The 57,671-nt window shown below is 55.2% G+C and carries 51 protein-coding genes and 2 pseudogenes (1 of these 53 cut by a window edge); 9 read left to right on the top strand and 44 right to left on the bottom strand.

Features of this window, described 5'->3' with window-relative positions; all coding sequences use genetic code 11:
• Together KW840_RS04775 and KW840_RS04770 are read left to right on the top strand one after the other, a co-directional pair.
• Positions 1 to 215: the 3' portion of an HlyD family secretion protein gene (locus KW840_RS04775; protein WP_218494580.1), read on the top strand. Its footprint begins 904 nt before the window's first position; only the last 215 of its 1,119 coding nucleotides appear in the window; its start codon lies beyond the left edge, outside the window; the stop codon is at positions 213 to 215.
• Positions 205 to 1,230 (top strand): DUF2955 domain-containing protein, encoded by a 1,026-nt coding sequence (locus tag KW840_RS04770; protein WP_057712666.1) that lies wholly within the window; start codon positions 205 to 207, stop codon positions 1,228 to 1,230. Before KW840_RS04775 ends, KW840_RS04770 begins: the two co-directional genes overlap by 11 nt.
• Before the next feature lie 517 nt (positions 1,231 to 1,747).
• Here KW840_RS04770 and KW840_RS04765 read toward each other — a convergent pair.
• The 11 genes from KW840_RS04765 to KW840_RS04715 form a co-directional block, all read right to left on the bottom strand.
• Complete coding sequence (locus KW840_RS04765; RefSeq protein ID WP_218494579.1) at positions 1,748 to 3,355, bottom strand: hypothetical protein; 1,608 nt, start codon at positions 3,353 to 3,355, stop codon at positions 1,748 to 1,750.
• Between the two features lie 361 nt (positions 3,356 to 3,716).
• A complete protein-coding gene (locus tag KW840_RS04760; protein ID WP_218494578.1) occupies positions 3,717 to 5,147 on the bottom strand; it encodes a UvrD-helicase domain-containing protein in 1,431 nt (476 codons plus the stop codon).
• Positions 5,140 to 6,846, bottom strand: a complete 1,707-nt coding sequence (locus KW840_RS28925; protein WP_218494577.1) for an ATP-binding protein — start codon at positions 6,844 to 6,846, stop codon at positions 5,140 to 5,142. The genes KW840_RS04760 and KW840_RS28925 overlap by 8 nt, the downstream gene beginning before the upstream one ends.
• Before the next feature lie 183 nt (positions 6,847 to 7,029).
• Entirely contained in the window at positions 7,030 to 7,302 is a 273-nt protein-coding gene (locus tag KW840_RS04750; protein WP_371318446.1) for a LysR substrate-binding domain-containing protein, read from the bottom strand.
• A 313-nt stretch (positions 7,303 to 7,615) separates the two neighbouring features.
• Positions 7,616 to 8,341: a M48 family metallopeptidase gene (locus KW840_RS04745; protein WP_218494575.1), complete on the bottom strand. Its 726-nt coding sequence runs from the start codon at positions 8,339 to 8,341 to the stop codon at positions 7,616 to 7,618.
• The gene (locus KW840_RS04740; protein WP_218494574.1) at positions 8,331 to 11,438 is read right to left on the bottom strand and encodes a type I restriction endonuclease subunit R; all 3,108 of its coding nucleotides are present in this window, start codon (positions 11,436 to 11,438) and stop codon (positions 8,331 to 8,333) included. The genes KW840_RS04745 and KW840_RS04740 overlap by 11 nt, the downstream gene beginning before the upstream one ends.
• A 185-nt stretch (positions 11,439 to 11,623) precedes the next feature.
• The gene (locus tag KW840_RS04735; protein ID WP_218494573.1) at positions 11,624 to 12,892 is read right to left on the bottom strand and encodes a restriction endonuclease subunit S; all 1,269 of its coding nucleotides are present in this window, start codon (positions 12,890 to 12,892) and stop codon (positions 11,624 to 11,626) included.
• A complete protein-coding gene (locus KW840_RS04730; protein ID WP_218494572.1) occupies positions 12,889 to 15,288 on the bottom strand; it encodes a type I restriction-modification system subunit M in 2,400 nt (799 codons plus the stop codon). Before KW840_RS04730 ends, KW840_RS04735 begins: the two co-directional genes overlap by 4 nt.
• A gap of 94 nt (positions 15,289 to 15,382) precedes the next feature.
• Positions 15,383 to 17,152: a type I restriction-modification system subunit M/S gene (locus KW840_RS04725; protein WP_218494571.1), complete on the bottom strand. Its 1,770-nt coding sequence runs from the start codon at positions 17,150 to 17,152 to the stop codon at positions 15,383 to 15,385.
• Positions 17,153 to 17,183: 31 nt separating this feature from the next.
• Positions 17,184 to 17,438: a DUF4258 domain-containing protein gene (locus KW840_RS04720; protein WP_218494570.1), complete on the bottom strand. Its 255-nt coding sequence runs from the start codon at positions 17,436 to 17,438 to the stop codon at positions 17,184 to 17,186.
• A 183-nt stretch (positions 17,439 to 17,621) separates the two neighbouring features.
• Positions 17,622 to 17,852 carry a hypothetical protein gene (locus tag KW840_RS04715; protein WP_218494569.1) on the bottom strand — a complete coding sequence of 77 codons (231 nt, stop codon included), beginning with the start codon at positions 17,850 to 17,852 and terminating at the stop codon, positions 17,622 to 17,624.
• Positions 17,853 to 18,139: 287 nt separating this feature from the next.
• Here KW840_RS04715 and KW840_RS04710 point away from each other — a divergent pair, with 287 nt between their 5' ends.
• Both KW840_RS04710 and KW840_RS04705 read left to right on the top strand, forming a co-directional pair.
• Complete coding sequence (locus KW840_RS04710; protein WP_218494568.1) at positions 18,140 to 18,382, top strand: hypothetical protein; 243 nt, start codon at positions 18,140 to 18,142, stop codon at positions 18,380 to 18,382.
• 189 nt (positions 18,383 to 18,571) lie between these two features.
• Positions 18,572 to 19,402: a hypothetical protein gene (locus KW840_RS04705; RefSeq protein WP_218494567.1), complete on the top strand. Its 831-nt coding sequence runs from the start codon at positions 18,572 to 18,574 to the stop codon at positions 19,400 to 19,402.
• Between the two features lie 65 nt (positions 19,403 to 19,467).
• Here the strand turns inward: KW840_RS04705 and KW840_RS04700 are convergent, their stop codons facing one another.
• On the bottom strand, positions 19,468 to 20,037 hold the full coding sequence (locus KW840_RS04700) for a hypothetical protein (RefSeq protein ID WP_218494566.1): 570 nt from the start codon (positions 20,035 to 20,037) through the stop codon (positions 19,468 to 19,470).
• Positions 20,038 to 20,126: 89 nt separating this feature from the next.
• The gene (locus tag KW840_RS04695; protein ID WP_218494565.1) at positions 20,127 to 20,549 is read right to left on the bottom strand and encodes a hypothetical protein; all 423 of its coding nucleotides are present in this window, start codon (positions 20,547 to 20,549) and stop codon (positions 20,127 to 20,129) included.
• Positions 20,550 to 20,788: 239 nt separating this feature from the next.
• Between KW840_RS04695 and KW840_RS28420 the strand changes: the two genes are divergently transcribed.
• Positions 20,789 to 21,925 carry a hypothetical protein gene (locus KW840_RS28420; protein WP_256353199.1) on the top strand — a complete coding sequence of 379 codons (1,137 nt, stop codon included), beginning with the start codon at positions 20,789 to 20,791 and terminating at the stop codon, positions 21,923 to 21,925.
• A gap of 257 nt (positions 21,926 to 22,182) precedes the next feature.
• Here the strand turns inward: KW840_RS28420 and KW840_RS04685 are convergent, their stop codons facing one another.
• The 3 genes from KW840_RS04685 to KW840_RS04675 form a co-directional block, all read right to left on the bottom strand.
• Positions 22,183 to 23,454, bottom strand: a complete 1,272-nt coding sequence (locus KW840_RS04685) for an MBL fold metallo-hydrolase (RefSeq protein ID WP_218494564.1) — start codon at positions 23,452 to 23,454, stop codon at positions 22,183 to 22,185.
• Positions 23,455 to 23,572: 118 nt separating this feature from the next.
• Positions 23,573 to 23,761: a hypothetical protein gene (locus KW840_RS04680; protein WP_218494563.1), complete on the bottom strand. Its 189-nt coding sequence runs from the start codon at positions 23,759 to 23,761 to the stop codon at positions 23,573 to 23,575.
• Positions 23,762 to 23,915: 154 nt separating this feature from the next.
• On the bottom strand, positions 23,916 to 25,346 hold the full coding sequence (locus KW840_RS04675) for a protein kinase (protein ID WP_218494562.1): 1,431 nt from the start codon (positions 25,344 to 25,346) through the stop codon (positions 23,916 to 23,918).
• 328 nt (positions 25,347 to 25,674) lie between these two features.
• Here KW840_RS04675 and KW840_RS04670 point away from each other — a divergent pair.
• Positions 25,675 to 26,148: pseudogene (locus tag KW840_RS04670) on the top strand (transposase); the annotation flags it as partial.
• A 135-nt stretch (positions 26,149 to 26,283) separates the two neighbouring features.
• On the opposite strand, the gene KW840_RS04665 reads toward KW840_RS04670, so the two are convergent.
• The 3 genes from KW840_RS04665 to KW840_RS04655 form a co-directional block, all read right to left on the bottom strand.
• Complete coding sequence (locus tag KW840_RS04665; protein WP_218494561.1) at positions 26,284 to 27,060, bottom strand: NAD-dependent deacylase; 777 nt, start codon at positions 27,058 to 27,060, stop codon at positions 26,284 to 26,286.
• A 20-nt stretch (positions 27,061 to 27,080) separates the two neighbouring features.
• The gene (locus KW840_RS04660; RefSeq protein ID WP_371318443.1) at positions 27,081 to 27,287 is read right to left on the bottom strand and encodes an AbrB/MazE/SpoVT family DNA-binding domain-containing protein; all 207 of its coding nucleotides are present in this window, start codon (positions 27,285 to 27,287) and stop codon (positions 27,081 to 27,083) included.
• A 527-nt stretch (positions 27,288 to 27,814) separates the two neighbouring features.
• Positions 27,815 to 28,291, bottom strand: a complete 477-nt coding sequence (locus KW840_RS04655; protein ID WP_218494560.1) for an antitoxin Xre/MbcA/ParS toxin-binding domain-containing protein — start codon at positions 28,289 to 28,291, stop codon at positions 27,815 to 27,817.
• Between the two features lie 539 nt (positions 28,292 to 28,830).
• Here KW840_RS04655 and KW840_RS28920 point away from each other — a divergent pair.
• Positions 28,831 to 28,914: pseudogene (locus tag KW840_RS28920) on the top strand (NAD-dependent deacylase); the annotation flags it as partial.
• A gap of 44 nt (positions 28,915 to 28,958) precedes the next feature.
• Here the strand turns inward: KW840_RS28920 and KW840_RS04650 are convergent.
• From KW840_RS04650 to KW840_RS04640, 3 genes are read right to left on the bottom strand one after another with little or no spacing between them, the layout of a single operon-like run.
• Entirely contained in the window at positions 28,959 to 30,311 is a 1,353-nt protein-coding gene (locus KW840_RS04650; protein ID WP_218494559.1) for a transposase, read from the bottom strand.
• On the bottom strand, positions 30,304 to 32,337 hold the full coding sequence (locus KW840_RS04645) for a transposase (RefSeq protein ID WP_218494558.1): 2,034 nt from the start codon (positions 32,335 to 32,337) through the stop codon (positions 30,304 to 30,306). The genes KW840_RS04650 and KW840_RS04645 overlap by 8 nt, the downstream gene beginning before the upstream one ends.
• On the bottom strand, positions 32,334 to 33,296 hold the full coding sequence (locus KW840_RS04640; RefSeq protein WP_256353198.1) for a hypothetical protein: 963 nt from the start codon (positions 33,294 to 33,296) through the stop codon (positions 32,334 to 32,336). Before KW840_RS04640 ends, KW840_RS04645 begins: the two co-directional genes overlap by 4 nt.
• 721 nt (positions 33,297 to 34,017) lie before the next feature.
• Between KW840_RS04640 and KW840_RS04635 the strand changes: the two genes are divergently transcribed.
• Together KW840_RS04635 and KW840_RS28915 are read left to right on the top strand one after the other, a co-directional pair.
• Complete coding sequence (locus tag KW840_RS04635) at positions 34,018 to 35,676, top strand: TnsD family Tn7-like transposition protein (protein WP_218494557.1); 1,659 nt, start codon at positions 34,018 to 34,020, stop codon at positions 35,674 to 35,676.
• Between the two features lie 23 nt (positions 35,677 to 35,699).
• On the top strand, positions 35,700 to 35,966 hold the full coding sequence (locus tag KW840_RS28915) for an antitoxin Xre/MbcA/ParS toxin-binding domain-containing protein (protein WP_218494556.1): 267 nt from the start codon (positions 35,700 to 35,702) through the stop codon (positions 35,964 to 35,966).
• Between the two features lie 48 nt (positions 35,967 to 36,014).
• Here the strand turns inward: KW840_RS28915 and KW840_RS04625 are convergent, their stop codons facing one another.
• The 22 genes from KW840_RS04625 to rpmH form a co-directional block, all read right to left on the bottom strand.
• On the bottom strand, positions 36,015 to 37,121 hold the full coding sequence (locus KW840_RS04625) for a TniQ family protein (protein WP_218494555.1): 1,107 nt from the start codon (positions 37,119 to 37,121) through the stop codon (positions 36,015 to 36,017).
• Between the two features lie 165 nt (positions 37,122 to 37,286).
• Entirely contained in the window at positions 37,287 to 39,119 is a 1,833-nt protein-coding gene (gene glmS, locus KW840_RS04620; RefSeq protein ID WP_218494554.1) for a glutamine--fructose-6-phosphate transaminase (isomerizing), read from the bottom strand.
• A 1-nt stretch (position 39,120) separates the two neighbouring features.
• The gene (locus tag KW840_RS04615; RefSeq protein WP_057712664.1) at positions 39,121 to 39,897 is read right to left on the bottom strand and encodes a DeoR family transcriptional regulator; all 777 of its coding nucleotides are present in this window, start codon (positions 39,895 to 39,897) and stop codon (positions 39,121 to 39,123) included.
• 218 nt (positions 39,898 to 40,115) lie between these two features.
• A complete protein-coding gene (gene glmU / locus KW840_RS04610) occupies positions 40,116 to 41,483 on the bottom strand; it encodes a bifunctional UDP-N-acetylglucosamine diphosphorylase/glucosamine-1-phosphate N-acetyltransferase GlmU (protein ID WP_218494553.1) in 1,368 nt (455 codons plus the stop codon).
• 113 nt (positions 41,484 to 41,596) lie between these two features.
• Positions 41,597 to 42,022, bottom strand: coding sequence for a F0F1 ATP synthase subunit epsilon (locus KW840_RS04605; protein WP_007969909.1), 426 nt, complete (start codon positions 42,020 to 42,022; stop codon positions 41,597 to 41,599).
• 45 nt (positions 42,023 to 42,067) lie between these two features.
• Positions 42,068 to 43,447, bottom strand: coding sequence for a F0F1 ATP synthase subunit beta (gene atpD, locus KW840_RS04600; RefSeq protein ID WP_008002330.1), 1,380 nt, complete (start codon positions 43,445 to 43,447; stop codon positions 42,068 to 42,070).
• Positions 43,448 to 43,474: 27 nt separating this feature from the next.
• Positions 43,475 to 44,335: a F0F1 ATP synthase subunit gamma gene (atpG, locus tag KW840_RS04595; RefSeq protein WP_008045673.1), complete on the bottom strand. Its 861-nt coding sequence runs from the start codon at positions 44,333 to 44,335 to the stop codon at positions 43,475 to 43,477.
• Positions 44,336 to 44,385: 50 nt separating this feature from the next.
• The gene (gene atpA / locus KW840_RS04590) at positions 44,386 to 45,930 is read right to left on the bottom strand and encodes a F0F1 ATP synthase subunit alpha (RefSeq protein WP_030132553.1); all 1,545 of its coding nucleotides are present in this window, start codon (positions 45,928 to 45,930) and stop codon (positions 44,386 to 44,388) included.
• 21 nt (positions 45,931 to 45,951) lie between these two features.
• Positions 45,952 to 46,488, bottom strand: a complete 537-nt coding sequence (locus KW840_RS04585) for a F0F1 ATP synthase subunit delta (RefSeq protein WP_008045680.1) — start codon at positions 46,486 to 46,488, stop codon at positions 45,952 to 45,954.
• 12 nt (positions 46,489 to 46,500) lie between these two features.
• On the bottom strand, positions 46,501 to 46,971 hold the full coding sequence (locus KW840_RS04580) for a F0F1 ATP synthase subunit B (RefSeq protein WP_008045681.1): 471 nt from the start codon (positions 46,969 to 46,971) through the stop codon (positions 46,501 to 46,503).
• A 58-nt stretch (positions 46,972 to 47,029) separates the two neighbouring features.
• Complete coding sequence (gene atpE, locus KW840_RS04575; RefSeq protein ID WP_003097235.1) at positions 47,030 to 47,287, bottom strand: F0F1 ATP synthase subunit C; 258 nt, start codon at positions 47,285 to 47,287, stop codon at positions 47,030 to 47,032.
• Positions 47,288 to 47,420: 133 nt separating this feature from the next.
• Positions 47,421 to 48,290, bottom strand: a complete 870-nt coding sequence (atpB, locus tag KW840_RS04570) for a F0F1 ATP synthase subunit A (RefSeq protein ID WP_090452265.1) — start codon at positions 48,288 to 48,290, stop codon at positions 47,421 to 47,423.
• Between the two features lie 16 nt (positions 48,291 to 48,306).
• On the bottom strand, positions 48,307 to 48,714 hold the full coding sequence (locus KW840_RS04565; RefSeq protein WP_057712661.1) for a F0F1 ATP synthase subunit I: 408 nt from the start codon (positions 48,712 to 48,714) through the stop codon (positions 48,307 to 48,309).
• Positions 48,715 to 48,862: 148 nt separating this feature from the next.
• The gene (locus KW840_RS04560; RefSeq protein ID WP_057712660.1) at positions 48,863 to 49,735 is read right to left on the bottom strand and encodes a ParB/RepB/Spo0J family partition protein; all 873 of its coding nucleotides are present in this window, start codon (positions 49,733 to 49,735) and stop codon (positions 48,863 to 48,865) included.
• Between the two features lie 9 nt (positions 49,736 to 49,744).
• Positions 49,745 to 50,542 carry a ParA family protein gene (locus KW840_RS04555; protein ID WP_046038783.1) on the bottom strand — a complete coding sequence of 266 codons (798 nt, stop codon included), beginning with the start codon at positions 50,540 to 50,542 and terminating at the stop codon, positions 49,745 to 49,747.
• An 18-nt stretch (positions 50,543 to 50,560) separates the two neighbouring features.
• Positions 50,561 to 51,205 (bottom strand): 16S rRNA (guanine(527)-N(7))-methyltransferase RsmG, encoded by a 645-nt coding sequence (rsmG, locus tag KW840_RS04550; protein ID WP_057712659.1) that lies wholly within the window; start codon positions 51,203 to 51,205, stop codon positions 50,561 to 50,563.
• Positions 51,202 to 53,100 (bottom strand): tRNA uridine-5-carboxymethylaminomethyl(34) synthesis enzyme MnmG, encoded by a 1,899-nt coding sequence (gene mnmG, locus KW840_RS04545; protein WP_218494552.1) that lies wholly within the window; start codon positions 53,098 to 53,100, stop codon positions 51,202 to 51,204. Before mnmG ends, rsmG begins: the two co-directional genes overlap by 4 nt.
• Before the next feature lie 550 nt (positions 53,101 to 53,650).
• Positions 53,651 to 55,021 carry a tRNA uridine-5-carboxymethylaminomethyl(34) synthesis GTPase MnmE gene (gene mnmE / locus KW840_RS04540; RefSeq protein WP_090452271.1) on the bottom strand — a complete coding sequence of 457 codons (1,371 nt, stop codon included), beginning with the start codon at positions 55,019 to 55,021 and terminating at the stop codon, positions 53,651 to 53,653.
• A 79-nt stretch (positions 55,022 to 55,100) separates the two neighbouring features.
• The gene (gene yidC / locus KW840_RS04535; protein ID WP_057712656.1) at positions 55,101 to 56,780 is read right to left on the bottom strand and encodes a membrane protein insertase YidC; all 1,680 of its coding nucleotides are present in this window, start codon (positions 56,778 to 56,780) and stop codon (positions 55,101 to 55,103) included.
• A gap of 2 nt (positions 56,781 to 56,782) precedes the next feature.
• Positions 56,783 to 57,028: a membrane protein insertion efficiency factor YidD gene (yidD, locus tag KW840_RS04530; RefSeq protein ID WP_150733942.1), complete on the bottom strand. Its 246-nt coding sequence runs from the start codon at positions 57,026 to 57,028 to the stop codon at positions 56,783 to 56,785.
• A complete protein-coding gene (gene rnpA / locus KW840_RS04525) occupies positions 57,021 to 57,422 on the bottom strand; it encodes a ribonuclease P protein component (RefSeq protein WP_218494802.1) in 402 nt (133 codons plus the stop codon). Before rnpA ends, yidD begins: the two co-directional genes overlap by 8 nt.
• 16 nt (positions 57,423 to 57,438) lie before the next feature.
• A complete protein-coding gene (gene rpmH / locus KW840_RS04520) occupies positions 57,439 to 57,573 on the bottom strand; it encodes a 50S ribosomal protein L34 (RefSeq protein ID WP_003213577.1) in 135 nt (44 codons plus the stop codon).
• Between the last annotated feature and the right edge of the window lie 98 nt (positions 57,574 to 57,671).

The following is a 57,671-nucleotide window of genomic DNA, read 5'->3' as shown; positions in this document are numbered from 1 at the left end:
GCCTGCCGAAAGTGGAGAACAGCCGCGACTGGCTACGCCCTGCCCAGCGCTTTCCGGTGATCATCGAGTTCGAGCCCGGTGAGTTGACCAGCCCGCAAGGCATCCGGTCCGGCGGGCAGGCCGAAGTCATGGCATTTCCGAGTGAAAGTAACCCACTGAATATCCTGGGTCGCCTGTTCCTGCGCCTGATGAGCTGGATGTCCTATGCGTATTGAGCGCCCGCCCCGGGTTCAGCGCGCCCTGCGCCTGAGCTTCGGCACGGCGCTGTGCCTGGCGGCGAGCTTTGGTCTGGCCCTGCCCATCCCGTTCCTCTCTCCGATGCTGGCGCTGATGATGCTGGCAGCGATGAACCGACCATTGCCGTTCAAGGCCAGCCTGGGCCTGATCCTGATCCTTATGCTGACCACCGGGACCGGCCTGTTGCTCATTCCCCTGCTGCGTTACTACCCGTTCAGCGGTGTGCTGCTGGTAGGGCTATGCCTGTTCCTGGCCTTCGGTTATGGCTTGCGCGGCGGCAACCCGCTGGTGGCGACGTTTCTGGTGGTGGGCCTGACCTTGATCAGTTCGGCCGGAACCGCTGAATTCGCCCTGGCGCTTGAGGTGATCGTGGCCCTGGTCAAGGGGCTGTTCCTTGCCGTCACCACGCTGACCATAAGCCATTGGCTGTTTCCCGACCCCGCCAGTGCCCCCGCGGCCAAACCCGGCCCGAGCCTTACTCCAACCGAAAGCAGTTGGCTGGCGCTACGTGCCACGCTGGTGGTACTGCCGACTTTCCTGCTGGCCATGATCGACCCGGCCAGCTACCTGCCGATCATCATGAAAGCCGTCAGCCTCGGCCAACAAAGCTGCGCGACCAGTGCCCGCACCGCCGGCCAGGAGTTGCTCGGCTCGACCCTGCTCGGTGGCCTGATGGCAATTCTTTTCTGGTGCGCACTCAGCCTGTTCGTCAACCTGTGGATGTTCTTTCTGTGGATGCTGCTGTTCGGTTTGCTGGTGGCCAGAAAACTCTACGGTGTGGCCATGACTCGACAACCACCGAGTTTCTGGCTCAACAGCCTGGCGACCCTGATCATTCTGCTCGGCCAATCGGTACAGGACAGTGCGGCGGGCAAGGACGTCTACACCGCCTTCGCCATCCGCATGGGCCTGTTCATACTGGTGACCTTGTACGCCTGTGTCATGGTCCATCTGCTGGACATGCGGCGGGAGCGTCGAATTACGACCGCCTAGAAACAGAAAAACCCCCTGAGAAGGGGTGATCCTACGGAATAAAAACTGTCGCATCTAGCCCAGCAAACACAGGGGCTAGCCGGCGGGGAAAGCAGAAATAAAAACTGTCGCCCCCCCCATTTCTCGAGGGTTTAGCGGATGGCCTAGCAAATAAAATCTGTCGCGAACACCTAACCTACTGATTTTAAACATTTCTTAACACCTAGAAATGATCTTGTCCGCTGACAAAGACCCGCTCAGTGCTAACGGGCATCGTCTGTTCAATTCTTCGCTTGTTGACGTAATGCTAGGGCTTAGTAAGCCCGGAACTTCCGGTGACGGCCGAGTACCTGCGCACTTGCGAGCTTTCAACTACATGTGCGGATGGCCGAGCGTGGTCTCTCCCGCAAATTTGTGAGCAATGGCGCCACCTGCGTGTGGGTTCGCACGTAGGTCCCGGAGCACGGCCCCGGGATGTAACACCGTCCGCAATACTGGTAGCCACGGAGAATGGCTCCGCATAGGCGGAGCCTTTTCGTCACTCCGGTTTTTTCAGTCGGCTTTTGCTGAACGGCCAGGCGTCGCTGCTGTGGGATCTGCTCATAAACTCACTGATCGACACGCAGGAGAAGTCCTTAATCTTGGTGGACACGATAGTCGGGTACAACGTGACCATCGCGTAGCCAGCCTGCTCAAGCTTGGTGTCCAGATTGAATTTGTGGGCAAAGTGTTTTTCCACACATTCCACGTTCTCCAGCACCCAGTTATATTTCTTGATGAACTTAGCGCTATAGCTGCTCGAGCCATCGATGAACTTAGACTGATCATCACGGAACATTCGAGGCTCGGTCGAGAACCCGACCTGCTTAACCTCGATGATCACCAGCAATTTTTGCGCTTCATCAAAGCCAAGGAAATCAATCTCACCCACTTCAGATGGAATCTTCAACGTCTGGCCGCTACCGAGCGACAAGGTCTTAACCGAAGATGATCCGGCAATGCCCAAGGTTTCGAGATTCCGCTCTACGACATGCTCGAACCACCGGCCAGCTTTAAGTGACAAGACGTCGAGTGCCTTTTTCACGCTCACGGACTGCCACTCGGGCGGCAGTTTTCTGAAAGACACGTCAGCGATCAGGATGTTTAGACACTCCAGCGCCATGCGCCGGGAAAAAAATACCCAGTCAACGCCATCAACGGGATATTTGAAGAAAGCTCGCTTGTACGCGCGATACTCTTGTTTTGGACGAAACAGCTCCCGATCCTCCATGGTTTGCGCGCTCAGGCAAAAACCATTGAGGAGCAGCTCCGCCTGCTCTGAAGTGATACGGAAATTCAGGGCGATCGTTTCGATTGCTTCTTTCCATTCGAACATGCCCAGCGCTTCGGGATTCTGCTTGTCGCTAAAGTAGTCGATGATCCACCCAAGCGTGCTCAGCGTATCCTTGTAGCTCAGGCCAAGGGTCTCGACGAAGCTTGCGTCCAGGATCTCGGCGTGCGCGTCCGTGTTCTGGAGGAACATGGGAGACGGCACGTATTTTTCAAAGTCACGAACCGATTCACGAATGTCAAACCTGAGCTTGCCATCCTCTTCCACATGGAAGTACGTGAACTGGCTCGGATCGAGCGTCAGCGTAACTTCGTCCAAGAAGCCCCTGTAATTGTCGCTCCTCATGTACAGGCTGACCAACTCTTCAACCGCAATGAAGACCATCGAGATCGCGTCTTCCTGCTCGGCTTGGGTTTTGGCGACCTTGCCAGCCGCCATATTGGAGCGGCACAGCAGCTCCAGCACATGCTTAATGCCCCTTCTGGCATACAGCGCATACGGCTGCCAGAAGTTTTCTTCATCTTCGGACAGCTTGTTGAGCTTGTGAGCAACGGAAACCTGACCGTAGCGCTCGTATTCGGACGCCAGATAGGTGACAAACTCCCGCGGGCTGACCTTAGGCAAGTATTCATCCAAGATGGCGTAATACTCTTTGAACATCAGGTTCACGATTTCGACGATGACAGCCTTGTCAGTGTACCGACCCGGACTGAAGTTTTCGAAGACAGCCCCCTTGATTCTTTTGTATACGCGCTCCTCGTGTGCAGCACTGGCTCGAAAAATCTCAATCCCGGCAACATTACGGCTCTTCAGCACAATCCTCTCCTTAAGTTGGTCACACTCGAATCCTTTGCTGCCCTAATCGGAAATAAACAGCGGGCGGATTAAGTAGGCCATTTCACTTTGACAGTGCCGCACGGGTACTGGATTTCAACACAGATATTCGATGATGCAGCCTGCGAATTTGCTCCGGCCAGCGGCATGGGTGAAGGAATAATCGCCGGTTGCAGCTGCGTGCTTTTGCGCGTTTGGACGCGAATCCATTTGTGGACGAGGTTCGCGTTAAGACTGTGATTCGTATACGTCATGCCCATGTCCATTTGACGCAAGAAGATAACCGAAGATGGCCATGCGCGTATGGGTGACCGATCCGAGATGTCCAAAACTGAATAGGCATTCAAGCAGGTAGATGCCGACCTGTCCCGATGATGGTGAGAGATTTCGCTCCTCGGGTCATCGCGACGTACAAATCCTTCGCATCAAGCGAGTCGGCATCAAGAATGACGGCGTGGTCATACTCAAGGCCTTTGACCAGCAATGTGGTTCCAATCAGCTTGCGATGGCTGATCGGCCGCCCCGAATGCCTCATCTCGCGCTGGTAAAGGTTACCGGCCTCCACGAGCGTCGCGGCTTGGCCATCAACATGAATCTTGAGCACGTTGAAGAAGCGATAGAGCAAATCACGGCGGTAGGCTGAGGTCTCAGGATTGTTCTTCAAGGCTTGGAAGAATGCCTTGAGATAGCTGCTCGACGGGTCAGACAAATAGTCATTGGCGGCTTGGAGCACCAGTGGGTACTTCGTTGTCTTGCGAAGGTTGGTAACCTCGCCCCGCTTGGTGCCTGCCGTTAGCGTTCGGGTTACACCGGTGAAGCACTTAGTTGCGAATTTCAAAGCAAGGAGAAAGCCAGCCTGAGCGGTCTTTGCAGCCGCAAGCTTTTTGATGAACGAATGCAGATCCTTCCCTTCGATTTCCTCGATTGAGGAAAAGCGGCCCGCCAAGCGGTTGGCCAAACGGTGAGTTTTGTTCTTGGACTGTTGATCACCGCCGTGGAGTGCAATGACGCTCTCATCATGCTTCAACAGGCCACAAAGCGCCGTGTACTGTTTAGCTGCGAGATAATCGGGCTGGGTGTAGGCACGAATTACGCTCGGTGGCAGATGGGCTGACAGATCAATCTTTTGGCCTAGCTCGATCTTTCGCCTCGCATCTTTGAGCCATTCGCCAAGTTCCGGACTCTTCGCCTTGACCCACCGCCAAGGGATCTCCAGCTGTCCCAAGCAATCAAACTCGGGGTAGACGCTGGCTTCCCAATCAACGGGCTTGCCATCGTCAAAATCGAATATGGCTTGCAGGGGGTCTCCCAAAAGTCGGCTTGGAAGAAATTCTGCCAGGTTGCAGACCAGATCATGCTGCAAGTCTGAGCAGTCCTGGTATTCGTCGACGTAGAGACCTATGTAGCTGGACGACACGGCCTCACGAATGAACCTCTTCCCCAGCAAACGGGAGCAGCACTCGTACAACTTACTCCACTGCTTGCTGGTCGGGTTTTCAATTTTCCACCCCGATGCCTTCGGGTACGCCAGACAGAGTCGAAGTGCCCAGCTAGCGATCGTATCGACCTGGTACTGGGAAGCGCGAACGCCCAAGCCCGCCATTTTGGTTTTGATCGAATTCACACCGGCAAAAGTGTGCGTCAGGATAAGCTGCCGGCCACCGGACGCTCGCACCGCCATTGCGATGAGATGAGTCTTTCCAAACCCCGCTGGCGCGATTACATAGCCCTTGGAGGTACAGTCGTTGAGCTTGATTGCGAGGTCTTCAGACACGCTTCGCCCACTCCCAAAGCCTTCCCAACTCTACGGCGAGATTTGTTTTGCCAAACACAGGATCGTTGAAAGCTGCACTCACCGCCTTGAACCACAGGTCACCTCTAGTGGTGTCCTTGAACCACCCTGCGCTCTTTGCTGCAGCACCGATAGCAGTCCGTAGCTTGGGGCTATCCAACCACTTCATGATGTCAGGGTCCAACACGTCCTGATACTGCGATCGCACTTGATCGTATACCGGGTAGAAGAGTTCGACCTGGGCAAGCGTCAAACTGGCAAGTACGTAAGCCCATGGCAAATCCACAAAAGCCCGTTCCTCAAGCGAAAGTTTGTCGCTCCAGACGTAGGTGGGAATTCCTATCGCCACAAGCCCAGCGGCATCGGCGTTTGAGAACTGCTTCTCTGCATCGCCATCAGCTAGCACCGACACGTCATAGCCAAGCTTTTTGAAGGCCATAGCCATGCCCTTCACTTTGCTGGCTCCCTTGGCGTCCAGCAACGCCACACCGTGATACGACAAGGGATCTTGCCCATTCTCAATTTGGTGATCGTCAAAGCCCCTTATGAAACCTACCTCGGTAGCGCCTTCACATACGACGACCTTTTTGGCCAAGAATGCTTCAGCGCTTGAGCGAATCTTCCCCTGAACCTCATGCTCTTCGAGGCCCTTCTCGGCAGCGGAGACGATCGCCACGACCCCGCCCTTGCTGTGGACGATATGAAGGTCCTGCACCGTGAGTTCGCGAAGCACCATGGGCGAATGAGTGGTTAGGAAATACTGTCCGCGTTTGTCCTCCCTGATGTGCTTGATGAGACGCGTAATGCGATGGGGCTCGAGGCCGAACTCCAACTCATCGAACAAGGTGATATGGCCTTCCTCCAGACCCGCTTTCTGGATTCCACACTGAAGCATCCGGCGAGATCCCAGACCTAACTGGCGCAACGGGATTTCGCCGTCATGCAGGGAAAGACCGCCAACTTTCAGGTTGATGGACGCCAAGTCGAGATGGGCCTTATAGGCATCAAGTACAGGGACACCCAAGAGCTTCGCAATCTCTTGCGATTTGGTTGCTGCAGTGTCGAAGTTTGTCAGGGTGACAGCCCGGTCGACATCGAGCGAACTCCTGGCAGTCCTCGATGCATTGGCCAATAGCTCGCTCAAGCTCTGCGCCGCAGTAAGCTTGGCAAGAGCAGTTCCGTTTGCCCAAGAAAGCTCTCGTTCGCTGAAGACGCCGATGAGGCCAACCCCGACCTTGTTTCTGTCTGCCTGTTTAAAGGGCACCCCGTCCGGGTTGCGATCGCACACCACTGCCCATTTCGGCTCCAAGTCCTTCTCGACGGTTAGCCGGGCGGTCAATACGCTTTCCAGATGATCATCTGGCTCATCAAGCAGCTTCTGAGCTGCCGCATCCCAGCCCCGAAGGTACAGCCCATACTTATTAAGTGCGGAGAAGTCTGCGGCTAAATTTCCGATCGTGATCTCAATGATGATGGGATCAGCGATTTTGCACTGGTAAAAATCTGAGTCGCTGAGGGCCAGATTCCACTGGGGATGGAATGTGTAACGGATGGCTTCCAAAATTGTGGACTTGGAGGAGTCACCTTTCCCTATGAGACAAAAAATGTCAGCGATTGGCACATTCCAATCAAGCGCTTTCACTCCGCGAAAGTTCTTGATCACGATCTTTCTGATTTTCACCGGCCAGTATCCTTCTGAACTTCATCTGTGAGTAAGGGCGAAATCCGTTGGTTGCGCTCCGATTGGCTCTCTGGAGCGCAGCGGAAGTGGCTATTCGCCTTTACCCATCATAGATACTTCCAGCGGGACGGGGAATTGGCCGTACGAGATCATCAGGAATCTTGTTATGCACGGGTTTGAGGTCTAACACACGTCCTTCTCCAAAGAGCGCCAAAGCTCAAGCATCGTCTGGTTGGTTTTGCTGAATGACTTAAACGACCAGATTTCGAGTTCGGCACTCCACTCTTTTCCTCCCGCACGAACCAGCTTCCCAGAAGCAATTTCCTCCTCTACCGCCGACTCCGGTAGCCAACAAATCCCATAGCCCTCCCGTGCCATTCGCATGAGGTGCATGGCCATGTCCGCTTCGTAGAATCGCTTGAAATTCGATTGTCTAGGCCAATTTCGAAGGACGATATCGACTACATGGGTAGCCCAAGCACCAATGCATGTCCGACTCGGGGTCCGTCTCCAATGATTTGATGGGTGACCTGATGGGACATGCTTGCGGTTTCATCGAAACAAACCGCATCCTTGCTTGGCTGCTTGGCTGCTTGGCTGCTTGGCTGCTTGGCTGCTTGGCTGCTTGGCTGCTTGGCTGCTTGTAGGCGGGCAAAGTTATTTGCCCTTTCGGTCAAAGAAAAGCGCTTCGACCAAAGTTACTCGCCCGAGTTGAAGATAGAAAAAGCCCCCGGAGATGCGATCTGCCGGGGGCTTTTTCATTTCACATTTACTGCCATCGTTCATCAGCTAGCTGAGAGCTATTGAGTTGATCTCTTAGCAACCTCCAATGCGACAGGTGCTGATCCAGCAGAGCAGTGAAACGGTCGTTGTGGTGGCGTTCATGTAAGTGAGCTAGCTCATGCACCAGAATGTACTCCAGGCACTGCACGGGCTTCTTGGCCAGCTCCAGATTGAGCCAGATGCGCCGAGCATCGATGTTGCAGGTGCCCCATTTGGTCTTCATCCGCTTGATGCCCCAGGCCAGCGCTTCAACACCTAACGTTGGCTGCCATTTCTCCAGCAGCTCCGGCACCAGACGTTTCAGTTCGGCCCGGTAGAAGTCGTGCAGCACCTGCTCGCGGCGTTCGACTGTGGTGTCAGGGCGCACGAAGAGATCCATAGTGGCCTTGCCGCGCAGAGCGATACGCAAAGCACCGGTGGTTTCGTAAACGCGCAGGCGGTAGCGACGGCCTAAGAAGTAATGACTTTCACCACTGACCATCCGCCGTTCTGATTGCCGGGGCTGGGCCTGAAACTTCGCGCGCTGACGTTTGATCCAGCCTAGCTTGCCAACCACCGCCAAGCGCACAGCTTCGTCGTCGACCGCCAACGGTGCAGCCACGCGCACACGGCCCTGCGGGGGATACACGCCCAGGTGCAGGTTTTTGATCGGCTTGCGCACGATCTCCACAGCCAAACCGCTGACCGTGATGCTGCGTGACTCAGTACTCATGCTGATGCTTGACCAGTTCTAACAAGGCTTCCAGCCGCTCGTTGTCCTGTCCCAGCGAGTCGCTGCCCAAGGCTTCAGCGGCGTCTATGCCCCACTGATTCAGCGCGTTCTTGATGGCCAGGCGCACGCGCTTGATCTTCATGGCATTGCCGCGCCAGTCATCCTGCCGGCTATCTAGCACGGCAGCGTCTACGGCCAATGCCAGGCCGGCGTCCTGTCCCAGGTTGTCATATAGGGCCTTGCGGGCGTTGCTATTGATCGAGCCGGGGTAGCTGTTGGTGCTGGTGGGGTTCTTCGCCTGTTTGGTCAGCTTTACCACTTCGGCCAGGTATTGTTGGTAACTGATGGCGTTTTCCTTACGCTTGGCGATAAGTGCATCGAGCAGCGAGGACATGGTTTCGTAGTACTTCGGGTTGATCGGCGACTCGTCGATGATCAACTTGCGCACGTTGTTCTCGATGGTCTCGGCGACGGCCTCCTGACTTTCGCGGATGCCCTTGGGCAGCGCGTCGATGGCTCCCATGCCACGCTCGACAATCAGCTCGATCAGCGACATATCCTCGAAGGCGGAAACCTTCTCGCTGTCCTCAGCGCGAATGTAGGTGTCGATCAAAAAGCGCATGCCAGGTTCATAGACTTTAAGGTCGATGTAATCAGCGCTAGCGAGCTTCACCTCATCACGTACCTTGGAGAAATGATCCACCTCGGCCTGGACTTCAATGATTTCCTTGGAGCTGTAGCCCGCTTCCTCAAGCTCGTTGGCGATATTACCGAAGCAACGGATCAGCGCCGAGGTCATCTTGTACAGGTTCAGGCGCTTGGGTTCGTTAGCCTTGAGCTGCTCGACATTGCCCGAGTCGGTGCCACAGAAGAAGCGCAGATATGCCGGCGTGTCCTTGGGCTGCTCCACGGGTTCGCACAGGGCCTTGATCGCTTCGCGGGCGTCTTCTAGATCTTCCTGCGCCTTGCCCAGGCGGTCTTCCAGCAGCCCGGCCACGTCAGCTTTGTCGTAACCATCCAGCGCGCCGCTGGTATAGTCGCCAATGGCACCCTCCAGCTGCTTGAACAAGTCCTTGTAGTCAATAATGTAGCCGTACTGCTTGTCCTCACCATCGAGGCGGTTGACCCGGCAGATGGCCTGGAACAGGCCGTGGTCGCGCATCTGCTTGTCGATATAAAGGTAGGTGGCCGAAGGCGCGTCGAAACCGGTCAACAGCTTGTCCACCACGATGAGCAGGCGCATCTGCCCTGGCTCTTTGATGAAACGCTGCTTGACCTCTTTCTCGAAGGTTTCCGGGTCTTTGTCGCCCAACATCTGGTTGTAGATGGCGTACTGGCGCAGCTTCTCGGTCAGCCCTTCGCCAGTGGTCTCGCCCTTGATGTCGGCAGGCGACGGTTTGTAACTGGTGATGATGGCGCACTTTTCGCCCATGTCTAGCTTGCTGAAAAGCTCATAGCACTTGCAGGCCTCGAAGATGCTGCTGGTCACCAGCATGGCATTGCCCCGGCCATCGGCCAGGCGCGGCTTGATGGCCATATCCAGCATGATGTCCGCGACTATCTTCTCTAGTCGCGATTGGCTCGACAGCACCTTCTGCATGGTGCCCCAGCGCTGCTTGAGCTGGGCCTTGGCCAGATCATTCAACGCCTTGGTTGCAGCATCGAACCACTGATCAATTTTCTTCTGTGACGTGATGTTCTGGTCAATGTCGCGGGCTTCGTAACGCAGGTCGAGCACCACGCCATCGGCCACCGCTTCATTGAATTTGTAGGTGTGGATGTAGCGGCCAAATACCTCGATACTCTTTTGCTTGTCCGCCTTGAGCAGCGGTGTACCGGTGAAACCGATAAACACCGCATTGGGCAGGATGGCTTTCATCGCCTTGTGCAACTCGCCGGACTGGGTGCGGTGGCACTCGTCGACAAACACATAGAGATCGCCTTTGGCGCTGAAGTCCGGTGGCAGACTCTTGCGAAGCTCTTCCACAAAGCCTTCCACGTCGGCATCTTCGCGGGCACCGAACTTGTGGATCAGCGAGCACAGCAGCCAAGGCGAAGGCTGGTTGAGCTTGTCGATCAGGTCGGCACCGCTGGCAGTGCGGTAAATCTGCTCGTTGACGCCGGTAAATACCTTCTCAATCTGCTCATCCAGCTCGGTGCGGTCGGTGATGATCAGCACCCGCGAATCTAGGATGTTTTCCCGAATCCACTTGGTCAGCCAGACCATGGTTAGGGATTTGCCCGAGCCCTGGGTGTGCCAGATGATTCCACCCTCGCGCCGACGCAGGTAGCGCTGTGCCTCGCGGACGCCGAAGTACTGGTTATGCCGGCAGAGCTTTTTCACGCCACTGTCGAACACGATGTAGTCGTGGATCAGTTCCAGAAAGCGCGTCTTGTTACACAGCTGGAGCAAATGCCGATCCAGCAGATTGTCGGCACCGGCGCTGTCCGCGTTTTCCTCTTTCCAGGTGAGGTAGTACTTCTCGCCAGTCTGGATGGTGCCGTAGCGCAGGCCTTGGGTATCGTTGCCGGCCATCACATACTGCATGGTCGAAAAGAACGGCTGGATAAACTCGGCCTTCTGATTGTCCAGGTTCTGCCGGATGCCCTCGTTCACCGCCACCTTGGAACGCTTCAGTTCTAGTACGCCTAGGGCAATACCATTCACATAGAGCACTATGTCCGGGCGCTTGGTATTGGCCTTGGCATCAGCTCCCTTGACGGTGACTTCCTCGGCAATTGCGAAGTGGTTCTTGTCAGCCTGTTTCCAGTCGATCAGCCAGACGGTCTGGGTATTCTCGCCCACCTCAGGCTTGATCTTCACCCCATAGCGCAGCAGTTCATACACCGCCTTGTTGCGGTCATAAATGCCTTTGCTGGCATCGTTGGCGGCCTTGTTCAGCTCGAGGACAGCTCGGCTGGCCGGATTTGCCTCCACGCCCTGCTCAAGCAGCCAGCCGCGCAGCAACTCTGCTTCGATATTGGCGTTGTTCGGGCGCTCGGCCCAGTCGCCGAGGTGCTCATAGCCCAGCTCCTGCTGGAACAGCTTGGCCACGCGTTGCTGGGTTATTTTTTCGATCTGGCCAACGGTGCTCATTGAGGCCGCTTCCTTTTCCTAGAGAGAGTTGGCGCATTTAATCCGCAATGCGCTTCGAATTGGTCTCAAACAGGCGCCCGGTGATAGCCCTCTGAAAAGCTCCTCGTTGAGGAACTGGATCAGCTTTTTGGATGTGGCTACCAACAACCCGTTAGCGAACTTATTCAGCATCCCTGCACCCTCTGTCAGGTAAGTCGAATTCGACCGGTTAAGAGTTCCTGCATCATACCCTGCTTAAGTTGAAGGGCCTTTTCGCGACGGACTTCGAGGGCGGCGAGTTCAGCACCCATATCGGATAGAACGGTGGCAATGGCTGTTTGTTCTTCCTCCAAAGGTTGGGGGATTTCGAGCAGCATAAAGGCGCTTTTGGCGATGTTGTAGCGGGTCGCGCCCTGTGCCAGCACGGACATAGCGGCACGTCCTGCTTTGCTCCTGAACCAGTATGCAAAGAAAAGTCCATTCACTTTGGCCGCGGTGTTGAAGCGGAAGCCGAAGCAGAAGCTGTTCAGGTAGAGGTTCTGAATCTCATCAAGCAGGACTGAGCAGAAGCCCACCTCTTCGGGTGTTTCTGAGGAGCCATTGAAGAAAAGGTCTCCCTTCTTGGCGAGGTTTTGTGCTTCGTCCGGCGCAACATCGACAGGTTCAAGCCAGCTCGCATCAATCACCGTATCGGTCATCACATTCATGAAAGGGATGTAGCGAGCTTCGCCGTGGCCGAAATCAATTTTTGTCTTTCCCGCGAGGCCACCATAGGTATTACCCAATGCTCGCATGGGTTTTACGTCCCACGCCCCACTAAACCCTGGCAGGCGGCGTTGGCCGGTGAGGAGTTGTTGCATGGCGGCTTGGTGGATGTCGCGCTTTTTGGTTACCAGTTGATCCAGGTTGCTGATCAGGGCGTCCATGTCGGATAGGGTTGCGGCTATGGCTCGTTGCTCTTCGACTGAAGGTGCCTGAACGACCAAGTTGCTTAGGGTTCCTTGATTTAAATTGATCATGGTAGACCCGACAGAGGAGTCTTCAATGGCCTTGATAATAGAGGGGGTCGAAAGAACTCGTTGAAGAAAGTAGGCATTCACCGATACAGATGGTCTAACGATCATCGAGCCGGTGCCGCAGAGCCATCCTCTTTCGCGTTCAGACACAACCGCACAGCGCCCCATATCGCCCCGTCGACCAATGATAACTTCGCCAAGGCTTAGTCGAAATTCATCCAGGCTCTTCGCCGCCTCTTCAGTAATTGTCATAGAGGCAGTCGGAACTATCCTGCCATCCAAGATATGCATCGGATTAACAACAGGGATGCCATCATTTGTGTAGTCGGATTTATGAAGCGCACTGCCAAATGGGCCAGTGCGGAAGCTTGCCACCTCACCGAGCTTTTTTGCCTCCCAGTCCACTGGCAATACACCCGCTTCAGTCTGCTTAAACCCCAGTTTTACCTCCGCACTCATACCGCAAACCCCATCTTGGCCAGATGCGCATTAACCTTGGCCGCCAGTACTTCCACTTCAGTATTTAGCGCCGGTAGTGGTGTGGTATAGCGTTCGGCCAGTTGGCGGATACGACCGCTGAGGGCCTGGGACACGCGATCCAGCTCGGTCTGCACATCGGCTTGCAGGGTGGCCAGCCACTTGTCGTCCACCACCAGGGTTTTCAGCTCGCCTTCGCTGAGCTGGGCGTAGTGGGCCTGCACCTTGGCATCCAGTGCTTTCTGCGCAGCTTTGACCTTTTTGCTGGCCTCGGCTTCACGCTCGATCAGCGCCAGGCATTGCTCCAGCGCCTGACGCTCTTCGTCAGCGTCCAAGTCATATTTAATAGCCTTGAGGCGTGCTTTCACGCTGGAGGCGGTCAGCTTGCCCTTGTCGGTTTTACCTTCGGCCAGCGGGCCATCTTCTCCACCCTGCTCCTCGTCCAGCTCTTCCAGCTCGCGGCTGATGGCATCGCGCTTGGATTCCAACTCGGTGATGACGGCAGCCTCTCCGGCGTAGTAACGGCGCACGATCAGTTCGGGCGGCAGCAGGTCTGTATTGGGTTCGCCCTTGGCTGGGCCGCTGGCGATTAGCGCCTGCCAGCCATCGATAACCAGTTGGTACATATCATCCTGCAAGGTGGCGTACCAGTAGTCCTGGAGGTGTTGGTACACGTCGTAGGCGTCCAGCAGCGGTGCGGCTTCAAAGCGATGCAGCAGGTCTTCAGCCAGGGTATTGAGCAGTGCCTTGGGACGGTCGCCAATGGCGATATTTTGCAGACGTGGGCGATGCTCATTACGCCAGGCATCGAACAGACCACTGATGTTCTGGTTAAAGGCGGTGAACTCGGGATGGGCAAAGATGCCGGGCTTGATCTCGGCCTGCGCCACCTTGAGCTGCAGGTATCCTGGCCGTTGTGGGGCAAACAGTGCGCCGCGCAGGTTGGGCATCACCTCCCAGTAGGCTTGCAGTGCATCCACATCGCGCTCGGGGATACCGCCGTGCAGGTGGGCGTCGATGTCTTGCAGGTCTTCCGTTTCGCTGGTGTCAATATAGCGTGGGATATTCAGGTTGAAGTCGTTGGCCTCGATCTCGGCCAGCGGCACCAGACGCGAGAATTTTGCCAGCTCGCGCTGCTGGGTGCAGGCATCGACGATCTTGTGGATGTCCTGCTCGCGCAGGCGGTTCTTGTTGCCGTCTTTGATAAAGCCCTTGCTGGCGTCGATCAGGAACAGCCCCTTGCGCCCAGCACTGCCGGCTTTGTCGAGAATGATGATGCAGGCAGGAATGCCAGTACCGAAGAACAGGTTGGCAGGCAAACCTATAATGGCCTGGATATAGCCTTGCTGGAGGATGCGCTTGCGGATAACCCCTTCGGCCCCGCCCCGGAACAAAACGCCGTGGGGCAAAATTACCGCCGCCTTGCCGGTGCTTTTCAGCGAGGTGAGCATGTGCAGAAGAAAGGCGTAGTCGCCGTTCTTGTCTGGTGGAATGCCGTAGCTGAAGCGGTTGTAGTCGTCCTCAGTTGGGTTGAAACCATTGCTCCAGGCCTTGGTGGAGAACGGCGGGTTGGCGACGATGAAGTCGAACAGCTTGAGGTTGCCCATAGGGTCTTTGAAATGTGGTGCGGACAGGGTGTTGTCCTTCCAGATTTCTGCCGTTGGGCAGTCGTGTAGGATCATGTTCATCTTGGCCAAGGCGCTGGTGGCGTTGTCCATTTCCTGGCCGTAGATGGCCAGGTCGAGCCCGGTGGTGCTCTTGGCTTCGTCGTGGGCCTTGAGTAGCAGCGAGCCGGAGCCACAGGTCGGGTCGTAAATGCTCTGCTTGCTGTCGGTGGCACCGGCTAAGCCGATGACCTGAGCCATGATCCGCGACACTTCAGCCGGGGTGTAGAACTGTCCCTTGCTCTTGCCTGATTCAGTGGCGAAGTGGCGCATCAGGTATTCGTAGGCATCGCCGAGGATGTCGTCGCCTTGGGCGCGGTTGCTGCGGAAATCCAGTCCCGGCGTGTTGAAGATGCTAACCAGGTTGGACAGGCGGTCGACCATCTCCTTGCCCTTACCGAGCTTCTCCTGGTCGTTGAAGTCGGCCACGTCGATGACGCCGGTGAGGTTATTGGCCTCGGCCAGGCGGGCGATGATCTGGTTGATCTTGTCGCCAATCTCCTTGTCGCCCTTGAGCGCCACCATGTCGGCGAAGCTGCCACCCTCGGGCACTTCGATCAGCGAGTTGGGGTCGCCCGCGTACTTATCTGAAACGTACTTCACGAACAGCAGCACCAGGACGTAGTCCTTGTATTGCGAGGCATCCATTCCACCACGCAGCTCGTCGCAGGATTTCCACAGAGAGGAGTAAAGTTCGGATTTCTTGATGGCCATGTGGTTCGTTGTGTCCGTTTTTAATAATAGTTTTGTAATTTAGGTACTGGGCTGCTCCGAAGCAAGAAGAGTATCCCAGCTTGTCGGGCGCGAATCAGAGTGACCAGAAGTCGCTAGATAACTCTGTTTGCCGGTTGCGCAACCGCTCGATTTCAGCCTGGATTTGAGCCTCTTCGTCGAATGCCCGAACCATTGGCTGCATTCCCTCAACTGAGGGTACGGGAATTTCCAAATCCTTGAGCGCAGAGAGCTGAAGGGATGGGATTGAGGCACCGACTGCCATCCGGTTCAGTAGTCCTTGGCCCATGGCTGACCGCAGATAAATTAACAGTGCTTTTGGGGGATAGATTTCGGGAAATCGGCTGCGCAAGACCACCAGAGACTGCCCCGCTATCCAGTAGCCTTTTCCTGAGTTGGGAACAACGTCAGCGATGCCCGCTTTGCCAACGACGCCCTTGAAGGTCATCAGTATGTCATTCGATCTGATGAAATAGGTGTCCGCCCTTGGGGAATTCAGGTCAAACAAGGTCTCTTTACTGGCGCTGTGGATGTAGCCGAACTGGGGGATGTCCTGAGCCAACACTTCCAACACTTCGGCCCCTGACGAAGCGGTAGCATGCTGGCGCGGGCGGATGATCTCGAAGAACTCACCCAACTTACCGGTCTGGTAGCGCTTCAGCGCCGTGCCCAGCTTAAGTGCCGATTCATCCAGTGCGTAACGGCTGACTTCCAGGCTGAAGTCGTTTTCAGCAATCTGCCAGGCTGGAACGCTAACCGCAATCTGGGACGTGTTTTTGTCCGCGATTAACGCTAGCAGTTCTGGGATATGTTTCAGCTCACAGCGCTTTCTTGCCGTCTGCTCTCGAAACTCATCCGTGTTCGCATTCACGAAGCGGACGGTTTCATTCCGGCGGTCACTGGTCATGACGAGGATGTTTACCGGAATAGGGGTATGGCTGCACAACCCAGGCGGAAGGGCAATAACTGCTTGTAGGTAGCCGTGGTTGATCAAATCCTCGCGCAGCTGTTTTTCAGCCCCTTTACCAAAGAGAACGGAGTTTGGAACCATTACCACGATGCGGCCATGGGTTTGCGCGAGAAGGTGGCGAATCTGGAGCACGCCGCCCGCTGGCGTTTTTTCGATAAATCGACCCCAGAGATCGTTCTCAGAAACTTCATGCGGGTAGTTAACCCCCATGGGAGGAGCACAAACGGATACGTCGAACTGAATCAGTTTGCCTTGGTGAATAGCCAAGGGCGCTTTCAAAGGATCGGTGGGATGCATTTCCCAACCAGCGGAGCTGACGAGGTTCAAAATCTGTGCTGGAGTGGTTGGCAGTTGAGACTCGACCCAGACTTTAGCCCCGCTGCGGACAACTCGTGCGGCAATCTGTCCTGAATTTTCCCAAGGGATGTACACCTTGTGGTGACAGTTCACCTTAGCCAGTGCGATGAGTAAATCGCACAGGCTCGGGGCGTAGGAAAAGTTTTCCATACGCGACTCGGTAGACCAAAAGGTCGCGTCATCTAACACCAGCGTATCGAGCAGACCTTGAGCATCCAAGACCCGAATCTTATGGATGAGTGGGGCGATATCACGCACGGCGCGCAGGTTTTGCCATACCCCTTCATCAAGGAACGGAAACGTCAATTGCTCACTCGCCTGCAATTTACGCAGCGCTTCGAGCTGGATGGAAAGTCCCTGTTCGGCGAACGCTTCAAAATGAAACTCTTCAGGAATGACCTGTTCTTTTGACAGTTTCGACCAGCACAGCAACTGCAGGATCAGTGACAGGGATGTGTAGCCACTGGCCCCTAGGCTTCGGGCCACATCCAGCAACTGGGGGAGAATCTTTTCGTTCATACGGTCTCCTAATGGGGGTCTGCAACGTATTTCAGTTGCGATGAGTACAGTTGTAGGTCGTGATCAGGGTTTCTCCCTCGGCCACGACGACGACCCCACCCTTGTCTGCGATTTTCATCAGCAGACGCTTTTCTCGCTCTAGGTCTGCTAGGCGCTGCTTGGCCTCCTTGAGCCCAAGGACGAATTTGTCTTTTTCCAATGACCCATGAGAGAGCACGTAATCAATCAATTTGAGCGGAATGCCGCGCTGGGATTGTCGAGCCTTGCAGTGGTGGGTGGTGTGCATGATGTACTCCAGGTTGGTGACCGTGAGTTGAATTTAGATTAAAGCTGGTCGTGCGTCAAGTAGGCAATTAATGCGTAATTTACGCATTGAATAAATCATCCAGAGTGGATGGGTTAGACCATCGCGGGGATGGCACAAGTAGCCTACGTTGGTGCAGTGGGCGCTTTGAAATCAACGACTGAGTCAAAGCTCGACGGTCAGCACCTTGATTCCCACCGTTTCGCAGAACCGTTCCAGGGCGGTCAGCGACCGCCACAGCCTAATCGGCTCGCGCCGCGAGCGCACCGGCAGCCACTTGCTACTGAGGCGCAGTTCCAGGCGCCAGGCCTCGCCGTCGCGCAGCACGCGAAACTCCCGCGCCGCCTCGGTTTCGACCAACGCCTGCAACGTCTCCTGCTCGATGGCCCGTTTCATGTCGATCCCCTGCGCTCGCGTGCAACCAGTCCCCAGGGTAGTGGTATAGCGCAGTCACCGAATCCGACGACCAGGATGCCCCTGCGTTTTCACCAGGCGGTGGATACCTGTGGGGGGCGATTGACCATAACGTCCAATTACACGCAGTTCACGGGCTGCTTGGCCAGTGGTGGAGGGGGGCGGATTTTAGAGAGATGCATGTATGGCCAATTGATATCATCATTGTAACTCGATACGATCGCTTAGGATCTGATACCTGAAAATTCACCTCCCTAGGAGTCAATACAATGGCTAAAAGCGCTCACGTTATTGCGACGGATATCGACGGTTTCATGAAGAAGAAAACCCTTAACGTCTGGACATTGCCTTGGGCACAGCTGTATGAGGTTTCCTCCCGGGAGCGAATCAAAGAGGCATTTCAGGATGATCTGCGTGCAGCCTTGAAGGCCCATGCTCTGGAAATTACCTACGGTTCAAATGCCGTGGTCATCCACAGAGATTCCAATTTTGGCCCGCAAAGTTGGGCTTGATTGGCTGGGGCTGATGGCCGTGAAACGGCAGATCGCAAAATCTCTGTGGCTTCTGCTGATAGCTACATCGTCAGTTAACCCGTAAGCGATCCTAGCTCGACGCCGGCAACCCAGCCTAGCAGTGGAGCCACGTTCCAAACCGATTAGCCTCTGAAACAAACATCTACCTACCTGGAGTTTGGAATCCTCATGGATGACAGCTATGAAATTGGCCATAGATTGATTGTTGTGGTTCCCGATAAAACCGCAGAAGCAATGCGCGAAGCGCAGACAGCACCAACAGCTTCTGAAGAAAGCTTTGTAGCAAAAATCGCGAAAACCGTATTCTCTGTTTACACGGGACCCTTCGCTCTCGCTCTCGGCAAACAAGCCGTAGACTTGATAAAAACGATCATGGAGGCGATGGATAAAGGTGCTGATCTCACAACCCTAAGTAATTCCGAAACTAAGAAGCTGAAACTCATATTCCCGCCAGGGCATCCTCGAGAAAATGTTGTTTACGCCCAGCACCCTGCAAATCCTTCGGTGTACTACACCGCGAGCTCGTTTCACCGTCAGGCGTTTGAACATAAATTCGCGGAAGTCGTAACGCTCTTATCGAGCCTAGGAGCGAATGAAATCAAGGTTGAGCATGTCATCGGCTGGGATCAGGACTTTTCAGCTGGCCTCGGCATCACAGTCCCATCTCAAGATTCTGGTTCATTAGGTGCCGGCAAAAAGGGTGCTGAGAGCTCCGCGGTTCTATTTGATGCAAAACTGGAAGGGCATGACACCCCGTCAATTCCGGAGAACCTCACTTGGTACCCACATGAAGCGCTTTGGCAAGCCGTAGCTACTGCTCGTGTAAACAATGGGCTGAAAAACTTCAATCTTTCACTCACGTATTCTGATGATTACGGTTTGAATGCCGGATTTAAGGCCACCATTAAGGGGACAGGGCTGGACCTAGGAGGCAAATTCGAAGAGCACCAATCTACCGTCTGGAAAATCACCGGGACTTTTGGTCCTGCGAGCTTTTAGGTAGACGTCGGTATTGATGGAGGTCGAAGTTTGGTTCACTGATTTAGACGGGGAAGAGGCGTGGCTCACGCGTGCGTCGACGGCGTCAGCAACTGCGCTTCGATTTGAAACGCCTCCTCCACCGACAGGCCGTTCATGATGTTTTCGATAATGGCTTCGCGCAGAGCGCGAATGCCGCTCGGGTAAACATTCGCCGGGTCGTGGTAGTGGGCGGCCATCAGCTGTTTCGCTTGCTCACGGGGTAGGCGCCGAAGGGGCGTGACCGCTTTTTCACTGTGCTGGCCATACAGGTCAAACGCCTGATCGACCGTGGACCAATCGAAAGCAAAGCAGCGTTGTTGTTCGGCGTGGCAATCGTGCTGCCACATGGCACTGCCGGGGTACTGATCCCCGGCGCTGACGATGATCAAGGTCAAACGCGGCAGGTCGCGCTCCGCCACAAAATCGTAGATCACCCATAGAATTCGTCCCATCCGCACCGGAATCAGGTTGGCCACCCGTTGATCATCTGGGTAACGGGCCTGGGCGCGTTCGATCAGTTGGCCATAGGTCAGGATCTGCCGGGCGGTGGCGAGTTCAATGAGCAGCGGATACAGCAGACGGGCGAGTTGGACATCCAGCAATGTACGGGCCATGGCGCATTCCTTTGAGGGTTTTGAGGAGGGGGCCCACGGTTCGTCCGCGCTTTAGCGTGAGCGGGTCACCGTGGTGGGACCGGCTGAGCTTATTCCAGAGCCAGCTCGATGCTGACTTTACCATTGGAGGCTTCAAGCTTTACGATAGTGCACGTGTTGAGGCCGATACCCAATAGGGCTTCCAGTCCCTCTTTGACACAGGTCTGCACCGCCAGCGGGGTGACGGCGCGCAGGGCATCGGCGGCGTTGCCTGCGGGTCGAGTGGTAGCCCCCACCGGTGAAGTGATGAGGCTCTGGGCAAAGCTCACCAGCGCTTGGACGAGTGAAGCCTTTCCCGAGTTATTTTCGCGCCAGCGGCGCACGCCTTGCTCGGTGACACCCGCCATTTCGCCAATTTTTTTATAGGAATAATGCGTGTGGGCTTTGATGCTCTCGACCAAGGCTTCGGTGCCGTGGATCAGATCACCCTCGGTGGTGAGTTGGCTCAATGCGGCTTGGATGGTGTCGACCATGGGGGTTGTCCTGTTGGGTAAACGGTTGATATGGTCTGCACGGTACGTAAGCCGTTTGTGACTGTCAACGTCTGTTTGACAACACTTTGGTTTACACCTGTGCGGTATTCACCCTCTGATGCACGAGGTCGCATTGGGCGCTGGCGCGTGAACCGAGGGCCCGAGCGCCCCCCCGGTGTGCTTCTTGGCGCCGGGCAGGCGGAGTCGAACCACGCTGCGCATAATCGAGGATGCGTTAAATGGTGCAACTCTATGACCGGGCACAGCTGCTGGACGCGGTCTGGTCCGAGCCGGTGCTGGCGGTGGCGCCCCGCTACGGGCTGTCCGATGTGGGGCTGAAAAAGCTCTGTTCGCGCCTGCAAATCCCCACCCCGCCACGGGGGTATTGGGCCAAGGTCAAAGCCGGCAAGCGCGTGCCCCCGCGGCCCAAGCTGCGCGAATACACCGGCCCTCCCGGTTATTTGTATCGTGCCGCCGGGCCACCCACTCGTCAGGTCCAGGCCGCTGAAGGCGTGGACAGCCGCCTTCAGCGCGTGCTGACCTTTGAGCAGCAGCCGGAAAACCAGATTGTGGTAGCGGAGCGCATCAAGGAGTGGCACCCCGTTGTCGCCGCTGCTCGCGAGGAGTTGACCCGACCAATCATCGATAAGCGCGGTATGCCCCAAACACCCGGTAACGGGCTGAATATTTCCGTTTCTCCCTCGCTGCAAAATCGTGCACTCAAAGTGGCCAATACACTACTGAAGGCCTTGGAAAAACGGGGGTACGCCGTGCAGCAAGGGAAACACCAGGTCGAGGTCGTGATGTTTGGCGATGCGCTGCGGTTACGGTTGTATGAACCGTCCTTGCGTTCGGACTACGTGCCATCGGCCACGCAGTTAGCCGAAAAAGCCAAGGGTGGATGGAGCTACTGGCCGAAATGGCAATTCACGCCGTCCGGACGACTTCAGGTAATGGCCGATGACGGTTATGGCGGCAAAATCACCGATTCGGATCGTCACTCGGTCGAGCAACAGCTCAACAAACTCATTGGTCTGATGGCCACCAGAGCGGTCGGGTTTCTGGTTCGCAATGAACGTCAGGCGATTGAAGACGCCGAGCGTCAGCGAGATCGCGACATGGTGCTGGAGCGAAAGCGTCGACAAGATGCGGAAAAACAGCAGCTGGCGAAGCTTGAAGTCGATGCGCAGAACTGGAGCCGCGCGCAAGCCATCCGTGAGTATCTCAATGCACTGGAACAGACCGCCGAAGGACACGGACTTTCCGCGGAGCAACTCGAACTGCTTCGTTGGGGGCGCGCCAAAGCGGACTGGATCGATCCCCTCAAACAGGGGGTGGCGGACGTGTTAGATGAGGAGATTGTGATTCCTCGATAGCTGTCGCGACGATGAGCGTTTTGGCAGTGGATATGAGCATTACCGGCTTAGTCGAGTACAGACCGTGTGCCATGTGCAAGTGCTTTACTCGACTGGGTACCGGTATTAATTGGTTGGATCCTAAGTGGTTGAGCTATGGTGAATAAATGCCTATCTCCGAGTTCTCGCAAGCGACAGGACGAAGGGATATGTAGCCATAATTTTTCTCAAGGATGTGAAGGGCGCCATACCGCATCACCTGACATCTAGGAACATTCCTACCTACAAGCGCACTCATGGGAGGACACCCTAAAACACAGAGTGCTCCGTTCAAGATGTACTACTGCTTCTCGGAGCTCTAAACCTTTCTGAGGGCAGTGTGTACATGCACGATTTACAGGATCGATTGCTTTATAGGTTGCCCCAGGTTGTTTAACTGAGCCCCCGCTGCGAACCCAAAGCAAGGGATGACCCCAGGCTGAGATGTGCCTGTACGCTGGCTGATTATTTTCCGAGCCATGGTGCGGAGCCGTAGCTACAAATAGGAGAGATTGAGGCTGTATTTTTTTAGTGAGAAACGAATTGGCGTAGCTAGGGCCATCTCCTAACGGCGAGTCACCACAAAACATAACTCCCAATCGCGTGGTGTCCGCAGGTGCTAGAAAGGCTAGGCATTGCTCGTTGGCTGGTGATAACTGTGCAAGATACGAAAGTTTACGAGGAGGCGGAGGTGGTTGCTCTACTGAGTTTAGAGGTTCGAGAAACTGTGCATTTCCCCCTTGGGCGGAGCGACTCGTTGCAAAAGCGTTGTAATCAAACCAACGTATTGGTACTCCATACGTTATGGCTTGAGCTGCAATGGCTCGAATTGCTTTAGCTGCATCGATAAGCTCCAACCAATAATTGGCCACAGCTGGAGTGATTTTGCCTTTGGCCTTTCTGTAGCGGAGCTGAGTACGTCCACTTTCAAAGGCGCGTTCGGTTCTGGAAAGTAGGCGCCGATGGTGGCGGTAATTACGATAGTTATGATCGGAAGCAGGCCTTTCATTCCAGTAACCCAGTCTTTCTAGTAAAGTTTTATAGGAGAATTTGACGTCTCGCTCCATGAAGTCATCCGCTGGCTTTTGTGAGTTAGCTTCTTTCCTTTCCGCGGTCGCCACCGTCTCGAAATGGTGTGCTACAGCATCGACGTCATTTGGCAAACTCCTAAGCAAGTCTCGTGGTGTACGATCTAATTCCGAAATGAGGCCCTGCATTGTGGTTCTGGGATTTTCGATGAGTTCAGGAATAGAGTCTGCCCATGCTCCTGGAAGCCAAAACTCTCCTACGGTGAGCTTTGAGGTACCGATCAGGGTGGCCAGGCCGCCCGCATGATCGCGATCCGCGTGGGTACAAATCACGATGTCAATAATCTTCAAGTCAGGGGCGTGGATTTTCAGGGCTCTTGATAAGTCGCGACTGTTGTATCCACCATCGACAAGCACTGTCTTACCATCTCGGATCAATAGGAACGCCTCTCCTTTGATCGGTAGAGCGATGAGCTTTTCCATGTTACGTAGTCTTCCCAACAGCTTGTAGTTTGATATCAGTATGATACTGCTCGCCCAGCGAAGAAAGGCACTCGAACTGGATTATCTGGAGTTATGATTTTTCGGTGGAGGCGAGTCGCTACTGGGTAGAGCCAACATCAGCCTCATTTTGCTTCAGAGGTTTGCCAGCAAATGCCGAGCCCTCCACTCGACTAAATGCCTGAACTGTGGCGTCGGAGAAGAAGGTTTTATACTTGGAGGACTCCTGAATCCTGGCGAGTTTCGCGAGCGCTCGGGCTTTCACATCTTTGGGCGATTCAGTGGCCATGACCATTACCTCCTGACAACCGCGTCTCAACATCTTTAGCAAACCCATTGCAGACCGTAGTGGCTGAGGGGCCACTCACAAGCTAGGACAGGCGCCGTCTCAGCCTGCACCAAGTCCAAGCTTGCCAACCCTAAAAAACTCCGAATTCGCTCAACTAGCTAGTGAGTGCAGCATTTTCGTGTATGTACGCCCGGAATTCGTCTGTGCTAACCATATTATGCCTAGCGTCATAGGTATTAGAGTCCTGGTTGTAAGGGGACGTGGTGCTGAATAAAACTATGCTGCCCCCGGAGAATCTTGTGACGCGCCGAGCTGAGTCAGGTAGTGGTTGCCCGTTGTGCTCACCTTCAAACCAGCTAGTCAGAGGAGCGTAACAGCCTGGCTGAATCTCAGTGACCTCCTCGCTCGTGTCTTCAAACGGACTGTCTGGATCTTCAACAGATTGCACCTGTCGAAGCTCGAGCCGAAAGTAGCTCCACTCCGGCTTCCCTGGGTATGGCTCAAAAATTAACCGTGCTGGTGCGCAAAGATCGAACATATTTTCGTCGATACGGAGCTGAATCATTCCCTCTTCGGGAGCTACATCGGCGTCCCGTAAGGTCATTCCCCCTCCAGTGGGATAAAACATGTGGTTCAGAGCCTCAACCCTCGAGGCCAGCTTGAGGACACTGCAAATCTGGGTCCTGTCTTCCCACTGCGCCCTGGAAGGTTGACCTAAAGGAAATAGTCTTTCCGAAATCTCCCGCCACTGATGGCGAATCTTCTCTTCGAAGCTCGTGTCGATCCTGACCCATTCAGCCAACCGGCGTGAAAAATCTTCGGCAGATGGTCTCTCTTCTGGGGCGTGATCCGTTGCAGCGACTAATAGCTCGTTCAACGGAGTGAGGTAGTGGCTATCTTGCAAATAACGGGAGAGACCCACAGTGCTCGATTGAGGATCGTATTGCCCTTCAAAACCGAGATCTACACCGGTAAGGACGATCCAAAGTGACTTTGCCAAAGAATAGACGTCAGCCGGATCCCCGGCGGCAGAAGAAGCGGCTCTCCTCATTTCCGGTGCAATTGTGAACTTCGCGCCGACATCCCTACGCTCCGGAGTAAGTCCGTCAGCCTTTGGTAGTTTTACTAGCCCGAAGTCCGAAAGGCACACCATGCCGTTTAGAACGAGGAAATTGGCAGGTTTAACGTCCCGATGGCATATCCCTAACGAATGCAAGCGTGCGAGGGTTGACGCCAATAGTTCGAAGTCAGCGGTAATCTGATGCACAGATTTGTCGCTGATCGTATCTAGATAGGGAGTAGCAAGAGGCATCCGGTACCAAGGCCTTTCTTTGTTTGGGTCTTCTGGGATGTGGCTTTCCAAAAGAGGTACGATTCCGGGGAACTCCTCAAGCTTTTGCAAGGCATCTATTTCGCGGCAGAAGCGCTTATAAGGCTCGTCAACGCCCCCACGGATGAGCAGCTTTATCGCGCATTGCTCTGAGGAATCGGTGGTTACTTTCCAGACCTCACCGTTACCCCCCTCGCCGAGTTTCTCCACTAACTCCCAAGCGCCGAACTTTTGCCCTACTGCGAATTTAGCCATTGCTAGATGCCCTGCTTGTCCTACTGATGGGTTGGCCACAGCGATATCCCCGGCGCGTGATTTCATCACTGCGAAAAGTCGGCGTGTGAAAATTGCCTGCGGGCGCTGATAACCCGAATCATATCTGAGCAGGAAGATGGTTACTTCATGCTGTGTGGTTGAGAAGGCAGCGTAATACGCGATAGAGGGGAGAGGGGCGCCCGCCTCCTCTCTATGGCAGCCCTTGGCCGATTCTGCCTGTCGCTAACGTCGGCTATGGGTCCAGGCTGTGTGAAAACGCCTGCGATTGTCTAATCTTCTGATCGTCTAGATCGTGGCGGGGACGATCATGAAGCGATTCATTGAAGGTGAGGCTCGGACGCAAGTCACGTTGCTTCCGGAGTGCCTGGACGATTACGTCACCGAAGAAAATCCAGTGCGAGTGGTCGACGTTTTCGTCGATGAGCTCGACCTGGGTGCACTTGGATTTGAAGGTGTTGATCCTGCTGCAACTGGTCGTCCGGCCTACCATCCGGCGATCTTGCTGAAGATTTATATCTACGGCTATCTCAATCGGATTCAGTCCAGCCGCCGGCTGGAACGTGAGGCCGAGCGTAACGTCGAGTTGATGTGGCTGACAGGTCGCCTAGCCCCGGACTTCAAAACCATTGCCGACTTTCGCAAAGACAACGGCAAAGCCATTCGCAGCTTCTGCCGACAATTCGTAGTGCTTTGCCGCAACCTCAATCTCTTCTCCCAATCAATCATCGCCATCGACGGCAGCAAATTCAAAGCCGTGAACAACCGCGACCGTAACTTCACCCAGGGCTGTCGAGGCCGATGCCGAATTGACCCACGTGCCGACGCAAGACTGCCCCACCTCTATATCGGCACAAACCCTGTGCAGGCAATGTTTTTCGAGGACTCAGACCGGGTCAGTGACATATCGGAAACTGGGTCAATTCGGCGTCAGCGCCAACACCAATATCCTTTCGAGCAGCATCGGCAGTACCTCGGCGGCAGCTCCCATCAGCATGAACTCCCTCTCTTCACCCTTTGCGACGTCTGCCTTATTCACATGAATGACCGAAGCCCCAGACGCCAACGCAAGGTCGGGAAGACCTGCGGCAGGCATGACGATCCCAGAGGTGCCCACTGAGATCATAAGATCGCAATCCTTCACCAGGAGCACTGCGGCCTTCCAAGCCTGGGGTGGCAAATCCTCTCCGTACCAGACCACCGCAGGGCGCATTTTGCCGTTACAGCGCTGACACCTAGGAGGCTCGATCAGAGCGCCGTTATCCGGCACAGCTGATTGATCTGGTGAAACTACCGCAGGCCGATGGCAGGCGAAACATTTGGGCATTGCCAAACTGCCATGCAAATGCACCACATTTAAAGAGCCGGCTCGCTCATGAAGGTTGTCAATATTCTGGGTGATAACAGAAACCTGGCGTTGTGAGCCAGCCATGCGCGCTACCGCAAGATGTGCCGCATTTGGCTCTGCTTGAGCGAATCGGAGCCGCCGCCATAGATACCATCCCCATACCAGTGCCGCGTTTTCCCGAAAGGCCTTGGCCGTCTCTAAATCCCTTGGATCGTATCCTGCCCAGATTCCAGAAAGTTTTTCGCGGTACGTGGGGATACCGCTATCGGCGGAGATACCGGCGCCAGTAAAAAAGACCACCTTCTTGGCCTTCTGTAATAGGTCTACAGCTTGCTCTGTGACAGTCATGGTACCGATCTGCTCCTGCCTTACTGCTTTGCGCTCACAGAGTCGCTCGACTTCGGCGTCAGAACTATCGCACCGTCGATCACTTCAATGGTCAGTACATCGCCGATGCCCAGAACTAAGCTGGCGAGTAGGTCAGGCGGCAGGTCAATGATGACGTCGCCACTTCCATCTGCAGGATCTTGGCATTGCACTGTCCAGCGTTGGTCTTCGGTCATGATGTTATTCACGCTTTGGTCTTGGTGGGGACGATTCATTATGCTCGCGAATGTGTTCACCAGTTGAAGCGTGATGCTGGCTGCTGATGACTTTTTCTGGCCGATTTCTGTCTGTCGCGACCGTCAGTTGGGTCGTATGCCTCTCCTAAAGGACTGCCTTTTTTGTCAGCAATTTTCGGGGGCAGGCACTTCCAGTCGCACCGAGCATGTGTATAAAAATTAGCGACTTTATGCTCGGAGCATAATTTCGCTAACATCCATACACGTACCGTCGCGACTGTAGAAAGCTCCTCGTTTGGCGGACAACGCGATCCCCAAAGTAACCAGGTCAGGCTAGGGTCCGAGTCCCCCCTAAAGGAAAGCCGAAAATCAGCACTGGCCCAATCATTTAGCGAGGGTATCGATGAAACTTTCGCTTTTTTCTCAATACTTGACTGGCACTGGTTGGTCGACTCAAAACCGACACGTCGGATTTCCCAAGATGAGTACCCGAAAGACCGGTCGCACATTTCGTCCAAGCTGGACGCCAACGCCTCCCATCAGGCTGCGCCACCCCACTCAAGAGCCCGAAGAATACGGCGAACTTGTTTAGCTCCTATCTCTGTTTCGCAGAGCATGATCGGCGCAGTCCCACCAAGAGCTTTATTCGAAGCCGACATCCAATGTGTGGCAATCACTTGTGTATCAAATATCTCCTCGGCCAGGTGACTGAGCGTAGCAATTCTGTCCAAACGCTCGGAGGCCACAGGATCAAGGTTCTTTTGCGCTCGCCGCCGTCTTTCAAGCGTCGACATTGATGCGTGGAGCAGCGTTTCCAGTTCGCAGTCTTGAAGGTCGAAAGCCAAGCGAAACACCTGAATGAGGTCAGCAGGAATCCCTGCTTTGATTTGTTGCAACCTCTCCGCATCCGTCATCGACTGTTGATAGGTGCTGAATTGCCAAAAGGCGGCGATCGCCACGTCTCGGGACGCGTCTTGCTTTTTTGTCGGACGTCGAGTCGCAGTTGAAGTGTTCATCAACACTTCCTCCAAATGATTGCCCATCAAATGGACTATGAGCTATCTCCTGTCTAACCGGAACGGCCATTGAGCGCTCGTCCAACTCTGTAACGCAGAAGGTCGATAAGGAGATGGAGCCAGTAACCCTGTACGTATCCCTGGCTCAGGATCAGCGGCTGTGGCTGTCGGGGGGCTTCAATTTGCGACCCTTCAAGCTCACTGGGGATATGGCGCAAAAAATGACGGTGAACGATATGAGCTGCGCCTCTGCGAAAGCTGCTTCTTTCAGACACGTGCCTACCTCAAGCAGGAAGGGCGATCCCATAATCTTTTTAACGATGATGAAGGCACTTTTGCCCGAGATGATTTCGGCTTAGTCGCAAAGAATGATTTCTTTGGTGACTCTAAAATTCGCAGTTGAAACTGTCACCGAGAGTGACTGATCGCTCTTGGTCTCGCCTTCTAATCGGATGCCAACCTCAGAATTGTACAGATCTAACAAGCGTACCCCTGACGTCAGCGATCAGCGCAGGGGAAGTGCCGAGGGATTGTCTTACCTGGGCGCTCCAAACGAGCTGATGCTGATTGGCTCGGCCGCGCAAGTGTTGCCTGCATTGTTGCAAGCATCACCCTCGACCTAGACCTGGCAGTATCTCTGGAAAACGCGCGGCTGCTTTCGTAGCGCTTATTTTGTAGGCCCTCGCGGCTTAGGCGACCCTTTGGATTCGTCGATCAACCGGCTGTACGCATCCTCCAATCCTTCACGGGTCTGCTTAGGTAGCGCTGGTCGCTTCTCACGCTGGGGCTTCGAAGACGGGTTGGAGGCTGAACCTTGTGGGTGGAGTTCCTCAAAGTTCTTGCGCTCCTCGGCTGTCAGAGCTGCGACGAAAACCTTCTCGCTGACCCGTGCAGCACGATCTTCCTTGGTGAAATTCAAGACGTTCGATTGGACCGGTACGGGGAACGGACAGCGAAGGTCAGGCCTGAATCCGGGTCTACACTTCTGAAGGTTAATGAGGAATAGATCCTCGACGTCGCGCCTATTGCTGGAGTAGGAAACAGAAAGGTATGCCTTGTTGACGTCTTCAATACTGACCGTAGTGCGACGGGCGGCGCGGGCTTCAAGGTAAGCCGCTTTGATCAGATGAGCTGTCAAACGCTTTATACCGAACGTACAGCGGTATAGCTCACGCGCGAGGGCGACAGGATCTGCAGACAGGCGCCCTCCGCTCACCCGAATGCATTCTAGAACATATTCCTCCCAAGCCTTCGAACCGGGAGCGTCGGGCAGCATCACTATAGGCTCGGACAGAAGCCGTTGCTTGTCCTCACTGTTCCTTGTTAGCAATTTGTGACCCAGGCTGTAGTTCGCCACATAAATCATCGGGACCCCAAGCTTGGCCATATTGAGAAGAATATCCGTGACCTGAGCTACACCTTGACCAGTGGTGTGATGCTGCATCTCTTCGAGCATCGTAAGTGATACGCCGTCACGGTTAACCCGACGCCGGCATTCCATTAGCAGCTTCGATATGTTCGCTCTTACACCTACCGCGTCGCCGCCGAGAAAGTCTGCCAGCAGTTGCCTGCCACCAGCCTTACCCTCCGCGCTGGCATACCAGTACGACACTACAGTGTGTGGTTCATGGTAATGGGCGGATGTATAGGGTGCCGGTCCAGGCATCACTTTTGTGAGCGCATTGATGGTCTGGCTCTTCCCAACGCCGGCAAGACCGGTGAGGCATATAGGGAACGCCTCATCCCCAGGGGGGTGATACAGTCGATGCTGATATTGTTGATCGGTGGCGAAATTCTCGACCGAAAAGCTGCGCGCGCGATCAACGCAGTCCTTGATGAAATCCAGAGAAAACTGGTTGGGAAGGAAAATCGTCTTCAAGACCTTAAGCAAACGCTCAGCGGCCAATGCGGGGCTTAATTCCTCAAGACCGGTCACCGGATCAGGCTGCACCGTAACCAAACGCCGGATATCAGCCAGTGTTTCCGGTCCATCAAAGCGCGTGGAAAAGATATTAGTCATGACCTTTCCCCATCAACCGCCGGTGATCAGCGGCGTCGCGCTCGGCCGCTCCGCCCTGCGCAGGACGCCCAAGCTTGCGAGCACCACTGTCCCAAGCTTTGCCTGTTGCTTGAAGAAATCGGGCGTTGCGATCTTGGAGGATCGCTGGCTGCTCCTCACGAAGCTGCGCGTTGCCGCAAAGCCGATTCTCATTGAGCACTTGAAGATCTGACAACGTAATGTCGACGCTGCTGGGGTGGACGCTCGCCGGTTTCACAAAGTCGAGTTCGTATAAGACACCTTCAAGCTCGATCCAAATATGTCTGACGCACATGGTCATTACATAAGCTTTGACAGGTATCTGGCCATTGAGCGCAATCCTGTCAAAAACCTCGGTATCAATTAGCTTCGATGAATTGTACTTTCGGCCATAAAAGAAAACCCCACTTCTTTTGATATGCGCTGGGTGCGGCGTCAGGAATTCTCGAACGGCATAGTCGAAAGTAACCTCCGTTCCCGAATCATAACCAATTCTACTGTAGAACTTATATATATTATCCGGGGTCGGAATGAAGCCTACCTCCAACATCTCAGGCGTCATCCTTTCTTCAGCGTTCGAAGAATGGTTATCGTAAATAACTTGCAAAATATGCCGTTTGCACATTTCCACAAAATTAAGCGAGCTATGAAAATGTGTTGGCTGATCATTATCAGACTTGGTCCGAGGATGTGATGATTCAACCGTCGCTTTCGACTGACCTGAGTGAGTAGGCGTCAACTCAAGCTTGGATAGCCAACTCATCATTTCGTCACGGGCGACTTCTCGTGAACGAATTGGTACGCCCATGGTAGATCCCGGCCCACGGTCGAAGACGATGTTTTGTGGCAGACCAAAAGTTGGCCAGTCCTCTTCTGTGATCGTCAAGCCGAACAACGATGCCAATTTGACTTTGCCAATGGCCGTTGAAAATAGGGCCATCCGATAGGCCTCCATGCTCTCTTTATTTTCGGAGAATCCCAGGGCGACGACCGCTCCAGATAGGCCACACACTCCTCGAACTATACAGGCCGAGTCTAAGGCGGCTCCTTCGAGCAGACCTGATATCTTGCCTTTCGGGTTATAGCCGTCAAACTCAACAAGTTGGTTTACATTGACCAATTGATGAGCAAAGCCTCCAACAAAACCTGACTTTGCCCGAGCCCCGCTGGTACCTCTACGTGCCTTCCTATACGACTTGGCGCTGATTGATTTTCCTAGACAGAAGTCATATTGCCCCCTTGTAGGGAAAGGCTTTGCTTCTGGATGGTAAAACTGGGCTCCCCCTTTTGAGTTTTTCAAAGAAACACACCCAAATTGATGCACAAGCACGTCACCAAATATCTCAGCGTCAGATTTGGTTTTATCATTGTATTTGGTGAACCCTTCCACGATAGAAGCCTGCATTTCGGCCGTAGCAGGAAATCGGGATTTCCGTCCCGACTTAGGAGGCCTGCCCAATACCTTTCCGTCGGCTGACTGCTCCCTTTCGCCCCCCCCACTAAGGTGGAACTTGGGCATCAGCGCCCATTTCGTGCGACCGAACACCAGATAGGCAAAAAACCAGACCCGCAACCGGCCAGCGTTCTGAGGAGGTGACTGATTTTTGGCATGGGCGTTGATGATCGATTCGGGCTTGTCGTCTGAGAGGATCTCCTCAGCACGGTCTATCAAATCCGCTATTGAGAGGTAACGCTTGTTGACCGTTTCATCATAGCTTTTCGTTGGTCTGACTCGACGTCGTTCCAAGTGATCTATCGAAATGCCGCTAATCTCCTGGAGCCAGGGAGGAGTGGCGTCCCTGCCGCATTCCACGAGATTTCCATTAGTGAGCGCGTACTCAAATTCTGGACGGGACAAAGTCATCAATTGGACGGAAGCACCTTCGGCATCAAAAAACACCAGCCGTGCCCGATTCGCCCTGCCGTCACTCGCAAGGAAATAGTATTCGACATCCTTCGTTAGCCCTTTGAATCCTTCAGGTGCTTTCAGCTTGGAGCCAGTGATCATTCGGGCAGTCCGGCATAAAGTGAGCCATATATCTGCAGAACATCCGATGCATCCGTCACCAATGGATGATCGATAAGAATGGGATCAAACAAACTAACTGGTAACTTACGTTCCCATATGTCTTTGTAGATTTTCGTCAGAAAAAGATCACGCCGCCCCCAACGCTTTCCGTACTTTAAGGCAACGGTCGCTACTGGCGCCCCATGACTAACGCAGTCTTCGATTTCGTGTGAGAAGTCCTCAAGAAGATTTGATTCGACACTGATCTCGCGATCATGGTAGCCATACAGAAGATCCAAGTTGCCCACCAGTACTGGATCCAGCATGTCTCTAGAGACCCTCGCAGTCCTGATGCCTGCACTGAGGTAGTACTCCTCTTCTAATGCATGTCGTAAGCGAGCTTTCTCTCGATCTTCTTTCTGTTTCTCCATGCTCTTCAGGTTTCCCCGTGCGACTTCATCAAAATCCAGCGCGCTCAACTTCACTGTCCAGTTAACAGCGTAAGGGGCCGAGCCTTGTGGCTTGAGATAGAGAAGCAGATCGCCCAGGTAGGGGTGGGGAACTCTATGGCGTTCTCCATCACTGTAGGTCAAGACGGCAGTAGCATGTTTGAGCCCAATTTCCTCTGCCACCAATGAGGTTCCTTTCACCGGCAGAAGTTCCAGCCCTGCAGCGAAGGGATGCCCTTGAAGCGGATGAATATCTGGAACTGGGCTGAGCATCTTCTGCTCGTGCAGCTCGAAAACGTCCGGATTATAAAGAGCCAGTTGGGCGAATATCCTTTCAGGTGTAGAAAGGAGGTGAAGTGCTCGGCCAAGTTTTCTGCTATTAAGGCGGCAAACACGAGAGCCCTTGGGCGCCTCACCAGGGACTGCATAAATTCCGGCTGAGTAGTTGTCTCCCCATTTGAAGCGACCTTGTCGACCTACAATGCGGAGTAACGATTTTTGAAGATTCACTTATGTTATCCATCGTCCATTCATTCCATAGCAGGCAGCACATAAAAGTCCTTCCTACAGTGGATGAATAAGTCGTCCAATAGCGCACGGGCACGCCTATGGCTACGCCACGCGCAATTTACTTTTCTCGGAATGAGCGGAGCCGAGCAGGGCTTGACGCCCTACGCGAGGGGATGGACAATGGATTCGTCAGGTGTCGAAAGCTGACTTGTCCTCAGAGGCCCAAGGTCACACTTGGGCCTTTGTCTATCTGGCTCCTGGGTTTTCTATCCAGATTCCATGTTGTTTTCCTCAGGCCTCAGTAATAGGCCGGTAAACTTTCTCGTATTAGCTAGCCGCACTTAGGCTGTTGTCCCTACGTTAATTAGGCAGAATTTTAGCCGATGGTTTGTCGTGCATCTTCGGTTTTCAGCGCTGCCTTTACTAAACGTCACTTAATACCGCATGGTACCGTCGAAAAATGGTAGTTGACAACTAGAATAAACCAGCAAAGTTGCGCCTCCAGAGGCGTATTTCTACTGACATTCCAGTGTTTTCGGTGCTTGGAGGGCCAAAAACCGGCATTCATAGATGCCAAAATATTAAAAATATCGCTGGTAAAAGCCCACGGTTATGTCCCCTGTGGTGTGCGAATAAGCTTCCGTCGTTTTAGATTGAATGGATCCTAATCATGAGGCGCCGACCGCTATAATTTGCCTCTCTGGCCCGGCTTGGAGGCCCCATGAACGCCGCCTCAGGTCAAGAATGGGTGGCTACGCCGTACCCTCGTCTGGACTGGCTGCCCGATGAAACACTGTTCAGTTTGTGCAGCCGGCAGCATCTGGTAATGGGTAACCTAGCCCCTTCGACTACATCCAATGCTGTGTTGGGCCTAACTCAACAATTTATAAAGCATGATATCCCCTGCGGAATAGCGGCATTAGAGCAAACTGGGTTTAAGTACTGTGGGAGCGCAGAGTCAATACTCCTCTATCACACAATATTTCCAATATTTGTTCCATTCCAAAATCAAGTTAAAATTGAAGACGCGATAAGAACCATAAAAGGGAGTCGCATTGACTCACTTAAATATCGACTTGGCCTAATATCAAGTGGGTTTGGAGCTGAGCATCCTTTGAAAGCATGTCCGTATTGTATGCACGAGGATATGAATACCCATGGTGTAGCGTACTGGCATCTCACCCACCAATATCCAGGGGTACTGATTTGTCCGCGCCATCAAGCCTGGCTCATGACATCAACCAAAAGTAGACGTTGGTCGGGTCGGTTTGAGTGGTCGCTGCCTGACGAGGACTTCTTGATTGAACAAGACTCATCCCAGGAACTCTGGTCACGCCCGGCTTTTTTGACCTTGGCGGACAATGTCATCGATCTCGCGTCCGTCGGTCGAATGAGTTCCTTCGATCCTTGCACCGTAGCGGCAACGTATCGAACTGCTGTACTCCAGGGGGACCGGCCTGACTCACTCCTCGACCGCATAAAGCCACTGCGCTGCTTTCATCTGTTTGAATCATTGCCGGCAGACGAGGAAAGCACCGAGTCATTTGTTAATCAGCTGACTCGTACTCCCCGCAGAAGCATTCATCCTCTAAAGCATCTGGTTCTGATTAATTGGCTATTTGATGGCTTACATTCGTTTCTGGAAGCTTACAAAACTGAAGTGGCCATATCATCTCAGAAAGTCGCATGCGCTCCATCGAGACAACCTGTTGAGAGCAGGTCCCTTTCACGCGCCGCGGCTCCGGCCAGAAACACTCCCCGGCCCAAACGACTAAAAGGCCAGCTCAAAGAGGATCTGCTAACAAAACTGGCTAAAGGCGTTTCGAAACAGAAGCTTTGTGAAGAGTTTCAGATCACTGTCTCAACGATCAATAAGCTGTTGCGTGCAAATCCAACGACTTACGCCCTAGCTCTTGAAGCTAAGCACGGCCGCGAGATAGATGAGTACAGAGGGGAGTGGCAACACCTGCATAGTTTGTACCCCGAACTGGGAGTTCAGGCGTTGAGGAGCAAAATGCCTTCTCTCTACGCCTGGCTTTACAGAAATGACAAAGCCTGGCTGATGGCCGAAGTGCATACCTTCACTAAACCTGCTCGGATGAACAATCATCCCGTTGACTGGGAGGCCAGGGATTATCGGTTACTGAGCATGATACAAACAGCGTGTAGGTCGGTCTCTGCCCTGCGACAGGACCCGGTTACAAAGGGCGAGCTGTACGCCATGGTCCCAATGCTCTCGTCGTGCTTGGAAAATCGGGACCGATACGCCATGTCCAGGGCGTACTTGTCCACCGTACTGGGACATATCAGCGTCGACAGATCCCTTCAACTACGAAACAGTAGAGCCAGCCGAACCTCTGCAACCTCGCAACCAGGCTAGAGACACGCAGAAGGTTAAGCGATATGAGTGACATTGCGATCCTAGGATTTGCCTTTTCACGCCCGACAGAGTGCTGGAACTACCCTTACCGCGGCTATGAGCTCAGGCGCCAACAAATATTGAAGCAGGCTATTCACACCCCGGGAAACCACCCATACGTTGAGAAGTGGCTCGTCTCTCCAATACTCGCACTCAACCGACGCAGCCCGTGCAGCCTGTTAGCCAACGCTGATGGTTACCCTGAGGTTCGAAACGTGCTACTAAGGATCGAACACGGCATCTACATGTGATCAGGTCTGGATTCCTTGCGCCGCACCGCTAAGGGGACGGCGCAGAATCTACTGCCGTCGGTAGATACCTGGCGGCGGATACCCGACACGTTTGGGTTGGGGTTGAGGACCTTTCCTCTTTGGTCGCTCAAAATTACAGCAGGGATAACTCACGGGGCGCCAATCCCACCCCCCCCAATTTTCCTTAGCTGGATATGGGCAACACCAAACTCCCACACCTAAGTCGTAAACTTCCTCAACGAAATGTGTTGATTCCTGGCTGCCTGCCTCATATGTCGACCACAAAGACTCAATTGGGCGAAGTTCGTCCCCGTATGCTTTCACATCACTGACAAATTCAGCGAACGTTTCATAAGTTTCGACTATAGCTTGGAAGATAAAATCAGTAGATCGCGTAGGTGGAAGGCGATTTTCAGACCTGCTATTTCTGACGACTCTCAGCCGCCTCTCAAATATATCCCCCAACGACGTGTTACATGCTGAGTTCCAGATTTTATGCTCGAAGGTTTCGTCTAGATGAATTTTTTCTTTCAATACAGCTAGAACCGCTTCCTCTGAAAGGTGATGAGTGAACAACAGAATACTCGTAAAAATTTGAGATTTTTTTAGCTCTAAAGGATCTGTGTTCATCGTCGCAGGGCAGTCTTTTAAATGTCTTCCCTGACAGGTCTTCCACATCCCCCCCAGATCATGGCCGCTATGGGAAAACTGCTTTTCACAGACGGGACAGTGTTTGACCAGCGTTACATTGTGCTCAGCGCAGACCTTTAGGTCAGAGCAGTGGGCACGCCGCCAAAAAGAAAATCCTAAGCGTTTAACATCCTCATCAACGCAAATTGGACAGAATCCCGATAGAACTCTATTTGAATAGAAAAACCTTGACCAAACTAAATATTCTTTGGCTGAGTAGGAAATATCTTGGATATTCTTAAAAACGGCCGTGATCGGATAGTCAGTATGCTTATGAAGCATCATATTCAAGCCGTAACAACCTGCCCATCCCAACAGTTCGGTAATTTTCAATATATCCGTACTTACGGGGCCGTACTTTGGGAACTCTCGAAAAGCCTCCTCGGAGGACTGTTTACCTTTAATAAATAGAGTTCTTTCCACGAAGGAACGCACGGTTTCCTCGGGCTGAATCGCTAGAATCATTTCAGGCTTTTAAACCATGAGCTGCGCCCAGAGCAGGGAGGCGCGGTGAGGAGAGCTGTCGCTGGCAAGCCAACCAGAGGAACCGGTGGACACCAGCGACAGTTTTTATTTAGTTGCGACAGTTTTTATTTCGTAGGACCAGGGGGTTTTTCACCTGTGGATAACTTATTCCACAGTGACCGACTTCGCCAGGTTGCGCGGCTGGTCAACGTCGGTGCCCTTGAGTACGGCAACGTAGTACGACAGCAGTTGCAGCGGGATGGTGTAGAGAATCGGCGACAGGATGTCGTGGATGTGCGGCATGTGCACAACGTGAGTGCCTTCACCGTTGGTCATGCCGGCCTTCTCGTCAGCGAAGACGATCAACTGGCCACCGCGGGCGCGGACTTCCTGAAGGTTGGACTTCAGCTTCTCCAGCAGTTCGTTGTTCGGCGCCACGGTCACCACTGGCATGTCGTTATCCACAAGCGCCAACGGGCCATGTTTCAGCTCGCCAGCCGGATAGGCTTCAGCGTGGATGTAGGAGATTTCCTTGAGCTTGAGTGCCCCTTCCATCGCCACCGGGAACTGCGCGCCACGGCCGAGAAACAGCGTGTGGTGTTTCTCGGCGAACAGCTCGGAGATTTTTTCCACGGTGCCGTCCATGGCCAGCGCCTCGCCCAAACGGGTCGGCAAACGACGCAACTCTTCGACCAACGTCGCTTCGACACCTTTGGCCAAGGTGCCACGAACCTGGCCCAGGGAAAGTGTCAGCAACAGCAGGCCAACCAATTGCGTGGTGAAGGCTTTGGTCGAAGCCACACCGATTTCGCGACCGGCCTGGGTCAACAGGGTCAGATCGGATTCGCGCACCAGGGAGCTGATGCCGACGTTGCAGATCGCAAGGCTGGCCAGGAAGCCCAGTTCCTTGGCGTTGCGCAGCGCGGCCAGGGTGTCGGCGGTTTCGCCGGACTGAGAAATGGTCACGAACAAGGTGTCCGGCTGCACCACCACCTTGCGGTAGCGGAATTCGCTGGCGACTTCGACCTGGCAAGGAATGCCGGCCAACTCTTCGAGCCAGTAACGCGCGACCATGCCGGCGTGGTAACTGGTGCCACACGCGACGATCTGTACGTTACGCACTTTGGCGAACAGTTCGGCAGCCTGTGGGCCGAATGCCTGTACCAGTACCTGGTTCTGGCTCAGGCGACCTTCCAGGGTGCGCTGCACCACGGACGGTTGCTCGTGGATTTCCTTGAGCATGAAGTGGCGGAACTCGCCCTTTTCAGCGGCTTCGGCGCCATCGCGATATTGCACGGCTTCGCGTTCGACGACCTTGCCGTCAACGTCCCAGATCTGCACGCTGTCGCGGCGGATTTCAGCGATATCGCCTTCTTCCAGATACATGAAACGGTCAGTAACCTGACGCAGGGCCAACTGGTCGGACGCCAGGAAGTTTTCCCCCAGGCCCAGGCCGATCACCAGCGGGCTGCCGCTGCGGGCTGCAACCAGGCGATCCGGTTGCTGCGCGCTGATCACTGCCAGGCCGTAAGCACCGTGCAACTCTTTGACGGTCGCCTTGAGGGCGACGGTCAGATCGCGCAGATCCTTGAGTTTGTGGTTCAGCAGGTGGGAGATGACTTCAGTGTCGGTGTCCGAGGTGAACACATAGCCCAAGGCTTTGAGTTGTTCACGCAGGGCTTCGTGGTTTTCGATGATGCCGTTGTGCACCACCGCCAGGTCGCCGGAGAAATGCGGGTGGGCATTACGCTCGCACGGCGCACCGTGGGTGGCCCAGCGCGTGTGGGCAATGCCCAGGCGACCGACCAGCGGCTCGGTGGTCAACGCCTGCTCCAGCTCACTGACCTTGCCCGGACGACGCACGCGCTCGAGTTTTTCATCGTTGGTGTAGACCGCCACGCCAGCGCTGTCATACCCACGGTATTCGAGGCGTTTCAGGCCTTCGACGAGGATGGCGGTGATGTTACGTTCTGCGACTGCGCCGACAATTCCACACATGCTATTTCTCCTGACTGACAGCCGCGCAAATCAAAGTGATGCCGCGGGCCTGAATCTGATCGCGAGCCTCAAGGGGCAGGCGTTCATCGGTAATAATGGTATGGACACTGCTCCATGGCAGCTCCAGGTTTGGAATCTTGCGGCCGATCTTGTCAGCCTCCACCATCACGACTACTTCGCGGGCGACTTCAGCCATGACCCGGCTCAGCCCGAGCAGCTCGTTGAAGGTGGTTGTACCGCGAACCAGATCGATGCCATCAGCGCCGATAAACAGCTGGTCGAAGTCGTAGGAGCGCAGTACCTGCTCGGCAACCTGCCCCTGAAAGGACTCGGAATGCGGGTCCCAGGTGCCACCGGTCATCAACAGCACCGGTTCGTGCTCAAGTTCGCTCAGGGCATTGGCGACATGCAGCGAGTTGGTCATCACCACCAGACCGGGTTGCTGTCCGAGTTCCGGGATCATGGAAGCGGTGGTACTGCCACTGTCGATAATGATGCGCGCATGCTCGCGAATTCGCGCGACGGCGGCGCGGGCGATGGCTTGTTTGTATTTGGAAACCGGCTGACCAATGTCGGCCACCAGTTCCTGAGGCAGGGTGATCGCCCCGCCGTAACGACGCAACAACAGGCCATTGCTTTCAAGTGCCGCCAGATCCTTGCGAATCGTAACTTCCGACGTTTCGAAGCGCTTGGCCAACTCATCCACACTGACTTCGCCCTGCTGATTGAGCAAGGCGAGGATGTTGTGACGACGCTGAGGTGTGTTGCGCTTTGACATGAGCTGGTAAGTTTCGTTTCGAAAGATAGCGGAAGCAATCAAAACCTATCAGCGAAACTTCGTCAAGCACCATGCGATAAAAAGAGCTGTGGATAACCCTGTGTAGGAGCGAGCTCGCTCGCGATGGACTTAAGGGCGCTGCTTTTATTCAGACTGACCTCGTCATCATTGACGTCCATCGCGAGCAAGCTCGCTCCTACAAGGGAGTTGTGGATAACTCAGCCCTTCTTGATCTTCTCCGGCCGCTTCCAGCCGTCGATGTTCTTCTGACGAGCACGCCCGATGGCCAACTGGGATTTATCCACAGTCGAAGTAATGGTCGAGCCAGCCGCCGTGGTCGCACCGGCCAGGATATCCACAGGCGCTACCAACGAGTTGTTGGAACCAATGAACACATCTTCGCCCAACACGGTTTTCCACTTGTTGGCGCCGTCGTAGTTGCAAGTGATGGTGCCGGCACCAATGTTGGTGCGCGCCCCGACTTCGGCATCGCCCAGGTAAGTCAGATGACCGGCCTTGGCACCTTCGCCCAGGTGAGCATTTTTCAACTCGACGAAGTTACCCACATGCGCCCGGGCTTCCAGCACGGTACCTGGACGCAGACGCGCAAACGGGCCGGCATCGCTGCCTTCACCCAGAATGGCACCTTCGATATGACTGTTGGCCTTGATGACCACGCCTTTGCGCAGGGTGCTGTCCTTGATCACGCAGTTCGGGCCGATCACCACGTCATCTTCAATGACCACCTTGCCTTCAAGGATCACGTTGATGTCGATCAGCACGTCGCGCCCGACCGTCACTACGCCACGAACATCGAAACGAGCCGGGTCGCGCAGCGTCACACCTTGAGCCATCAAACGACGACCGGCGCGCAATTGATAATGCCGCTCAAGTTCGGAAAGCTGCTTGCGGTCATTGGCGCCCTGCACTTCCATGGCGTCGTGCGGTTGCTCGGTGGCCACCACCAGACCATCGCTCACTGCCATGGCAATGATGTCGGTCAGGTAGTACTCGCCCTGGGCGTTGTTGTTGGAGAGACGGCTCATCCAGTCGCCGAGCCGGGCAAAAGGCAGCGCCAGAATGCCGGTATTGCCTTCGGTGATCTGGCGTTGGGCTTCATCGGCATCTTTCTGCTCGACAATGGCGGCAACCTTGCCAGCGCCATCACGAACGATGCGGCCGTAACCGGTCGGATCGTCCAGTTCGACGGTCAGCAGTCCCAATTGCTCTGGACCCACCTGCTTGAGCAGGCGCTGCAGTGTTTCGACCTCAATCAACGGCACATCACCGTAGAGCACCAGCACGGTGTCGGACTGAATGAACGGAACGGCTTGAGCAACGGCGTGGCCGGTACCCAACTGTTTATCCTGCAGGACGAAGTTCAGGTCATCCGCCGCCAGGCGTTCGCGCACCGCATCGGCACCATGACCGATCACGACGTGAATGCGCTGTGGATCAAGTTGCCGGGCGCTGTGGATAACATGGCCGAGCATGGAGTTGCCGGCAATCGGGTGCAAAACTTTCGGCAAAGCAGAACGCATACGCGTGCCTTGGCCAGCAGCGAGAATAACGATTTCAAGAGACATGACTGGCTACCAATCCTGGGTGGTCAGCGGCTGCGACCGGGTTGTAAAAATCGGAAAAGAAAAAAGGGTAGCCGAGGCTACCCTTTTTAATCAATCACACAACAAGTGCAGCCTTAGTGGCCGAACTTCTTGCGGATCTGCTGGACGGTGCGCAGCTGAGCTGCAGCCTCGGCCAGACGTGCGGCAGCAGAACCGTAATCGAATTCTGCGCCACGTTCATGCAAGGCCTTCTCGGCTGCCTTAACGGCTTCCTGAGCGGAGGCTTCATCCAGGTCGGCAGCACGTTGCACGGTGTCGGCAAGAACCTTGACCATGTTCGGCTGAACCTCGAGGAAACCACCGGAGATGTAATACACCTCCTCTTCCCCGCCCTGCTTGACCAGGCGGATCGGACCTGGCTTCAGATTAGTGATCAGCGGCGCGTGACCCAGAGCGATACCAAGATCACCCAGTGCACCGTGCGCAATCACCATCTCGACCAGACCGGAAAAGATTTCTCCTTCCGCGCTGACGATATCGCAATGGACTGTCATAGCCATCTGATTGCCTCAACCTAAATTAGCGCCCGTTGCCGGGCGCCGGGATTACAGTTTCTTGGCTTTCTCGATCGCTTCTTCGATGCCGCCAACCATGTAGAACGCTTGTTCTGGCAGGTGGTCGTAGTCACCGTTGAGGATGCCTTTGAAGCCAGCAATGGTGTCTTTCAGGGAAACGTATTTACCCGATGCACCGGTGAAGACTTCAGCCACGAAGAACGGCTGCGACAAGAAGCGCTGGATCTTACGAGCACGGTTTACCAACTGCTTGTCGGCTTCCGACAGCTCGTCCATACCCAGGATCGCAATGATGTCCTTCAGTTCTTTGTAACGCTGCAGAACGTACTGAACGCCGCGAGCGGTGTCGTAGTGGTCCTGGCCGATTACGTTCGGGTCCAGCTGGCGCGAAGTCGAGTCGAGTGGATCGACCGCTGGGTAGATACCCAGGGAAGCGATGTCACGGGACAGAACGACGGTAGCGTCCAAGTGGGCGAAGGTGGTCGCTGGCGATGGGTCGGTCAAGTCATCCGCAGGTACGTATACCGCTTGGATCGAAGTGATCGAACCTTCCTTGGTCGAAGTGATACGTTCTTGCAGAACGCCCATCTCTTCAGCCAGGGTCGGCTGGTAACCTACTGCCGAAGGCATACGGCCCAGCAGTGCGGATACTTCAGTACCGGCCAGGGTGTAACGATAGATGTTGTCGACGAACAGCAGAACGTCGTTACCTTCGTCACGGAACTTCTCGGCCATGGTCAGGCCGGTCAGTGCTACGCGCAGACGGTTACCCGGCGGCTCGTTCATCTGACCGTAAACCAGTGCCACTTTGTCCAGAACGTTGGAGTCCTTCATCTCGTGGTAGAAGTCGTTACCCTCACGAGTACGCTCACCCACACCGGCGAACACGGAATAACCGCTGTGCTCGATGGCGATGTTACGGATCAGTTCCATCATGTTTACGGTTTTGCCTACACCGGCACCACCGAACAGACCGACTTTACCGCCTTTGGCGAACGGGCAAACCAGGTCGATAACCTTGATGCCGGTTTCCAGCAGGTCGTTGCCGCCTGCTTGTTCAGCGAACGAAGGCGCTGGACGGTGAATGCCCCAACGCTCTTCAGTGGCGATAGGGCCAGCTTCGTCGATCGGGTTGCCCAGAACGTCCATGATCCGGCCCAGAGTCGCTTTACCGACCGGTACGGAGATGGCTGCGCCAGAGTCGGTAACTTCCAGACCGCGCTTCAGGCCTTCGGTGGAACCCATCGCAATGGTACGAACCACGCCGTCGCCCAGCTGCTGCTGAACTTCCAGAGTGGTCCCGGCCGCGCTTTGTACTGTCAGCGCGTTGTAGATGCTCGGTACGCTGTCGCGTGGAAATTCCACGTCGATAACGGCGCCGATGATTTGAACGATACGTCCGCTACTCATAGCTGGATCCTCTGAATATTTGAACCGTTAAACCGCGGCAGCGCCGCCGACGATTTCCGAGATCTCTTGGGTGATCGCAGCCTGACGCGCCTTGTTGTAGACCAGCTGCAAATCGCTGATCAAATCACCGGCGTTGTCGGTAGCGTTCTTCATCGCGATCATCCGCGCAGCTTGTTCAGCCGCGTTGTTCTCGACCACCGCCTGGTAGACCTGCGACTCCACGTAACGGACCATCAAGCCGTCGAGCAGCTCCTTGGCATCCGGTTCGTAGAGATAGTCCCAGTGGTGCTTGAGGTCTTGATCCGGGGTTGCCACCAATGGAATCAACTGCTCCACGGTAGGCTGTTGCGTCATGGTGTTGATGAACTTGTTGGACACCACGGACAGGCGGTCAATACGGCCGTCCAGGTAGGCATCCAGCATCACCTTGACGCTGCCGATCAGATCATTGATCGACGGCTCTTCACCCAGGTGGCTGATAGCTGCAACGACGTTACCGCCGAAGTTGCGGAAAAAGGCCGCACCCTTGCTACCAACGACACACAGATCGATCTCGACGCCGTTTTCGCGGTTTACCGCCATGTCCTTGACCAGGGCCTTGAACAGGTTGGTGTTCAAGCCGCCGCACAGACCACGGTCACTGCTCACTACGACATAACCAACACGCTTGATTTCGCGGTCGATCATGAACGGGTGGCGGTATTCCGGGTTGGCGTTGGCCAGATGCCCAATTACCTGGCGGATACGCTCCGCATAAGGACGGCTAGCAGCCATGCGCATTTGTGCCTTGCGCATTTTGCTGACCGCCACTTTTTCCATGGCGCTGGTAATCTTTTGCGTGCTTTTGATGCTCGCAATCTTACTGCGAATCTCTTTTGCGCCTGCCATGTAACACCTATCAGGTTAGCAAGCGGGAGCCTTGCGGCTCCCGCTGCGGCTTACCAGGTTTGGGTGGCCTTGAACTTCTCGATACCGGCTTTCATGCCAGCGTCGATTTCGTCATTGAAGTCACCTTTCACGTTGATCTTCGCCATCAAATCGGCGTGATCGCGGTTGAAGAAAGCAATCAGCGCTTGCTCGAAGCTGCCGATCTTGGCGATTTCAACGTCAGTCAGGAACCCACGCTCAGCGGCATACAGCGACAGCGCCATGTCAGCGATCGACATTGGTGCGTATTGCTTCTGCTTCATCAGCTCGGTAACGCGCTGACCATGCTCAAGTTGCTTACGGGTCGCTTCGTCCAGGTCAGAAGCGAACTGGGCGAATGCCGCCAGTTCACGGTACTGAGCCAGAGCGGTACGGATACCACCGGACAGCTTCTTGATGATCTTGGTCTGAGCGGCACCACCCACACGGGATACCGAAACACCGGCGTTCACTGCAGGACGGATGCCCGAGTTGAACATGGCCGATTCCAGGAAGATCTGACCGTCGGTGATGGAAATCACGTTGGTCGGAACGAACGCGGAAACGTCGCCAGCCTGGGTTTCGATGATCGGCAGTGCGGTCAGGGAACCGGTTTTGCCGGTCACTGCGCCGTTGGTGAACTTCTCTACGTATTCTTCCGAAACGCGGGATGCGCGCTCCAGCAGACGGGAGTGGAGATAGAACACGTCGCCTGGGTAAGCTTCACGGCCTGGTGGACGGCGCAGCAGCAGGGAAATCTGGCGGTAAGCCACTGCTTGCTTGGACAGATCGTCATAAACGATCAGCGCGTCTTCACCGCGGTCGCGGAAGAATTCACCCATGGTGCAACCGGAGTACGGTGCCAGGAATTGCAGCGCAGGAGATTCCGAAGCACTGGCAGCCACGATGATCGTGTTGGCCAGGGCGCCGTTTTCTTCCAGCTTGCGAACCACGTTGGCGATGGTCGATTGTTTCTGACCGATTGCTACGTAGACGCAGAAAATGCCGCTGTTCTTCTGGTTGATGATCGCGTCGATCGCCAGAGCGGTTTTACCGATCTGACGGTCACCGATGATCAGCTCACGCTGGCCACGGCCGACAGGGATCATGGCATCGACAGCCTTGTAGCCAGTCTGTACAGGCTGGTCTACCGACTTACGCCAGATCACGCCTGGAGCAACTTTCTCGACCGCGTCGGTCTCGGTGTTGCCCAGTGGACCTTTGCCGTCAACAGGGTTACCCAGTGCGTCGACTACGCGACCCAGCAGTTCCTTACCAACCGGAACTTCCAGGATGCGGCCAGTGCACTTGGCGCTCATGCCTTCAGCCAGAGACTGGTATGCGCCCAATACAACGGCACCTACGGAGTCTTGCTCCAGGTTGAGGGCCATACCGAAGACGCCGCCCGGAAACTCGATCATCTCGCCGTACATTACGTCGGCCAGACCGTGAATCCGCACGATACCGTCAGATACGCTGACGACAGTGCCTTCGTTACGGGCTTGGGAGGTCACATCGAGCTTGTCGATGCGGCCCTTGATAATTTCACTTATTTCGGAAGGATTGAGTTGCTGCATTGCTCTGCTGCCCCTTCAAACTCAAGATTTCAATGCTTCGGCAAGTTTCGCGATTTTGCCGCGAATCGAGCCATCGATAACCAGGTCGCCGGCGCGGATGACGACACCACCAATAAGGGCAGCGTCCTCCGCAACTTGCAGGCGCACTTCCCGGTTGAGTCGTGCACTGAGAACCTTGGCGAGTTTGTCTTGCTGTTCTTGGTTCAATGCAAAAGCACTGGTGACTTCAACGTCTACCGACTTCTCTTGTTCGGCCTTGTACAGGTCGAACAGAGCGGCGATCTCCGGCAACAGCGGGAGACGGTCGTTTTCGGCAACGACGTGGATGAAGTTCTGTGCCTTGGCATCAAACTTGTCGCCGCACACGTCAATAAACGTGGCGGCCTTTTCTGCGCTCGTCAGTCGCGGGGCCTTGAGCACGCGCTGCATGGTGTCGTCTTCCGACACCGCTGCAGCCAGGCCGAGCATGGCTGACCAATTGGCCAGTTGCTGGTGGGCCTGAGCGTGCTCGAAGGCCGCCTTAGCGTAAGGTCGGGCCAACGTGGTCAGTTCTGCCATGATCGCCCTCGCTTAGATTTCAGCAGCCAGTTGGTTAACCAGCTCTGCGTGCGCGTTTTGATCGATTGTGGCACCCAGGATCTTCTCGGCGCCGCCGACTGCCAGCAAGCCCACTTGGGCACGCAGCGCGTCTTTGACACTGTTCAGTTCCTGTTCGATCTCGGCCTGAGCCTGAACCTTCACACGGTCAGCGTCGACACGGGCCTTTTCAACAGCCTCTTCGACAATCTGGTTACCGCGTTTCTTGGCTTGCTCGATGATTTCAGCTGCCTGAGCTTTCGCTTCGCGCAGTTGGTGACCCGCTTTTTCTTGGGCCAACTCCAGGTCGCGAGCTGCACGGCTGGCAGCGTCCAGACCATCAGCGATCTTCTTTTGACGTTCGTGCAGTGCCGCAATGACCGGAGGCCATACGAACTTCATGCAGAACAGTACAAAAATCAGGAACGCAACGGACTGGCCAATCAGGGTCGCATTAATGTTCACGCCAACACCTCGCAGTTACGTTGTCCATCACACCAAATTACCCGGAAGATCCGAGTAATTAGCCAGCGATTTGACCAACGAACGGGTTCGCAAAGGTGAAGAACAGAGCGATACCAACACCGATCATGGTTACGGCGTCGAGCAGACCGGCAACGATGAACATTTTAACTTGCAGCATTGGAACCATTTCTGGCTGACGCGCTGCGCCTTCCAGGAACTTGCCGCCCAGCAGGCCGAAACCAATTGCGGTACCCAGTGCGCCCAGGCCGATCAACAGTGCAACAGCGATAGCGGTTAGACCAACTACAGTTTCCATCTTTCCTCCCGACTTTTACGTCGTATGGTTTAGGTTTTTTAGATTAAAGCGGTAAAACAAATCGTTTCAGATGCCCCGTAAGGAGCACCTTCCCGTTTTACCGGGAAGGACATCAGACTAGTCGAGACTGGCCTTAATGGTTTTCTTCGTGCGCCATCGACAGGTAGACGATGGTCAACATCATGAAGATGAACGCCTGCAGGGTGATGATCAGGATGTGGAACACAGCCCACGCCCACTGCAGAACAACGCCCAGGCCACTAAGCCAGAGCAGACCGCTGCCGAACATCACAGCAATCAGAATGAAGACCAGCTCGCCGGCGTACATGTTGCCGAACAGACGCAGAGCCAGGGAGATCGGCTTGGCGATCAGGGTCACGAATTCCAGCAGGAAGTTCACCGGAATCAGCAGGGCCTGAACGAAGATGTTCTTGCTGCCGAATGGGTGCAGGGTCAGCTCGCCGATGAAGCCGCCGAGGCCCTTGACCTTGATGCTGTAGAAAATGATCAGAGCGAAAACCGAGAACGCCATGCCCAAGGTCGCGTTCGGGTCGGTGGTCGACACGGCGCGGAACGGGATGTGTGCATCGCCGGAGATCCACATGGCTACTTGAGGAATCCAGTCGACCGGTACCAGGTCGACGGCGTTCATCAGGAACACCCAGACGAAGATGGTCAGTGCCAGCGGTGCAATCACCGGGCTACGGCCATGGAAGCTGTCTTTCACGCTGCCATCGACGAATTCGACCAATACTTCAACGAAGTTCTGCAAAGCACCAGGCTGACCGGAAGTCGCTTTCTTGGCCGCCATGCGGAAAAGAAGAACGAAGATCAGACCCAATGCGACCGACCAGCCGAGAGTATCGACGTGGAAAGCCCAGAAGCCCATTTCTTTGGCTTCTGCTGCGGTGTGGGCAAAGCCCCAGCCGCCGGTAGGGTGCTGACCGAAGGTCAGGTTCTGCAAGTGGTGCTGGATATAGCCCGAAGCGGTTGTTTCTGCCATGGTTGCCTCAAACGCCCTAAGGTCTCGAAAGTCTTGTTCTCATCAGCAGGGGAGCGAACCAGCTGACCGACTGAGTCAGCACGAAGGCACCGAATACTGCAATCGGCGCCAGTGGCTTCACACCTGCAAACACCAGTGCAAACAGCACTGCCGTCAAAATCAGTTTGCCTGCCTCGCCGGCATAAAAAGACCGGACGATGGACTGGGCTGCTCGGGCGCCGGAAAACCGAAATGCCCTGTGAGCGAAATAAATATTGGGTAGCAAGGCTATCAGGCCTCCGCAGAGTCCCGAGTACCCGGCAACGACTCCATATCGGTACCAGAGCGCCAAAGCGGCGATCAGCAACACGACAAATTGAGCCATTAACACCGGAAAAACTGCCAGGCGATGGAAGGGCAGGCGGTTTGGCGTGCGGGTTTCCATCACTTTTACTCCCCAATGGTCGGCTGCCGAAATTCAATAACTTGGCATAATTTGTGCCGACAAAATGCGCGCAGAGTATAGGGGCGGTTCTGCCCCTATTCAACTGTCAGGTAGTGATTTCCGACTGCGCGCTACATGAGGAAATGTTTCAGCGGATATGTGCAAGTACGCCTTGAAGCTCATCCAGTGAGTTGTAGCCAATCACCAACTGCCCTTTACCCTTCTTACCGTGGCGGATCTGCACCGCAGAGCCTAGGCGCTCGGCCAGGCGCTGTTCGAGACGGGCGATATCCGGGTCCGGTTTTGCCGCTTCCACAGGCTCCGGTTTACCACTCAACCACTGGCGAACCAGTGCCTCGGTTTGGCGCACGGTCAGACCGCGTGCGACAACATGTCGCGCCCCTTCAACCTGTTGAATTTCCGGCAAACCGAGCAAAGCACGGGCATGACCCATTTCCAGGTCGCCGTGGGACAACATGGTCTTGATGACTTCCGGCAAGGAAATCAGGCGCAACAGGTTGGCCACGGTCACCCGGGACTTGCCCACAGCCTCGGCCACCTGTTGCTGGGTCAGCTGGAACTCCTGCTGCAACCGCTGCAGGGCCACCGCTTCTTCAATCGGGTTCAGGTCTTCGCGCTGAATGTTCTCGATCAGCGCGATGGCGATCGCGGTTTCATCGGGTACATCGCGAACCATCGCCGGGATGGTTTCCTGCCCGGCCTGCTGGCTGGCGCGCCAGCGGCGTTCGCCGGCAATGATTTCAAAGCGGCCGCTGCCGATCGGGCGAACCACGATGGGCTGCATGACGCCCTGGGCCTTGATCGATTGCGCCAGCTCTTCGAGCGCCTGCGGATCCATGTCACGACGCGGCTGGTACTTGCCGCGCTGGAGCAGATCCAGGGGGAGATGTTGCAGCTCACGCTGATCGGCTTGCGCCGCTTGTTCTTCCAGCGAGCTGACAGTCGGACCACTCAACAGAGCATCCAGTCCACGTCCGAGACCTCGTTTCTTGACGGCCATGGGGATTCCTTAAGTTGCCTGAGCAGCGGCGATGCGTGAGTTTTTGCGTTGACGACGAACCATTTCGCCCGCCAATGCCAGGTAGGCAACGGCGCCTCGCGAAGCTTTGTCGTACGCCAGCGCCGGCATGCCGTAGCTTGGCGCTTCGGCCAGACGGATATTGCGCGGAATGACGGTGTCGTAGAGCTGCTCGCCGAAGTGTTCCTTGAGCTGCGCCGAGACATCGTTCATCAGGCTCAGGCGTGGGTCGTACATCGTACGCAGCAGGCCTTCGACCTTGAGATTCGGGTTCAGCAGTTCAGAGATACGCTTGATGTTATCCACAAGGTCGCTCAAGCCTTCGAGTGCGAAGTACTCGCACTGCATGGGGATAATGACCCCGTCAGCGGCAACCAGTGCGTTCAAGGTCAGCATCGACAGCGACGGCGGGCAGTCGATCAGGATGTAATCGTAGTTTTCCCGGATCGGCGCCAGCGCGCTGCGCAGACGGCTTTCCTTCATCTGCATTTCCAGCAGCACCACTTCGGCCGCGGTGAGATCGCGGTTGGCCGGCAACAGCTGGTAACCACCGTGTTCGGAGAAGTGCATGGCCTGGGCCAGATCACATTCTCCGATCAGCAGGTCGTAGACCGAGTTTTCCAGGCCATGTTTATCCACACCGCTACCCATGGTGGCGTTGCCCTGTGGATCAAGATCGATCAACAGCACCCGGCGCTTGGTCGCGACCAGGGATGCTGCGAGGTTGATGCAGGTGGTGGTTTTGCCCACGCCACCCTTTTGGTTCGCAATCGCGAATACCTTAGCCATTCTTGCTTGTGTTCCCAATCATGCCGTGCGGCGCAGTATCAGCAGATGGCGTTGGCCTTGGCAACCAGGTACGGCCAGGGCGTGTTCGCTATCGAGGTGGAAGTCTGCCGGCAATGCTACCAGCTCATCGGCCGGATGAACGCCCTTCATTGCCAGCCAGCGTGTTTCGCTATCGCCGAGGTGGCGCGTCCAGTTACTGAAGTTCTCCATGCTGCTGAACGCCCGGGAAATGATTCCGTTGAAGGGCTGTGCAGGCTGGAAGGCTTCGACGCGACTGTGGATAACTTGCAGGTTATCCAGTTTGAGTTCGAGTTTGACCTGGGTCAGGAAGCGGGTTTTCTTGCCGTTGCTGTCCAGGCAAGTCACTTGCGACTCTGGAAACAGGATGGCCAACGGAATGCCCGGCATACCACCGCCGCTGCCAACGTCCAGCCACCGGCCGTTTTCGACGAACGACATCACGCTCAAACTATCGAGCAAGTGGCGGGAGACCATCTCGTCCGGATCGCGTACCGCGGTCAGGTTGTAAGCCTTGTTCCATTTTATCAACAGGGACAGATAACCCAGCAGCTGCGCGTGCTGGGTTTCTGTCAGCGTGACACCGAGCTGGCGAGCACCTGTGGATAACTCTTCTGCGTGTTGCGGAGTGACCAACGAACTCAAGCGCTTTGCTCCAACTGACGGCCCGCGCCGCGTTTTTTCAAATGAATCATCAACAGCGAAATGGCTGCCGGCGTAACGCCCGGTATACGCGAGGCCTGGCCCAAGGTTTCTGGACGGGTCGCGCCGAGCTTGCTCTGGATCTCCTTGGAGAGACCGGAAATATTCGTGTAATCGATATCCACAGGCAGTTTGGTGTCTTCGCTGGCGCGCAAGCGGGCGATTTCATCCTGTTGACGATCGATGTAACCGGCGTATTTGGTCTTGATTTCGACCTGTTCGGCGACCTGTGGATCGTCTGCCCCGCCACCGGTCACTTCGATCAGACCAGCGTAGTCGATTTCCGGACGGCTCAAGAGATTGAGCAGGTTGTATTCGTGAGTCAGCGGTGTGCCGAATTTTTCGGCAATCGCATCGCCCTGTTCGGTGCCTGGGCGGACCCAGGTACTTTTCAGGCGCTGCTCTTCCAGTTCGATGCTTTCGCGTTTTTTGCAGAAAGCCGCCCAGCGCATGTCATCCACCAGACCCAGTTCGCGACCTTTTTCGGTCAAACGCAGGTCGGCGTTGTCCTCGCGCAGAATCAGGCGGTACTCGGCACGGGAAGTGAACATGCGGTACGGCTCTTGGGTACCGAGGGTGATCAGGTCGTCGACCAGCACGCCGATATAGGCCTCGTCGCGACGCGGGCACCAAGCCTCTTTGCCTTGCGCACGCAGTGCAGCGTTGGTCCCGGCGAGCAAACCCTGGGCACCGGCTTCTTCGTAACCGGTTGTGCCGTTGATTTGCCCGGCGAAGAACAAGCCGCCGATGACTTTGGTCTCCAGGCTGTATTTCAAATCGCGTGGATCGAAGTAGTCGTACTCGATCGCGTAGCCCGGACGCACGATGTGCGCGTTTTCCATGCCGCGGATCGATTGCACGATCTGCAATTGCACGTCGAACGGCAAGCTTGTGGATATCCCGTTCGGATACAGCTCATGGGTGGTCAAACCTTCCGGTTCGATAAACACCTGATGGCTTTCCTTGTCGGCGAAGCGATGGATCTTGTCTTCGATCGACGGGCAATAACGCGGGCCGATCCCTTCGATCTCACCGGCAGCGGAATACATCGGCGAACGGTCGAGGTTCGCGGCAATGATTTCGTGGGTGCGCGCATTCGTGTGGGTAATCCAGCAGCTGACTTGCTTCGGATGCTGCTCTTTTGACCCCATGAACGACATCACCGGGATAGGCGTATCACCCGGTTGCTCGGACATCACCGAGAAATCCACAGACCGACCGTCGATACGTGGCGGAGTACCGGTTTTCAAACGACCCACGCGCAATGGCAGTTCACGCAGACGGTGAGCCAGCGCGATCGATGGCGGATCACCGGCGCGACCGCCGGAAAAATTCTGCAAACCGATGTGGATAAGTCCACCGAGGAACGTACCAGTGGTCAACACCACGGAATCAGCGAAGAAACGCAGGCCCATTTGGGTGACAACACCACGGACTTGTTCCTGCTCGACGATCAGATCGTCAGCGGCCTGTTGAAATATCCACAGGTTCGGCTGGTTCTCCAGGATTTCGCGGACAGCTGCCTTGTACAGAACCCGGTCTGCCTGCGCGCGGGTTGCTCGCACGGCCGGGCCTTTGCGGCTGTTCAACACGCGAAACTGGATACCGCCTTTATCGGTAGCCATGGCCATCGCGCCGCCGAGGGCGTCGATTTCCTTGACCAGGTGGCTTTTGCCGATCCCGCCAATGGCCGGGTTGCAACTCATGGCACCGAGGGTTTCCACGTTATGCGTCAGCAATAGGGTTTTAACCCCCATACGTGCTGAGGCCAGTGCTGCCTCGGTACCGGCATGACCGCCGCCGATGACGATCACTTCAAAACGGGAAGGGAAATCCACCACGCACCTCGTGCCTGCTTAAGTAGGTAATTCAGGAATAGTTTGAGCTCAGGTTTTTGGACCTGGTCGACAAGTATAGGGACTTCGCCCTTCCTAAAGAACCCTTTGCACAAAATTTAACCAGCTGTGGAAAAGTCGGAGTTATAGAAATTAAAAAGAAAGAAATTTATTAAATCTTTGTTTTTATGTTTATTTCTATGCACCTACCTTTCTGTGGATAGATTGCTATAGCCCTTTATTTTCAATGTGTACAGAGATTCAAAACCCTGTGTTCATGTGCCAATGAGGCCCTTGGATAACCGGTTTAAGCCTGTGGATGAAAGGGGTGGTTATCCACAGAGGCGGTTATGTCCAGTTTTCGAGCCCTGTTATCAACTGACCTTAGCCGCGGTTATTCACAGGGCTTAATCCACAGAAAAGTGCCGTTCGCTCGAAATTCGGGTGCAGGAATTCCGCTCAAGCAGACGAAGTCCGCTCGGCACTGGAAGTTTTTTTCAGAAAAGGAGAGAACAGACAGGCACGAATGGCCTGTCTGTGAATAACAGGAGGGCTACTTACCGATACAGAAACTGGAAAAAATCCGCCCCAGCAGGTCATCGGAACTGAAAGCACCGGTGATTTCACCCAGCGACTGCTGAGCCTGGCGCAAATCCTCGGCCAACAACTCGCCAGCACCGGCCAGGGTCAATTGGGCACGGCCATGCTCGAGGGCCGCACTGGCATGACGTAGCGCCTCAAGGTGTCGCCGGCGAGCGCTGAAGCTGCTTTCGGACGTTTGTTCATAGCCCATGCAGGCCTTGAGGTGATCACGCAGCAGCTCCAGCCCGACACCACCCGACTTGGCGCTCAGGCTGATGGTGACATGGCCGTCCTGGCTGACCTCCAGCGCAATGGCTTCGCCCGTAAGATCGGCTTTGTTGCGGATCAGGGTGACTTTCGCGGGATCGGGACGGATTTCGAGAAACTCCGGCCAGAGTGCGAAAGGATCGAGGGCTTCCGGTGCAGTGGCATCAACCACCAACAGTACCCGATCGGCTTCGCCGATAGCTTTCAAGGCACGCTCGACGCCGATTTTTTCCACATGATCATCGGTATCGCGCAGACCGGCGGTATCCACGACGTGCAGCGGCATGCCATCGATGTGGATATGTTCGCGAAGCACGTCACGGGTGGTGCCGGCAATTTCGGTCACGATCGCCGCTTCACGCCCGGCCAGGGCATTGAGCAGGCTGGATTTACCGGCATTCGGACGACCGGCAATGACCACGGTCATACCGTCACGCAGCAAGGCGCCCTGCCCGGCTTCGCGCATGACGGTGGATAACTCGTCGCGCACCTTGTCGAGCATGCTCAGGACGTGGCCATCGGCGAGGAAGTCGATTTCCTCTTCCGGAAAATCGATGGCCGCTTCGACATAGATGCGCAAGCCGATCAATTGCTCGGTGAGGTTATGCACACGTGACGAGAAAGCACCTTGCAGGGAGCGCAATGCGTTTCGCGCAGCCTGGGCAGAACTGGCTTCAATCAGGTCGGCAATGGCTTCGGCCTGGGCGAGGTCCAGTTTGTCGTTGAGGAAGGCGCGCTCACTGAATTCCCCCGGCCGGGCGAGACGGCAACCCAGTTCCAGGCAGCGCTTGAGCAACATATCCAGAACAATCGGACCGCCATGGCCTTGCAGCTCCAGCACATCTTCGCCTGTGAACGAGTTCGGGCCGGGGAAATACAAGGCAATGCCCTGGTCCAGCACCTCGTCGTTTTCACTGAAAAACGGACCGTAGTGGGCAAATCGCGGCTTGAGCTCGCGACCGCTGAAGGCCTTGGCCGCAACGCTGGCCAACGGCCCGGAAATACGCACGATGCCTACACCGCCGCGACCTTGAGCGGTGGCGACGGCTGCGATGGTTTCGCGAGGAACGCTCATAAACCGGTATCCAGACAAAAGTGACAGATAGCAAAACGCCCCACTAGGGGGCGTTTTGAGTGGTTATCCACAGTGTAAATCAGGCAGCTGCTTTAGCGGCCGCTTCGATTTTACGCGTGATGTACCACTGTTGTGCGATGGACAGCACGTTGTTTACAACCCAGTACAGCACCAGACCGGCCGGGAACCACAGGAAGAAGAAGGTGAAGATGATTGGCATCAGCTTCATTACCTTGGCCTGCATCGGATCCGGAGGAGTCGGGTTCAACTGCTGCTGAATGAACATGGTTGCGCCCATGATGATCGGCAGAATGAAGAACGGATCCTTGATCGACAGGTCAGTAATCCACAGCATGAACGGCGCTTGGCGCATTTCAACGCTTTCCAGCAGAACCCAGTACAGCGAGAGGAAAACCGGCATCTGCACGAGGATTGGCAAGCAACCACCCAGCGGATTGATCTTCTCTTTCTTGTACAGTTCCATCATGGCTTGCGACATTTTCTGCCGGTCATCGCCATGTTGCTCTTTCAGCGCGGCCAGTTTCGGCGCCACTGCACGCATGCGCGCCATGGATTTGTAGCTGGCAGCCGACAGCGGGAAGAAGATCCCTTTGATCAGCATGGTCAGGAAGATGATCGACCAGCCCCAGTTACCCACAATGGCGTGGATGTGTTGCAGCAACCAGAAGATCGGTTGGGCGATGAACCACAGAATGCCGTAGTCGACCGTCAGTTCCAGACCTGGGGACAACTCTTTGAGCACGGCCTGGCTTTTCGGACCGGCGTACAGAACAGCGCTGGTCTCGGCCTTGGCACCCGGCGCAACACTCATCGATGGGCCGGTGTAGCCGATGATGTAGTTGCCTTTGCTGTCTTTACGGGTCTGGACGACGTTGTTTTCGCCCTTGGCCGGAATCCATGCGGTCACGAAGTAGTGCTGCAACCAGGCAACCCAACCGCCTGTGACGGTTTCTTTCAGCGGCGCCTTGTCCATGTCCTTCATGGACACTTTCTTGTACGGCTCGGAACTTGTCCACAGGGCGGCGCCCAGGTAAGTCGCGGTGCCGGTAGCCGTAGTCGATGAAGGATCGGCGCTGGCGTCGCGCTTCAACTGGGCGAACATCGCACCATTCCAGGGCTGGGCGCTCTGGTTGTCGACCAGGTAGGAAACGGTTACGTCATACAGGCCGCGTTTCAGGGTGAAACGCTTGATGTAGTTGACGCCGTCTTTGCTGAACTTCAGGTCTACGACCAATTGGTCCTGACCGTCAGCCAGCTGATAAATCTTCTTCTCCGAGGAATAAACCGGACGACCGGCCGGATTTGCATCCGGACCGTTGGTGCCGATCAGACCGCTTTGCGCCAGATAAGTACGTTCGCCGCCGTTATCGAACAGCTGGAACGGAATTTCCGGGTGATCCTGACGACGCGGATACAGCGGCAGGGTCAACTGGGCAACATCGCCACCTTGTGGGTCGACAGCCAGGTCCAGTACATCCGTTTTGATCTGGATGAGGTCCTTGCTCACAGCCACCGGCGTTTCGGCAGGTGCGCTGGTGTCGCTTGCAGCACGTGGAATGTCGTCACTGGCAGAAGCGTTGGAGCCAGATGCCGTATCCGGCAGGCCCGATGCAGTCGTATTGGTGGCAACATTCTGAGTCGGCAGGGCAGCCTGGCCATAGTCCTGGTTCCATTTAAGAACCATAACGTAGGACACGATTGCCAGGGCGACGATCAGGATCGTGCGTTTGATATCCATGATTACTCGGCCATCGAAGAAGAACGGGAGGTAGGGATAGGTGGAACCGGGTCATAACCACCGGGATTCCACGGATGACAGCGACCTAAACGACGAAAGGTCAGCCAGCCACCGCGAAGAAGGCCATGATTTTCGATGGCTTCTAACGCGTAGCAGGAACAACTGGGGTAGAAACGACAGTGACTGGCCATCATGGGACTAATGGCATAGCGATAAAACTGGATCGGAACGAGTGCCAGTTTACGCATCTGGACTGTCTACCCCTACAGTTTCGGTTTTGACTGCTGGTACTGGCGAACTGCGAGCCAGTCGTTTCCAGAGTTTGCCGAAATGCTGAATCAATTTGGGGTTTTCTACGTCGCCCAAACCTTTGCGCGCGACGATAACAATGTCCCAGCCGACCAGAGAATCCTGGTTCAGGCGAAACGATTCGCGCATCAGACGTTTGAGGCGATTGCGCTCGACGGAGAGCTTTACGCTCTTTTTCCCGATTACCAACCCGAGACGGGGGTGATCAAGATCGTTGTTGCGCGCAAGGAGCAGGAGATTTTTCCCCGGAACCTTGCCGGTAGGGGAGTCAAAGACTGCCTTGAATTGCCGGGGGGTAAGCAGACGCTTTTCCCGACTGAAGTCCTGACTCACCTCCAGTGCCGGATTATCAAACTGCCAGACGCGCACGACCTTTGGCGCGACGACGCGACAGGACGGCACGACCGTTCTTGGTAGCCATGCGAGCACGGAAACCGTGGGTACGAGCGCGTTTGATAGTGCTTGGTTGGAAAGTACGTTTCATTGTCGTGTTACCTGGTTCGTCCACAACGGGCCGGAATGGCCCCCGTTTTAAGAGACCGGGGATTCTAGAGAAAGCAAGCCTTCAGGTCAATTTCCAAC

It is taken from the genome of Pseudomonas sp. PDM30 (assembly GCF_019218985.1).
Classification (GTDB): domain Bacteria; phylum Pseudomonadota; class Gammaproteobacteria; order Pseudomonadales; family Pseudomonadaceae; genus Aquipseudomonas; species Aquipseudomonas jessenii.
The sequence above is the reverse complement of the archived record's forward strand: the minus strand, read 5'-3'. Positions and strand labels throughout refer to the sequence as shown.

Bases quoted from the DNA above. Each gene is read 5' to 3' on its own strand.
- atpG (WP_008045673.1), bottom strand. From the start codon at position 44,335: ATGGCAGGCGCAAAAGAGATTCGCAGTAAGATTGCGAGCATCAAAAGC.
- KW840_RS04635 (WP_218494557.1), top strand. From the start codon at position 34,018: ATGAACGCCGCCTCAGGTCAAGAATGGGTGGCTACGCCGTACCCTCGT.
- KW840_RS04735 (WP_218494573.1), bottom strand. From the start codon at position 12,892: ATGAGTGCGGAGGTAAAACTGGGGTTTAAGCAGACTGAAGCGGGTGTA.
- rpmH (WP_003213577.1), bottom strand. From the start codon at position 57,573: ATGAAACGTACTTTCCAACCAAGCACTATCAAACGCGCTCGTACCCAC.
- KW840_RS04605 (WP_007969909.1), bottom strand. From the start codon at position 42,022: ATGGCTATGACAGTCCATTGCGATATCGTCAGCGCGGAAGGAGAAATC.
- atpA (WP_030132553.1), bottom strand. From the start codon at position 45,930: ATGCAGCAACTCAATCCTTCCGAAATAAGTGAAATTATCAAGGGCCGC.
- KW840_RS04675 (WP_218494562.1), bottom strand. From the start codon at position 25,346: ATGGCTAAATTCGCAGTAGGGCAAAAGTTCGGCGCTTGGGAGTTAGTG.
- KW840_RS04655 (WP_218494560.1), bottom strand. From the start codon at position 28,291: ATGAACACTTCAACTGCGACTCGACGTCCGACAAAAAAGCAAGACGCG.
- KW840_RS04730 (WP_218494572.1), bottom strand. From the start codon at position 15,288: ATGGCCATCAAGAAATCCGAACTTTACTCCTCTCTGTGGAAATCCTGC.
- KW840_RS04770 (WP_057712666.1), top strand. From the start codon at position 205: ATGCGTATTGAGCGCCCGCCCCGGGTTCAGCGCGCCCTGCGCCTGAGC.
- KW840_RS04715 (WP_218494569.1), bottom strand. From the start codon at position 17,852: ATGAAACGGGCCATCGAGCAGGAGACGTTGCAGGCGTTGGTCGAAACC.
- atpE (WP_003097235.1), bottom strand. From the start codon at position 47,287: ATGGAAACTGTAGTTGGTCTAACCGCTATCGCTGTTGCACTGTTGATC.
- KW840_RS04665 (WP_218494561.1), bottom strand. From the start codon at position 27,060: ATGACTGTCACAGAGCAAGCTGTAGACCTATTACAGAAGGCCAAGAAG.
- KW840_RS04650 (WP_218494559.1), bottom strand. From the start codon at position 30,311: ATGACTAATATCTTTTCCACGCGCTTTGATGGACCGGAAACACTGGCT.
- KW840_RS28915 (WP_218494556.1), top strand. From the start codon at position 35,700: ATGAGTGACATTGCGATCCTAGGATTTGCCTTTTCACGCCCGACAGAG.
- KW840_RS04725 (WP_218494571.1), bottom strand. From the start codon at position 17,152: ATGAACGAAAAGATTCTCCCCCAGTTGCTGGATGTGGCCCGAAGCCTA.
- KW840_RS04745 (WP_218494575.1), bottom strand. From the start codon at position 8,341: ATGAGTACTGAGTCACGCAGCATCACGGTCAGCGGTTTGGCTGTGGAG.
- KW840_RS04585 (WP_008045680.1), bottom strand. From the start codon at position 46,488: ATGGCAGAACTGACCACGTTGGCCCGACCTTACGCTAAGGCGGCCTTC.
- KW840_RS28420 (WP_256353199.1), top strand. From the start codon at position 20,789: ATGGTGCAACTCTATGACCGGGCACAGCTGCTGGACGCGGTCTGGTCC.
- KW840_RS04560 (WP_057712660.1), bottom strand. From the start codon at position 49,735: ATGGCCGTCAAGAAACGAGGTCTCGGACGTGGACTGGATGCTCTGTTG.
- atpD (WP_008002330.1), bottom strand. From the start codon at position 43,447: ATGAGTAGCGGACGTATCGTTCAAATCATCGGCGCCGTTATCGACGTG.
- yidC (WP_057712656.1), bottom strand. From the start codon at position 56,780: ATGGATATCAAACGCACGATCCTGATCGTCGCCCTGGCAATCGTGTCC.
- KW840_RS04625 (WP_218494555.1), bottom strand. From the start codon at position 37,121: ATGATTCTAGCGATTCAGCCCGAGGAAACCGTGCGTTCCTTCGTGGAA.
- KW840_RS04685 (WP_218494564.1), bottom strand. From the start codon at position 23,454: ATGGAAAAGCTCATCGCTCTACCGATCAAAGGAGAGGCGTTCCTATTG.
- KW840_RS04710 (WP_218494568.1), top strand. From the start codon at position 18,140: ATGGCTAAAAGCGCTCACGTTATTGCGACGGATATCGACGGTTTCATG.
- glmU (WP_218494553.1), bottom strand. From the start codon at position 41,483: ATGTCTCTTGAAATCGTTATTCTCGCTGCTGGCCAAGGCACGCGTATG.
- yidD (WP_150733942.1), bottom strand. From the start codon at position 57,028: ATGCGTAAACTGGCACTCGTTCCGATCCAGTTTTATCGCTATGCCATT.
- KW840_RS04705 (WP_218494567.1), top strand. From the start codon at position 18,572: ATGGATGACAGCTATGAAATTGGCCATAGATTGATTGTTGTGGTTCCC.
- KW840_RS04645 (WP_218494558.1), bottom strand. From the start codon at position 32,337: ATGATCACTGGCTCCAAGCTGAAAGCACCTGAAGGATTCAAAGGGCTA.
- KW840_RS04565 (WP_057712661.1), bottom strand. From the start codon at position 48,714: ATGGAAACCCGCACGCCAAACCGCCTGCCCTTCCATCGCCTGGCAGTT.
- KW840_RS04700 (WP_218494566.1), bottom strand. From the start codon at position 20,037: ATGGCCCGTACATTGCTGGATGTCCAACTCGCCCGTCTGCTGTATCCG.
- KW840_RS04555 (WP_046038783.1), bottom strand. From the start codon at position 50,542: ATGGCTAAGGTATTCGCGATTGCGAACCAAAAGGGTGGCGTGGGCAAA.
- KW840_RS04695 (WP_218494565.1), bottom strand. From the start codon at position 20,549: ATGGTCGACACCATCCAAGCCGCATTGAGCCAACTCACCACCGAGGGT.
- KW840_RS04740 (WP_218494574.1), bottom strand. From the start codon at position 11,438: ATGAGCACCGTTGGCCAGATCGAAAAAATAACCCAGCAACGCGTGGCC.
- KW840_RS04720 (WP_218494570.1), bottom strand. From the start codon at position 17,438: ATGCACACCACCCACCACTGCAAGGCTCGACAATCCCAGCGCGGCATT.
- KW840_RS04680 (WP_218494563.1), bottom strand. From the start codon at position 23,761: ATGGCCACTGAATCGCCCAAAGATGTGAAAGCCCGAGCGCTCGCGAAA.
- glmS (WP_218494554.1), bottom strand. From the start codon at position 39,119: ATGTGTGGAATTGTCGGCGCAGTCGCAGAACGTAACATCACCGCCATC.
- KW840_RS04615 (WP_057712664.1), bottom strand. From the start codon at position 39,897: ATGTCAAAGCGCAACACACCTCAGCGTCGTCACAACATCCTCGCCTTG.
- mnmE (WP_090452271.1), bottom strand. From the start codon at position 55,021: ATGAGCGTTCCTCGCGAAACCATCGCAGCCGTCGCCACCGCTCAAGGT.
- atpB (WP_090452265.1), bottom strand. From the start codon at position 48,290: ATGGCAGAAACAACCGCTTCGGGCTATATCCAGCACCACTTGCAGAAC.